We start from the raw sequence: 46,707 nt of genomic DNA, 5'->3' as shown, positions 1-46,707 counted from the left end.
CCGACCCACTCGTACGGCTGTGGGAACGCTCGGCTGAACGCCCGCCTGAACGCCCGGCTGCAGGGGAACGCTCAGCGCGGCTGCGGCCCCCGCCGCTGCGGCAGCGTCACCACGGAGGCGTCCCCCGGGCCGGCCGGCGGCAGCCCCGCGACCTGCGCCAGCAGATCGCACCAGGACGCCAGATGCGCCGCCGTGTCCGGCACCCCGCCCAGCCCCTCGCGGGGCGTCCAGGAGGCCCGGATCTCGATCTGCGAGTTCGCCGGCCGCTCCGCGAGACCGCCGAAGTAGTGCGAGCTCGCCCGGGTGACCGTCCCGCTCGGCTCGCCGTACGCGAGGCCCCGCGCCTGCAGCGCACCGGTCAGCCAGGACCAGCACACCTCGGGCAGGAGCGGGTCGGCCGCCATCTCCGGTTCCAGCTCGGCCCGCACCAGCGTCACCAGGCGGAAGGTCCCACGCCAGGCGTCGTGCCCGTCCGGGTCGTGCAGCAGCACCAGCCGTCCGTCGGCCAGGTCCTGCTCACCGTCCACGACGGTCGCCTCCAGGGCGTACGCGTACGGGGCGAGCCGCTTGGGCGCCGGGGTCGGGTCGACCTCGATCTGCGGACGCAGCCGCGCCGCCCTCAGCGCGTCGACGGCGGCCCGGAACGGCAGCGGTGCCGACCTGCTCTCATCGCGGTCCCCCTCGTTCGCCTCGTCCATCCCGCCAGCGCCGTCCGACAGTCGTCCCTGAGCCGCAGCCATGCGGGGAAGATTAAGGGGAACGACGGCCTCGCGCAGGGCAAGACACCCGCGCGGGGCCCGCGGGCGGCTGCGCGCTGGGCGAACACGCCCCCCGCGCGCAAGGGCCGAACGGGTGTCTCGCGGGCACGGCGAGGGGCTGCGGGGGTCGGCTCCACCGGCTCCGGCGCCGTGCGAGACTTGCCGACGTGAGCGCGAACGAGAGCCCCGCGGGCCGGCAGCCGACAGCGACGTACGACAGCCCCTTCCTGAAGGCGTGCAGGCGGGAACCCGTGCCGCACACCCCCGTGTGGTTCATGCGCCAGGCCGGACGCTCGCTCCCGGAGTACCGCAAGGTCCGCCAGGGCGTTCCGATGCTCGAGTCCTGCATGCGGCCCGACCTGGTCACCGAGATCACCCTCCAGCCGGTCCGCCGGCACGGCGTCGACGCGGCGATCTACTTCAGCGACATCGTCGTCCCGCTCAAGGCCATCGGCATCGACCTCGACATCAGGCCCGGCGTCGGCCCGGTCGTCGAGCGCCCGATCCGCACCCGCGCCGACCTCGCGCAGCTCCGTGACCTGACCCCCGAGGACGTCTCCTACGTCACCGAGGCCATCGGCCTGCTCACCGCCGAGCTCGGCGCCACCCCGCTGATCGGTTTCGCGGGCGCGCCCTTCACCCTCGCGAGCTACCTCGTCGAGGGCGGCCCCTCGCGCACGTACGAGAACGCCAAGGCGATGATGTACGGCGACCCGGAGCTCTGGGCCGACCTCCTCGACCGTCTCGCCGAGATCACGGCGGCCTTCCTGAAGGTGCAGATCGAGGCGGGCGCGAGCGCCGTCCAGCTCTTCGACTCCTGGGCGGGCGCCCTCGCCCCCGCCGACTACCGCCGCTCGGTGCTGCCCGCCTCCGCGAAGGTCTTCCGCGCCGTCGAGTCCTACGGCGTCCCGCGCATCCACTTCGGTGTCGGCACCGGTGAGCTGCTGAAGCTCATGGGCGAGGCCGGCGCGGACGTCGTCGGCGTCGACTGGCGCGTCCCGCTCGACGAGGCGGCCCGCCGGGTCGGCCCCGGCAAGGCGCTCCAGGGCAACCTCGACCCGACCGTCCTGTTCGCCGGCACCGACGCCGTCGAGACGAAGACCCGCGAGGTCCTCGACACGGCCGCCGGACTGGAGGGCCATGTCTTCAACCTCGGCCACGGCGTGATGCCGTCCACCGACCCGGACGCGCTCACCCGCCTCGTGGAGTACGTCCACACGCAGACGGCCAAGTAGGGCAGGGCGGTCACCAGGTGTGCCGGGGGCGTGCGCGGCGGCCGAACAGCAGGCCGCGCGGCTCCGGCGGCGGTGGGGTGCCCGGCTTGAGCGGCCAGGCCAGCAGCATGCCCGTGAGGAAGCCGACGACATGCGCCGCGTACGCCACCGTGCCCGCGTCGGAGACGCCCTCGCCGGAGGAGTACACGGCCTGCAGCGCGAACCAGAAGCCCAGCACCAGCCAGGCCGGCAGGCGCAGCGGCAGGAAGACCAGGAACGGGACCAGGACCCACACCCTGGCCCTCGGATACAGCACCAGATACGCGCCGAGCACCCCCGCGATCGCCCCGGAGGCGCCGATCAGCGGGTCGGTGGAGTCGGCGTTCAGCAGCGCGAAGCCGTACGACGCCGCATAGCCGCAGGCGACGTAGAACAGCGCGAAGCGGACGTGGCCCATGCGGTCCTCGATGTTGTTCCCGAAGATCAGCAGGAACAGCATGTTGCCCAGCAGGTGCAGCCAGCCGCCGTGCAGGAACATCGCCGTGAACACGCTCAGCACCGGCGACTTGACGTAGTCCGGCGGGCCCAGCAGACAGCCGCCGCCGCGGACCGCTCCCGTGGGCACGAGCTGCGGGAGCTGATCGTGGATCAACTCGCGCGGTACGGCCGCGTAGTGCTCCAGGAACGCGTGCAGATGGCAGGTCTGCGCCAGCGTGCTGTCGCCGGCCACGGAGCCCGACAGGCCCGGCATGAACCAGAAGACGAGCACGTTCGCCGCGATCAGCGCGTACGTCACCACGGGCGTACGGCGCACCGGGTTCACGTCATGGACGGGGATGACCACAAGGAAGTACTGCCCCCGATCCGTTCGTCGAATCGGTGAACGCGGTCCGCCGTGGCCCCGTATGAACCGGCAACCGCCCGCGGCCCGGGGAAGGCGGACCGCGGGGACGACGTGAGGAACAGGCGATGAACGAGAGAGTTGCTCCCGCGATGCACGCCACGCCCGACGGCGAGGCGGAGATCGCCCTGGTCATCCGGCTGCCCTGGGAGGACGTGGCACGGCTCGGCCAGGAGGCCGGGCGGCTTGCCTCGCAGATGCAGCGGGCGGTGACCTTGGACGAGGCCGTCAGTCACCGGTTGCGTTCTCGGCCTGCGGCCGCCGCGCATGCGAAGCCGGCGGAGCAGCCTGCCGCTGCGGCGGCGGTTTCTGCGTTGCCGCGGCTTGGTACTGCCTAGGCCGTTGTCGTGTGCGGGTGCGTGGGGGGCTGGTCGCGCAGTTCCCTGCGCCCCTAGGCCAGCTGCCCTCGCGGTGGTTCAGGAGTTCCGTACCTTTGTTGCTGCCTTGCGGGCTGCCACCAGTACCGGGTCCCAGACCGGGCTGAAGGGTGGGGCGTAGCCCAGGTCCAGGGCTGTCATCTGTTCCACCGTCATTCCGGCTGTCAGGGCCACCGCCGCGATGTCGACCCGTTTTGCCGCGCCCTCTCTGCCGACGATCTGGACGCCGAGGAGGCGGCCGGTGCGGCGTTCGGCGAGCATTTTGACCGTCATGGGGGAGGCGCCGGGGTAGTAGCCGGCGCGGCTGGTGGACTCGATGGTGACGGTCTCGTACTGGAGGCCCGCCCTGCGCGCGTCCTTCTCGCGCAGGCCCGTGCGGGCGATCTCCAGGTCGCAGACCTTGCTGACCGCGGTGCCGACGACGCCGGGGAACGTGGCGTGGCCACCGCCCACGTTGGTGCCGATGACCTGGCCGTGCTTGTTGGCGTGGGTGCCGAGGGCGATGTGCCGCTCCTGGCCGGAGACCAGGTCGAGGACCTCCACGCAGTCGCCGCCCGCCCAGATGTCCGTGTGGCCGCGGACCCTCATCGCGAGGTCGGTGAGGAGCCCACCGTGCGCGCCGAGGGGCAGGCCGGCGGCCGCGGCAAGGGTGGTCTCGGGGCGGACGCCGATGCCCAGGACGACCACGTCCGCCGGGTGTTCGCCGTCCTTCGTGACCACCGCCCGCACCCGGCCGTCCTCGCCGGTGGGCAGTTCGGTGACCTCGGCGTCGTCGACCATGGTGATGCCGAGGCCCTCCATGGCCCGGTGGACCAGGCGGCCCATGTCCGGGTCCAGGGTGGACATCGGTTCGCTGCCGCGGTTGACGACGGTCACCTCGTAGCCGCGGTTGATGAGCGCCTCCGCCATCTCCACGCCGATGTAGCCCGCGCCCACGACCACGGCCCGCTTCCCACGCGCGCGTTCGAGCGTGTCGAGCAGGGCCTGCCCGTCGTCCAGGGTCTGCACGCCGTGCACGCCCGGAGCGTCCATGCCCGGCAGGTCCGGCCGGACCGGGCGCGCGCCGGTCGCGATCACGAGTTTGTCGTACGACGTCCAGTACGCCGATCCAGTCCCGGAACCGACGTCACGCGCGCGTACCCGCCGCCCGGCCATGTCGATCTGCGTGACCTCGGTGCGCAGCCGCAGGTCGATCCCGCGCGCGCGGTGCTCCTCGGGGGTGCGGGCGATCAGGTCGTCCCGGTCGGTGACGTCGCCGCCCACCCAGTACGGGATGCCGCACGCGGAGTAGGACGTGAAGTGGCCGCGCTCGAAAGCGACGATCTCCAGGTCCTCGGGGCCCTTGAGGCGGCGGGCCTGGGACGCCGCGGACATGCCCGCGGCGTCCCCGCCGATCACGACCAGTCGTTCCCGTCCAGGCATGCTCATACGAACACGCTACGGGGGAAGCGGACTTCAGTCCCCCTCGGGCCCACCGGCGGGGCCGGTTCCGGTCGTCGTGCCCGCTTCGGCCGCCGTTTCCGCCGTTTCCGTCGTTTCCGCGGTTTCCGTGGTCCGGCGGCGCGGCAGCCGCAGCCACGCCAGGACGAGCAGCACGGCCACCGCGAGGAACGGCAGCACCGCGCCGAAGACGACGGCGATCCAGCGCAGCATGGACACGAACGCGTTCCAGCCACCCTCCAGCGCGTCCAGGAACCCGGGGTCGTCGTCCTCGGCGGCCTTCACGACCGGCTTCTCCGACAGGCTCAGCGTGATGGTCGCCAGACTGGTGCGGTCCTTCAGGGACGCCTGCTGGGCGAGCAGCGCCTCCAGGTCGGCCTGCCGGCTGCTCAGTTCACCCTCCAGGGTGACCACGTCGCTCAGTTTCGTGGCCCGGTCCATGAGTTCGCGGATCCGGGCGACACTGGCCCGCTGCGACGTGATGCGGCTGTCGACGTCGACGACCTGGTCGGTGACGTCCTGGGCCTTCGCCGTGCGCTCCAGCAGCTCGCCCGCGCCCTGGAGCTCGGCGAGGACCTCGTCGTACCGCTCGACGGGCACGCGCAGCACGACCCGGGTGCGCTCGGTGCCGTCCTCGTCCCGGCTCGTGGTCTCGTCGCCGACGAAACCGCCCGCGTTCTCGGTGGTCGTACGGGCCTCGTCGAGGGCCTTCGGGACGTCCTTGACCCGCACGGTCAGGGAGGCGGTGCGGATGATCTTGTTCGCGGTGATCTTCGGCGCGGAGGAGGCCGAGGCCTTGGAGCCGCTCGACCCGGCGCCTTCCTTGGCGTCCGCCTGGGCGCCGGCCTCGCCGGCGGCGGCCTTGTCGGCGAGGCTCGCGCTGTCGCCTCCCGAGTCGTTCGCGCCGCTGCATCCGGTGAGCGCCAGCGCGGCGGCGAGCAGGATGCCGGCCACGGCGTGGACCGGCCGTACGGAACGTCGTGCGTGCATGTGGACGTACCCCCCGAGGGTTGGGACGACTGACGTTCCTTCGACGCCGGGGCGGGCCGGGACGTTGGACGGAATCGGTTCCGAAGCGGTCACGGTCGGGACTCGGTGGGGCCACATGGCCCTGGCGGCGGTGTCGGTGGGGTCTGAGAGAGTGGAGGGCATGAGCACAACGGGTACGGGTGCGGGGCAGCACGTCGTCGTCATCGGAGCCGGGATCGCCGGTCTGGCCGCCGCACACCGGCTGCTGGACCGCGGGGCGCGGGTGACCGTGCTGGAGGCCTCCGAGCGGGTCGGCGGCAAGCTGCTGCCCGGCGAGATCGCGGGCGTCCGCGTGGACCTCGGCGCCGAGTCGCTGCTGGCCCGCCGCCCCGAGGCGGTCGCCCTCGCGCGCGAGGCGGGACTGACGGATCTGCTGCAGCCGCCGGCCACCGCGACGGCCTCGATCTGGACCCGCGGCGCCCTGCGCCCCATGCCCAGGGGCCATGTCATGGGCGTCCCCGGCACCGCGGCGGCCCTGTCCGGTGTGCTGTCCGACGAGGGCCTCGCCCGCATCGAGCGTGACGCCGACCTGCCCCGCACGGAGGTCGGCGAGGACGTGGCGGTCGGGGAGTACGTGGCGGCACGCCTGGGCCGCGAGGTCGTCGACCGCCTGATCGAACCTCTCCTCGGCGGGGTGTACGCCGGTGACGCCTACCGCATCTCGATGCGCTCGGCCGTACCGCAGCTCTACCAGGCGGCGCTCACCCACACCTCGCTCACCGAGGCCGTCCGCGAGATCCAGGCCAAGGCGGCTGCCCACCAGCAGACCGGCCCGGTCTTCACGGGCATCGAGGGCGGAGTGGGCCGGCTGCCGCTCGCCGTCGCGGAGTCGGTCCGCGCGCGGGGCGGCGAGATCCACACGCGCGTGCCCGTCACCGGACTGCGCCGGGAGCCCGCGGGCGGATGGCAGGTCACCACCGGCGAGCGCGCGCTGCACGCGGACGCCGTGGTCGTCGCCGTGCCCGCGCCCACCGCCGCCGCGCTGCTCGCCGCCGAGTCCCCGGCGGCCGCCGCCGAACTGCGCACCGTCGAGTACGCCTCGATGGCCCTGGTCACCCTGGCCTACCGCCGCTCCGAGGCCGCCCTGCCCGAGGGCAGCGGCTTCCTCGTCCCGCCCGTCGACGGCCACACCGTCAAGGCGTCGACGTTCGCCTCGCAGAAGTGGGGCTGGATCGCCGACGAGGACCCGGACGTGATCGTGCTGCGCACCTCCGTCGGGCGGTACGGCGAGACGGAGATCCTCGACCGCGACGACGCGGGCCTGGTGGACGTCTCCCGCCACGACCTGCGCGAGGCCACGGGCCTGGCCGCCACCCCCCTGGAGACCCGGGTCACCCGCTGGACGGACGGTCTCCCCCAGTACCCGGTGGGCCACCACGCGCGTGTGGCCCGCATCCGCGAGCACGTGGCCAAGCTCCCCGGCCTCGCGGTGTGCGGCGCGCAGTACGACGGCGTCGGCGTCCCCGCCTGCATCGCGAGCGCCCACGCGGCCGTCGACCAGATCCACGGAGACCTGAGCGCCGGACGGGAGCTCACCGCCAACCCGGTGCAAAGTCTGCACGGCGGAGCAGGAGAATGAGAACCATGAGTGACGACGCCCCCACCACCGAGTCCGGCAGGATCCCGAACAAGGGCAAGCTGGCCAAGGACCTCAACGAGGTCATCCGCTACACCCTGTGGTCGGTCTTCAGACTGAAGGACGTGCTGCCCGAGGACCGCACGGGATACGCCGACGAGGTCCAGGAGCTGTTCGACCAGCTCGCCGCGAAGGACGTGACGATCCGCGGCACGTACGACGTGTCCGGACTGCGCGCCGACGCCGACCTGATGATCTGGTGGCACGCCGAGACCAGCGACCAGCTCCAGGAGGCGTACAACCTCTTCCGCCGCACCCGGCTGGGCCGCGCCCTCGAGCCGGTCTGGTCGAACATGGCGCTGCACCGCCCCGCCGAGTTCAACCGCTCCCACATCCCGGCGTTCCTCGCCGACGAGACGCCCCGCGACTACGTGAGCGTCTACCCCTTCGTCCGCAGCTACGACTGGTACCTGCTGCCAGACGAGGACCGCCGCCGGATGCTCGCCGACCACGGCAAGATGGCCCGCGGCTACCCGGACGTCCGCGCCAACACGGTCGCGTCCTTCTCCCTCGGCGACTACGAGTGGATCCTCGCCTTCGAGGCCGACGAGCTGTACCGCATCGTCGACCTCATGCGCCACCTGCGCGCCTCGGAGGCCCGTATGCACGTCCGCGAGGAGGTCCCGTTCTACACGGGCCGCCGCAAGTCGGTCGCGGATCTCATTGCCGGGCTCGCGTAAGCGCCCCTGAAAGGGGCGCGGGGAACTGCGCGACCAGCCACAACGGTCCCGCAGTTCCCCACAACGTCACTTCTTCGGCGCGCCGGCCTTCGGCTCGGCGTGCCCCGCGCACGCGGCACGCCGAGCCGGTAGACGGTCCTCCAGCAGATACGCGTCGAGATGCCCGTTGACGCACGGGTTGGCCCCGCCCGCGATGCCGTGTGCACCGGAGTCCCGCTCGGTCACCAGCACCGACCCCGCCAGGCGACGGTGCATCTCCAGAGCCCCTTCATAAGGCGCGGCAGCGTCCCGCTCGGCGGCGAGGATCAGCGTGGGCGGCAGCTCACCGGGCCCGGTCCGCACGTCCAGAGGCTTCTGCCGGGCCGCGGGCCAGTACGCGCACGGCAGGTTCGCCCACACGTTGTCCCACGTCTCGAACGGCGCCACGCGCGCGAGCCGGGTGTTGTCCCGGTCCCACACCTTGAAGTCCGTCGGCCAGGGCGCGTCGTTGCACTCCACGGCCGTGTACACGGCGGCGGAGTTCTCCGACTCGGCCGCGGCCTCGGTCACCGGACCGGCCTGCGCGATCAGCTTCTTCGGGTCGCCCTTCAGATAGTCCGACAGCGCCCGCGCCCGGTGCGGCCAGTAGTCGTCGTAGTACCCGGCCTGAAGGAACGCGCTCTGCAGCTGTGCCGGCCCGACCTTCCCGCCGGCGGGTTCCGCGGCCAGCCGGGCGCGGGCCCGCTCGTAGCTGTCCAGCACCTTCTCGGGCGTGCTGCCCAGCCCGTACACCTTGTCGTGCTTGGCGACCCACGCCCGGAAGTCCGCCCAGCGGCTCTCGAACGCCATCGACTGGTCGAGGTTGTTGCGGTACCAGATCCGCTCCGGATCCGGGTTCACCGCCCCGTCGAACACCATCCGCCGTACGTGCGAGGGGAACAGGGTGGCGTACAGGGCCCCGAAGTAGGTGCCGTACGACGCCCCCATGAAGTTCAGCCGCTTCTCGCCCAGCGCGGCCCGCAGCACGTCCAGGTCGCGGGCGTTGTTGAGGGAGTTGTAGTGTCCCAGGGTGCTGCCGGCCCGCTTGGCGCAGCCGCGCGCGTAGGCCTTCGCCTCGGCGATCCGCTCCCGCTTGTACGACTCGGACGGGTGGGTGGGCGCCTGGGTGGGACCCTTGAAGAACTTCTCGGGGTCCTGGCAGGACAGCGGAGCGGAGCGGCCGACACCGCGCGGGTCGTAGCCGACGAGGTCGTACGCCGCTCCGATGCGCTTCCACTCCGGAAGCAGTCCGACGAGGGGGAAGTACAGCCCGGAGCCGCCCGGGCCGCCGGGGTTGAAGACCAGCGTGCCCTTGCGGGGCACCCGGTGCTTGCTGTTGTGCGGGTCCCGGTGGGTGGCTCTGACCCGGCTGACGGTCAGTTCGATCTGCTTGCCGTTCGGCCGCGCGTAGTCGAGCGGGACGCCGACGGTGCCGCACTCGATGCTGCCGGGCAGGTCCTTGGCGCCGGTGCACTTCCCGAAGGCGACGCCCTTCGAGGCCGCCCGGGCGGCGGCGAGCGCGACACCGGCGGGAGCACCGCCGGCACCGGGGGAGCCCGGGATGCCCGGGGTGGTCGGTAGGCCGCCGGCGGGGGCGGCGGAGAGGGTGGTCAGGAGCAGGGCTCCCATGGCCGAGTAGAGCGCGCCAGCTCTCATTCGCGTGTCCCTTCGGTGCGCGGGCGGCGACAAAAGGGATGTTTCGTACGGCTGTGGGGGAAGGCAAGCACCGCCCCCGGGTGTCGGCGCCAATGCTCCAAGTGCGCCCCCGGGGAGGCGAATGCGCGGGGTGGTGTTACTGCTCGCGGTGGGCGAACGCCGCTCGTAGGTCGGGCTCGTCGACCGCGCGGATCCCGAGGACTGCCACGGACGTCAGATACGAACGGTCGTCACCGGTGCCGCCCGTGCCGCCGGCCCGCCGGGCCAGGGTGCCCAGCAGCCGCTGCCCGGCCGGGGAGGCCCAGCGCGAGTAGGGGTGCACCTCGACCCGCGCTATCGCCAGACAGCTCAGCGTGAGCGCCAGCGGCAGCGCGAACCACAGGGCCACCAGCCCGCGCGGCATGCCCGATCCGTCCGAGGGCGCCGGCGTCAGCAGCGCGACCGCGCCCACCGCCAGCACGAACCCGGCCGCGAGCCGCACCTGCCGTACCCCGGCCTCGACCGTCGTACGGGCCCCGTCGGGCACCGCGAGGCCGGCGCTGACCAGCCGCTCGGCGAGGCCGCGCACCGCGTCCGCGGACGCCGCCCCGGCCCGCGCCGGCGCGATCCGGGACTGCCCCTCGGGCCCGATGGCCCCGATCACCGACCGCTCCATCTCGTCGCGCCCGCGCGGGTCCACGACGGTCGCCCAGCCGGTGTGGGCGAGCAGCAGCCGCCGCTGGCGGGCCATCGACACCATCGTCAGATCGGCGACCCGGCCGGGCCCGCCGGACAGGAACGCCGCCTCGTAGAGCGTCAGGTCGTGGCCCCGACCCGCGATCGCGTCCTCGGTGTCCACGGCCGCCGCACGGACGGCGGCCAGGCACAGCCGGGTGCACGCCGCGCCCGCGACCGCCCAGGCCAGCAGCAGGAGAAGGACCCAGAACATGCCACGTTTCTATGCCGTGTACACGGGAAAACGCCATGCCCTGTTCATCATCCGGACGGAGCGTTGTGGGTATGTGACGTTCCGCTTGGCCGCTTGGCCGCTTGGCTGCTTGGCTCAGGACGGCGACGGCGTCAGCGGCACCACGGACCCGGGGACCGCCGCCGGCGTGGGCGTCCCGGTCGCCGTCAGATCCCGGGCCAGCGCGTCGAAGTCGACGTACCCGGTGGCCTCAAGGATCTCGATGTGGTCCAGGACGGTGGTGTTGGCGTCGTCGGCGAGCGCGCGCACCAGCGAGTTCTGGGTACCGGCCCGCACCTGCGCGACGACGGTGAACACCCGGCCGTGCGCGAGCCGCAGGATGTTGGCGAACTTTCGGTCGAAGTCCGTGCCCTGCGCCGCGTCCAGCTCCGCCAGCCAGGCCTTCTGCTGGTCGCCCGCCTCGTTCGGCAGGCCGAGCCCCAGCTTCGCGGCCACGTCCCGCACCCGCTCGTCCAGGAACAGGTGCCCCTCGACGAGGTGCTGCCCGGCGGTCCGTACGGCCTCGGTCGTGCCCTTCTGCCGCGCCAGCTGCCCGGCGGGCAGCTCCCACAGCCCGGCCAGCCGGACCTTCGTGACGAACTCCATGTCCAGCTCGGACAACGGCCCGTACTGCGTGGCCACCGTCTGCGCGTTCAGTACGTCCGCGCCGGTCGCCGACTGGCCGGGATACGAGGCGACGGGGATGAACAGCGCCACACAGGTCGCGGCCAGGCCGACGACGATGACTCCGGTGCCACTGATGATGCCTCTGCCCTTGACGGGGGGTCGCGGTCGCATGGGGGCCTCCTGCTCACGGCACCGCACGCCAGTGCGCTTCGGGTGCGAAAAGGCATATTACTGCCCAGGCAACTTGGCGCTCTCCACGGGGGTGAACGAGGCGTGAACGCCCGCGCTAACGCCGGATCAGCGCCCGGCCCACCCGCGCCAGCCGCGACCCCGACCGCGGCGCCGGCCCCGACCGGTCCAGCCACCAGGTGCGCAGCTCCCGCCGTGCGCGCCCCTGGGCCGGCCGCCCGTCGAGCAGCACCTGCTCGACGAAGTCCAGGGCGTCCTGACGGTAGCCGCCGCGCATCGGGTGGCTCTGGGCGTACGCGAGGAACGCCTGCCGGTACCCGTCGCCGAGGATGACCGGCAGCTCCGGCGCCACCTTGGCCACCACCCCGGCCCGCTTCCCCGCGAGCGCCCGCGCCTGCACACCGATCCGCACCCGGTCGAACCCCTCCGGCACCGGCGTTCCTGCGACGAGCGCGGACAACAGCGCGGCCTGGGCGAGCCCGAGCCGCTCACGGGTGGCGTCACCGACGATGGACACGGGCTTGGCGGCACCGTCGTCGATCGCCGTCTCCGGTGCGGGTGCGGGTGCGGGTGCGGGTGCGGGTGCGGGTGCCACGGCCACCGCCGCTCCCGCTCCCACCCCTGCCCCCGCGCCCCCGCCGATCCGCGCAGCCCGCGCGTCGTGCCCGAGCCGCACCAGCTCCCGCTTGACCGCGAGCCGCTCCCCGTCCCGCACCGCGTCCCGGATCGCGTCCAACTCCAGCTCCAGCGCGGCGGGTTCGGGGAAGTTCTCGTCACGCTCCAGCAGCACCCCGGGCGGTGAGACCCGGGAGGCGAGGTCGGTCAGGATGTCGAGGACCGGGCGCGGAACGGGGTGGGCGTGGCTGTCGTGCCAGACGCCGTCCCGTGCGAACCCGCCCGCGACATGGACGTAGGCGATGGCCTCCACGGGCAGTTCGTCGAGCGCCTTGCCGGGATCCTCACCGCGGTTGACCTGGTTGGTGTACAGGTTCGCCACGTCGATGAGCAACCGTACGCCCGTCCGGTCGGCCAGCTCGTACAGGAACTGTCCCTCCGTCATCTCCTCGCCCGGCCAGGCGATCAGCGCGGCGATGTTCTCGACGGCGAGCGGCACGGGCAACGCGTCCTGCGCGATGCGCACGTTCTCGCAGAGCACGTCGAGGGAGTCCCGGGTGCGCGGCACCGGCAGCAGATGTCCGGCCTCCAGCTGTGGGGTCGCGGTCAGTGGACCGCCCGCGCGGACGAACGCGATGTGCTCGGTGACCAGCGGCGATCCCAGGATCCGGGCCCGCTCGCCGAGCGCCGTGAGCCGCCCCTCGTCCGGCCGCTCGGCGCCGCCGAGCCCCAGCCCGACCCCGTGCGGGACGACGGTGACCCCGCGCTCGCGCAGCCGCACCAGGGACGCGGGGAGGTGCCCGGGGCAGGTGTTCTCCGCCACGACCTCGACCCAGTCGATGCCCGGCATACGCTCCACGGCGTCCGCGATCTCCGGCCGCCAGCCGATGCCCGTTCCCAGTCGTGCCATGGTCACCGCCTCCTTGGTCCCCCCTCGGTGGTGACGGTGGTATGACCCCGCCGCCGGCCGCCGAACCACGTTCCGCCCACCTTCAGAGCTACATTTGAGGTTCGCGCGGGTTCGGCGGGCGGAGGGACCGGTTCAGCGCAGGGCCGGATGATCCGCCACGACCGTGCAGCTTCCCGGCGCGATCTCGGTGAACCCGGCATCCCGCACCAGCGGCAGTCCGCTCGCCGTCAGCTCCCGCCACCGCCCGGGGGCGGCGGTCCGTACGGCGAGTGCGAAACCGGACGCGCGCCAGGCGTTCCGCTCCTCCTCCGACAGCTCCCACCAGGCGAGCTGGGCACCGTGCCCGGCCTGCGCCATCGCCTTGCCGGCGGACATACCGAGCTCCGGGTTCAGCCAGATGACCGGGACCCCGGGATCGGCGTCGGCCAAAGGCTCCGGGTCGTCGAGATCGGTCCCGGAGACCTGAAGCCGGGCCAGATCCTTCGGCCACCCGTCCAGCGGCACCGGCGGGAACACCCGCACCTCTGCTGTCTTCCCGCCGACGGTGACCCCGTCCAGCGCCTCGGCCCGCCGCCACTCGGCCCCCCGGGCCCGCCGTACGACCTTCCGGATCCGCGCGTCCTGCCAGTCCCGCACGGCCCGAGCCCAGTCACCGTCGCCCAGCGACCTCTCGTCGCTGAGGATGACGAGCACGGCCCGAGCAGCGGTCTCGAGCGCGTCGGTACGAGCCGGCGGCGCGCTCTTCTCTATCCGCACGACGAGCGGAAGGACGTACTGCGGAGCCTGGTCACGGGGGTTGGGCTCGGTCTGAAAGGGGCTCTCACTCACAGGCGCAGGCTACTGGACCCGCCAGGGGGAGCGACCAGCACATCCCACCCGCACCCGCCATACGACAGCATGGACCCCCATGGAACGCGCTTTACCCCTCACCTCCCGCAGATCACCCTGAACAGGCGGTCCGCTGTGACTCCTGCCGCCCCCATGCATACGGGGTCCTCACTCATACCTGCGACGTACGAGTCTCACGACGCCGCCCGGGCGGCACCGATCAGCTCCGACACCTTTACGAACCGGTACCCCCGCCGCCGCAGCTCGGGCACGATCGCCCGGACCGCCCGCTCCGTCACCGGCGCGGCGCTGCGGGTGCAGTGCATGACGACCACGGATCCCGGCCGCACCCCGTCCAGCACCTCCTGGACCACCGCGTCGGCGTCCGTCGCGAACGCGTCCCCGCTCACCACGTCCCACTGCACCGCGGTCACCCCGAGTCCGCCGACCGCCCGCAGCGCACTCTTGTCGTAGCAGCCGCCGGGGAACCGGAAGTACGGCATCGCGTCCGGTACACCCGCCTTGCGGAACGCGGTGTACGCCCGTTCCACGTCCGCCCGCATCCGGTCCCCGGAGACGGTCGGCAGGCCGTAGCAGTCGTCGGTGAACGCGTAGTGGCTGTAGGAGTGGTTGGCGACCTCGAAGAGCGGGTCCCGCCCGATGGAGCGGGCCTCGGCCGGGTACTCCTCGGCCCACCGCCCGGTCATGAACACGGTCGCCGGTACCTTCAGCCCGCGCAGCGCCGAGATCAGCCCCGGGTTGTCGAAGCGCTCCCCGCCCGCCGCCCGCGGCCCCTGATCGGCGGTCATGTCGGCGTCGAAGGTGAGGGCGACTGTCTTGCCGGCCGTGCGCGGACCGTTCTCGAACACCGGCGTGAGCCCGGCGGACCCGGGCGCCAGGGTCGGCGCCCGGGAGGGCCCGGCGGAAGCGGAGGCAGGTGCGGAGGCAGGTGCGGACGTGGACGCTGAAGGGGAGGCCGGGGCGGGTGTGCCGGCGGGTGTCGCCGGGTGGGCGGTCTGGGGCGCCGGGGTGGTGCCGCAGGCGGTGAGCGCGGCGCCGAGAGCACAGACCGCGGCCAGACGACGTACAGGAATGATCACCGTACGAACATACGAGAGATCAGGTCTTAGTTATGACAATAGGACTGGGTCTCTCCGTCGGCGTCACCCGCCCGGCCCTTCCCGCCGCTACCCCCGTTCGCTCCGCCAGGGCCCCGTCACGGCGAAGGTCGTCCCCGGGGTGTAGCAGTTGACGTACATCGTCCGGCCGTCGGGGGAGAAGGTGACGCCCGCGAACTCGCCCCACTCGGGCTCCTGGGGCGTGCCGATGGTCTGTCGGTTGCGGGCCATCGGGTACACCTCGCCGCCGAGCGTCACGCCGAGGACGTACTGGGCGCCGCTGCCGTCCTCGCAGACCATCAGGCCGCCGCCGGGGGCGAGGCAGATGTTGTCGGGGGACTCGCCGGGGAGTTGCACGTCCGTGTCGGGGCCGAAGACGATCACCAGGGTGAGCCGGCGGCGCGCCGGGTCGTAGCGCCAGATCTGGCCGAAGTGGTCCGCCGCCGAGCCGTCCGCGCCCCGGGCGAAGGAGGAGACGAAGTACACGCACCGGCCGCCCCAGTAGCAGCCCTCCAGCTTCTGCGCGCGGGTGATGCCCTGCGGGCCGAAGTCCTGTAGCCGGACGGGCGTTTCGGCGGCCAGCGGGTCCGGTACGTCGACCCACTCGACGCCCTCGAAGACGGCGCCCGTCTCCTGGATCGAGGACAGGTCCGGCACCCCGGGCACCCGCATCGCCTGGAGGCGGCCACCCGCCTGGAGCGAGCCCACCCCGCCCAGCGGCCTCTCGGGCAGGAAGCGGTAGAACAGGCCGAACGGCTTGAGGAACGCGTCCTCCGTCTCGTAGACCACCCCGAGGTGCGGGTCGACGGCGACCGCCTCGTGCTGGAAGCGGCCCATCGCGGTCAGCGGGACGGCCCCGGTGCGGCGCGGGTCGGACGGGTGGACCTCGAAAACGAAGCCGTGGTCCTTGGTGTAGCCGTTCGTGCCGGCCTTGTCCTCGGTCTCCTCGCAGCTCAGCCAGGTGCGCCACGGGGTGGGCCCGCCCGCGCAGTTGACGGCCGTGCCGGCGAGCGCGACCCGCTCCGAGAGCACCCCGCCCCGGGAGTCCAGCGTCAGGGCCGTACAGCCGCCCTTGCCGGCCGGGTCGTAGGTCAGGCCCTCTACGGTGGGGACCGGGTGGGCTGCGGTGGGTCGGTTCTCGTGGTTGCGGACCAGGTGGACGCGGCCGCCCTGGCCGCCGTGGCCGGGGAGGGCGGTCATGCCGTCGTGGTTCGAGGGGACGGGGCCCTCGCCGGAGCGCAGCGGGTCGCCCTCGCGGGACAGCACCTCGTAACGGAAGCCCTGGGGGAGGTCGAGGAGACCGTCCGGGTCGGGGACGAGGGGGCCGTAGCCGGTGTGGCCGAGGCTTCGCGCGGTCGCGGTTCCCGCGAAGAGGTCGGAGAGGGCGCCGGTGAACGCGATGCCCGCTCCCAGGGCACCGGCGCGGGCGAGGATCTGACGTCGTGTCGCGGACGTGCGGGACATGAAGGAACCTTCCTGCTGGCGGACAGGAACTGTGATCCCGCTGTGTCTACCACCCGGGGTGCGCCCCCGGAACCACGCCTGAGGCACGTGTCACCCGTCCACCGCAGGGGGCGGTGGCGAGGGGTCGAGCGGTGGATCCGGGAGCGGGTCGAGGAGCGGATCGTGGAGGGGAGTGAGGGGTGGAGTCGGGTGGGTTTCTACGGGCTGACCCGGATCCGGGGCCGGACCCGCATGGGGCTGCTCCGGGGGCGGACCCTGATGCGGCTCCGGGGCCGGACCCTGTGGGTACTGGGCCCGCTCCAGGAAGCGCAGCAGCTCCACCGGGATGGGCAGCACCAGCGTGGAGTTCTTCTCGGCCGCCACGGCCATCACCGTCTGGAGCAGCCGCAGCTGGAGCGCGGACGGTGTGTCGGCCATCTGCTGGGCCGCCTCGGCGAGCTTCTTCGAGGCCTGGAGCTCGGCGTCCGCGTTGATGATCCTGGCCCTGCGCTCCCGGTCGGCCTCGGCCTGACGGGCCATGGAGCGCTTCATCGACTCCGGCAGGGACACGTCCTTGATCTCGACCCGGTCGATCTGCACGCCCCACCCGATGGCCGGGCTGTCGATCATCAGCTCCAGGCCCTCGTTGAGCTTCTCCCTGTTCGACAGCAGATCGTCCAGCTCGCTCTTGCCGATGATCGAGCGCAGCGAGGTCTGCGCCATCTGGGAGACGGCGAAGCGGTAGTCCTCGACGTTGATGACGGCCGCCGCCGCGTCCACGACCCGGAAGTAGACCACCGCGTCGACCCGCACGGTCACGTTGTCCCGGGTGATGCCCTCCTGCGCCGGAATGGGCATGGTCACGATCTGCATGTTGACCTTGCGCAGCCGGTCCACGCCCGGGATCACCGTCGTGAACCCCGGCGCGCGCACGTCCCCGCGCAGCCGGCCCAGCCGGAGCACGACCCCGCGCTCGTACTGCTTGACGACCCGCGCGGCCGCACCGAGATACACCAGGCCCACGGCACCGGCGGCCAGGACCGAGCCCAGCACTTGCTCGAGCATGACGACCTCCTCGACAGAGGGCCGTTCTGTCTGCATATGCAACGATATGCCCGCCTGGCCGGTTCCGTGCCGACGTTCTCTCTGGACGGTCTCCGCGACTGGACGGTCTCCGCGACTAGACGGCCTCGGCGACTCGCTTCGCGTCCCGGGCCAGCGCCGTGAGCCGGGAGATCGCCCGGAAGTACTTCTTGCGGTAGCCGCCGTTCAGCATCTCCTCGCTGAACAGCCGGTCGAAGGGGAGTCCCGAGGCCAGCACCGGGACCTCGCGGTCGTAGAGCCGGTCGGCCAGGACGACCAGCCTGAGGGCCGTCGACTGGTCGGGGATGGGCTGGACGTCCGTGAGACACACCGCCTTCAGGCCGTCGGTGAGCGCTCCGTAACGGCTGGGGTGGACCCTGGCGAGGTGGTCCAGCAGCTGCGGGAAGTCGTCGAGCGAGGCGCCCGGCGTGGCGTACGCCGCCTTCGTCACCTGTTCGTCGGAGTACGGCGCCGGCGCCTCGGGCAGCCCGCGGTGGCGGTAGTCCTCGCCGTCGATGCGCAGCGTGCGGAAGTGCGCGGACAGGCCCTGGATCTCCCTCAGGAAGTCCACGGCCGCGAACCGGCCCTCGCCGAGCTTGCCGGGCAGCGTGTTGGAGGTGGCCGCCAGGGCCACGCCCGCCTCGACCAGCTTGCCGAGCAGGGTCGAGACGAGCACGGTGTCGCCCGGGTCGTCCAGCTCGAACTCGTCGATGCACAGCAGCCGGTGGCCGGAGAGCGTACGGACCGTCTGCTGGAAGCCGAGGGCGCCGACCAGGTTGGTCAGCTCCACGAAGGTGCCGAACGCCTTCAGCGCGGGCTCGGCCGGGGTGGCGTGCCACAGGGAGGCGAGGAGATGGGTCTTGCCGACGCCGTAGCCGCCGTCGAGGTAGACCCCGCGCGGGCCGGCCGGCACCTTGGGCGCCTTCGCCCTGCCGAAGCCGAGGAACCCCCGCCGGGCGCCGCCGCCCACGGCGTGCGCCCCACCGAGCCCGCCCGCGAAGCCCTCCAGGACCTTCACGGCCGCGGTCTGGCTGGGCTGGTCCGGGTCCGGGAGGTACGTGCTGAAGCGCACCGAGTCGAAGCGCGGCGGCGGCACCATCTCGGCGACCAGCCGGTCCGCGGGGACGTACGGCTCACGGGCGCACAGGGACAGCGGGGCCGCGTCGGCTATCTCGTCGACAGGGGCGGCAGGGGTGGAGGACGACACGGTTCCCCATGCTAATCCGCGTGCCAGACTGCGAGGCATGCGACGGCTGTTCCCTGTGACCGACCAGACACCCGCCACGCTCCCCGGCGACCGGGAGTGGAGCCTCGACGAGCTCGCCGAGGCCTACGCCTACCCCGAGCCCGCGCCCGAGCCCGTGCCCGGGGAGCCGCGGCCCTGGCTGCGGGCCAACATGGTCTCCACGCTCGACGGCGCCGCCCAGCACGACGGACGCTCCCAGCCCATCTCCACCGCGGCCGACATGCGGATCTTCGGCACGCTGCGAGGGCTCGCGGACGTGGTGGTCGTAGGAGCGGAGACGGTACGGCAGGAGGGGTACCGGCCGGCCCGCGCGCGGACGGAGTTCGCGGCGCGGCGGGAGGCGGCGGGGCAGGGGCCCGCGCCCGCGATCGCGGTGGTCACCGCCAGCCTGGACCTGGACCTCGCGCTGCCGCTGTTCACCTCGCCGCTCGTGCCGACCGTGCTGCTGACCGGTGCCGCGGCGGCGCCGGACCGGGTGGCCGCCGCGGAGAAGGCGGGCGCGCGGGTGGTGATCGCCGGGGACGGGACGGGCGTGGACCCCGCACGGGCCGTACGGGCCCTCGCCGAGCTGGGGCACACCCGGCTGCTCACCGAGGGCGGGCCCCGGATGCTGGGGCAGTTCGTCGCCGCCGGGGTGCTGGACGAGCTCTGTCTGACCGTCTCCCCGATGCTCACGGCGGGGGACGCGCAGCGGATCGCGGGCGGGCCCTCGATCCCGGTGCCGCAGCGGTTCGCACTGGTGTCCCTTCTGGAGGAGGGGGGTTTCCTGTTCGGCCGCTACACGCGGTCCTGAAATCGTTCAGTGGTACCGGTGGTCCCGAAAACGGCGGAATGAACCGTTCCGCTTGGCTTCCGGTGGGCACACTAAAACTCGCAGTCCCGTGAGATCACGGGGCAGGATGGTTTCCGCAGAAGGGGCGGCGCCCGGTGTTCACAAGCGTTCTGATGATCGAGAAGGCTCTTACCTCCGCCGACGTGGAGTTCGTCACCACCCTGCACGGGGAGGAAGCGGTCTCGTTCCACGTCCTGCTCCAGCCGCGCGGCGACCAGGCGGACCGCCTGCTGCGGGCCATCGACGACGTCGCCCTCGGGGAGCTGGACGAGGCGGCGCGGGAGCGGGAGACGCCGGAGGGGGACGAGGCGAAGGGGTTCGGGGAGAGGGCGCTGGAGGTGTCCTTGCAGGCGCTTGGTGCCGCTGGCAGTGAGGCGTCGGGGAGGTTGGTCGAGGATCATCCGTTGGATGCGCTGAGGGCTTTGGTGGAGGACGTGGGGGCGGACGAGGTGATCGTGCTGACCGATCCTCATTACGTGGAGGAGTTCTTCCATCGGGACTGGGCGTCCAGGGCGCGGCACAAGGTGGGGGTGCCGGTGCTGAAGTTGTTCTCGCACAGCAAGGTGTGAGGGGGGCGGTGTGTTGTCGGGTGCGGCGCCGTTGGGGCTGGTCGCGCCCACGCGGCGGAGCCGCACATTGATACAGCCCCGCGCCCCTAGGGGGGTGCAGTCCCGCTGACCCAATAGGCTGGGGCGGATTCACCGTCGTACGCACCCCTGGAGATCACGCATGGCAGCCGCCCTCCCCACCGCCATGGACCGACCGCACTTCATCGGCATCGGCGGCGCCGGTATGTCGGGGATCGCGAAGATTCTCGCCCAGCGCGGGGCGAAGGTGGCGGGAAGTGACGCCAAGGAGTCCGGGACCGCGGCGGCGCTGCGGGCGCTCGGGGCCACCGTGCACATCGGGCACGCGGCGGAGCATCTCGCCGACGACGCGAGCTGTGTCGTCGTGTCCTCGGCGATCCGGAAGGACAACCCGGAGCTGGCCCGCGCGGCCGAGCTGGGGATTCCGGTGGTGCACCGGTCCGACGCGCTCGCCGCGCTGATGGACGCGCTGCGGCCGATCGCGGTCGCCGGTACGCACGGCAAGACCACCACCACGTCCATGCTGGCGGTCTCGCTCTCCGAGCTGGGCCTGAAGCCGTCGTACGCCATCGGCGGCGACCTGGACGCCCCCGGCTCCAACGCGCTGCACGGCGAGGGTGAGATCTTCGTCGCGGAGGCGGATGAATCGGACCGCAGCTTCCACAAGTACGCCCCCGAGGTCGCGATCGTCCTCAACGTGGAGCTGGACCACCACGCCAACTACGCCTCGATGGACGAGATCTACGAGTCCTTCGAGACCTTCGCCGGGAAGATCGTGCCCGGCGGCACGCTGGTGATCTCCGCCGACCAGGCGGGCGCCCGGGAGCTGACCCGGCGGGTCGAGGGCGTGCGGGTCGTGACGTACGGAGAGGCCGAGGACGCCGACGTACGGGTGCTGTCGGTCGTACCGCAGGGGCTGAAGAGCCTGGTGACGGTGGTGCTGGACGGGGAGGAGCTCACCTTCACGGTCTCCGTGCCCGGGCGGCACTACGCGCTGAACGCCGTCGCCGCGCTGACCGCGGGGGCCGCCCTCGGTGTCCCCGCCGCCGAGCTCGCGCCCGCGATCGCCGCCTACACCGGCGTCAAGCGGCGCCTGCAGCTCAAGGGCGAGGCGGCCGGTGTCCAGGTGATCGACTCCTACGCCCACCACCCCACCGAGATGACCGCCGACCTGGAGGCGATGCGCGCGGCGGCCGGTGACGCCCGCATCCTCGTCGTCTTCCAGCCGCACCTGTTCTCCCGCACGCAGGAGCTCGGCACGGAGATGGGCCAGTCCCTCGCCCTGGCCGACGCCTCCGTCGTCCTCGACATCTACCCGGCCCGCGAGGACCCCGTCCCGGGTGTGACCAGCGCGCTGATCATCGACGCGGCCCGGGCGGCGGGCGCGGACGTGACGGCCGTGCACGACAAGGGCGAGGTGCCCGAGGTCGTCGCGGGAATGGCGAAGCCCGGTGATCTCGTTCTCACGATGGGCGCGGGCGATGTGACCGACCTGGGCCCGCGCATTCTGGACCGTCTTTCGAACTGAGGGGCTGAGAATCGTGTCGTACGACGTCGAGAAGCCGGACGAGCAGTGGCGGGCGGAGCTGACGCCGGCCGAGTACGCCGTGCTGCGCCAGGCCGCGACGGAGCCCGCCTTCACCGGTGAGTACACCGACACGAAGACCGAGGGCGTCTACTCCTGTCGGGCCTGCGGCGCCGAACTGTTCACCTCCGGGACCAAGTTCGACTCGCACTGCGGCTGGCCGTCGTTCTTCGACCCGAAGGACACCGACGCGGTCGAGCTGATCGAGGACCGCTCGCACGGGATGGTCCGCACCGAGGTGCGCTGCGCCCGCTGCGGCTCCCACCTCGGGCACGTGTTCGAGGGTGAGGGGTATCCGACGCCCACCGACCAGCGGTACTGCATCAACAGCATCTCGCTGCGGCTGGCGCCGGAGGACTGAGGTTTCTCCGGCGGTGACGCTCAGGGGAAGGGCGGCGGCTCGGACTCGGGGAACGTGATGCCGGAGATGCTGCCGCCCTGGATCACCGGGGCGTTGTAGTTCCCTCCGGTGATCACGTTTGCTGTGGTGGCCTTGCGGGCCTGTGTCTCCGCCGCCCGCAGCAGCCATTCCTCCAGATCCCGGCCGAAGTCGGGATCCAGCGCTGCCCTCACCGCGAGCGCGGTGCTCAGGGCGTGGGCCCGGGTGCCGTCGGCCGGATCCCGTGCAAGCGCGGTGAGTTCGTGTTCGCCCGTGGTCAACTCCGGTGCTGCGGGGGCTGGTTCCGGGTCCGTGCCAGGACCGGTCTCACCGCGCCGGAACGGGCGCCGGACCAGCGCTGCGAGCCCCTGCCACGCCTCCCGGCCGGCCTCTCAGAGGAGCTTGCGCTGGACCATCGCCGACAGGAGCAGGGTGCCCGGGAGCAGGGGGAGCCAGACCGTCAGGGTGCGATAGCCGATGACCGTGGCCGTGGCGAGGCTGAGCGGGGTGCCGTAGCCGGCCAGGGTGATGACCAGGGCCGCGTCGATCGGGCCGATACCGCCCGGCGCCGGGACCGCACCGGCCGCCGTGCTCGCGGCCAGGAACGCGAACAGCAACTGGGGCCAGGTGAGGGGGAGGTCCAGCGCCTTTCCCACCGAGGCCACCACGCTCGCCTGGATCAGGGGCGCGGCGGTCGCGCCCAGCCACAGGGGCAGGAAGCGGGACGGGCGCGTGTGCAGGTGGCGCACGTCCGTGAGCGCCGTACGGACGTACTCCAGGGCAGGGCGGCGCAGGGGGCGTACGAGCGAGAGCGCCGCCGCGCCCGCCGGGATCAGCAGGATGCCCGCCACGGCCGGCAGCAGGGTGCGGCCGTCGGGGAGAAGGCGAGCCGGTGGGATCGACGCGGGGGCGAGAAGCAGGAAGACCAGGACGACCGGGGGCTTCGCCACTGCTCTGACCAGGGAGTACAGGGCGATCGAGGCCGTGGCGCGGGGCAGCGGGATGCCCTGGCGCCGGAGGAAGCGGACGGTGACCGCGTGGGCGCCGATGCTGGCGGGCAGGACGTGGTTGGCGGCGCCCGCAGCGATCTGGGACGCCACCAGCAGGCCGGGCGGCAGCCGGTCCGGCACCGCACCCTGGCGGACGCACGCCGCGGCGACCGCGCCCAGATAGGTGAACAGCAGACCCGTCAGCAGCCACCACGGGTCCGCCGTGGTCAGTCTGGTGAAGCCGTCACGGACCGCCGACAGGTCCAGCGCCGCCCACAGGACGAGGAACAGCAGCGGCAGCAGGCTGAGGGCACGGCGGCCGTTGGCAGGGGTCAGGAGACGGCGGCTCGAGACCGCTGTCGGTGTCGGTGTCGGTGTCGGGGGAGGGGACGGGGCGACAGGGGTGTCGAGCGGCAGCAGGGTCACGGCGCACGTCGTCCTTCCGCGGCGCCTCGGCGGGCGCCGTACAGGCCCTGGGTGGGGAGGGGAACGGGGGAGAAGTTTCCCCTCCGGTGTGACGGCACGGTGTCCGGGAGCCGACGAGGTGCGGGCGGAGGGGCGACCGGGGTGCGGTGCGGCTGTGAGAGTTCTGCCCTGGCCGGCCACGGCTCATCCCGCGTGGTGGCGGTTCGCCGGGCCGCGGTCGGCCGCTCGAAGTGCCCCGGTCGGCGCGCCGGGCTGTGGCTCTCCACCGACCTTTCTTGTCGGGCACGGGAAGCCGAATCGCCGCCAGGGTGTTCCCTGCGTCTGTGGAGATACGGCGGTGAGGGGACCTCATGCCGTCGGGGAAGACCGCTCAGCCAAGTCCCAGCGGCAGGGTCAGCAGGAAGGCCGTCGTGTCCGGGTCCTCGGCCAGTTCCAGCGTGCCGCCGTGCGCCCGTGCCAGGGAGCGGGCCACCGACAGGCCGAGGCCGCTGCCGCCGCGGTCGCGGCTGCGGGCCTTGTCGACGCGGTAGAAGCGGTCGAAGACGCGGTCGCGGTCGCCGGGCGGGATGCCGGGGCCCCGGTCGGCGACCCGGACGCGGGCCGTGCCGGGCGAGGCCGAGACCTCGACGCTCACCGGGGTGCCGGGCGGGGTGTGCACGGCCGCGTTGGTGAGGAGGTTGTCCAGGACCTGGCGGATGCGGTGCGGGTCCATGCGCAGGGGGAGGGCGGCGGGGCCCGGGGCGAGCGTCAGGGGGTGGCCGGGGTGGCTCGCGCGGAACGCGTCCGCCGCCTGCTCCACCAGCTCCACCAGGTCGGCGTTCTCCATCCTGAGCGGGGTCTCCACCTCCGCCGCGTCCAGCCGGGCCAGCAGCAGGAGGTCGTCGAGGAGGACACCCATACGGGCGGCCTCGGCGCGCAGCCGGGCCAGATGCCTGTCGCGCTCCTCGGGGGCGTTGGCGGCCGCGTACTGGAAGAGATCGGCGTAGCCGCGTACCGACATCAGCGGGGTGCGCAGTTCGTGCGAGGCGTCCGCGACGAACCGGCGCAGCCGCTGCTCGGCCTGCGCGCGCACGGCGAGGGAGTCGTCGATGTGCTCCAGCATCGTGTTGAACGCGGTGCGCAGCTCCTCCACCTCCGGGCCGCCGCCGGGGCGGTCCGCGCGCAGGGGCAGCCGGGAGGCCGACTCGGTCAGATCGTGCGAGGCGATGCCGTGCGCGGTGTGCGCCATGTCGCTCAGCGGCTGCAGACCGCGCCGCAGCATGGCCCGCCCGAACACCACCAGGGCCGCCAGCGCCAGCACGAACGTGACGACCTGGATCGTGATCAGGTGCTGCACGGTGTTGTCGATGTCGTCCATGGGCGCGCCGCTGACCAGGACCACCCCCGGCTCCACCTCGCAGGCGCGCAGCCGGTACATGCCCTCGCCCCTGAGATGACCGGTGCGCACCATCTCGTGGTCGGCGACGGTCTGCGCCTGGGCCAGCGCCGTGAGGTCGTCGATGTCCTCGGGCACGTCGTCGGGGTCCTCGGGCTCGCGCAGCACGGGCGTGCCGTCCCGTACGTCGTACACGGCGTAGTACCAGCGGTAGTACTTCTTGCCGGCCAGGGTGCCGTAGTCGAGGAGGCTCTTGGACTGGGCGACCTGGGCGAGCGAGAGCTGCTCGTTGAGCTGGGCCGACAGATAGTCCCGCATGTAGGTCGTCAGGGCCGTGCCGACGACCGCGAACACCACGAGGGCGAGCGCGCCGAGGCCCAGCGCCAGCCGGGTGCCGAGCCGCATCCCGCGGTACGTCCGCCGCAGCCGGCGGAGCACGCGGATCACTCGGCCGCCTGCCGGATGGAGTACCCGAAGCCCCGCACCGTCTGGATCAGCGGATCGTCGCCGGTCGCGTCCAGCTTGCGGCGCAGCCGGCTCACCACCAGCTCCACCACGTTGGACCGGCCGCCGAAGCCGTACTCCCACACATGGTCGAGGATCTGCGCCTTGGTGAGCACGGTCGGCGACTTGCGCATGAGATAGCGCAGTACCTCGTACTCGGTGGGGGTGAGCGTCAGCAGCTTCCCGGCCCGGCGGACCTCGCGGGTGTCCTCGTCCATCGTGAGGTCCGCGACGCGCAGCACCGAGCGCTGGAAGCCGGGGCCCGCGCTGCGCCGCAGCACGGTCCGCAGCCGGGCCATCAGCTCCTCCACCGCGAACGGCTTCACGAGGTAGTCGTCCCCGCCCCGGGTCAGCCCCGCGACCCGGTCCGCGACCCCGTCCCGGGCCGTGAGGAACACCACCGGCACCATGGTCCCCGACTGCCGCAGCCGGTCGAGGACGCCGAAGCCGTCGATGTCGGGCAGCATCAGATCGAGCACCACGATGTCCGGATGGAACTCGGCGGCGCGGCGCAGCGCCTCCTCGCCGGAGTTCGCGGTGACCGCGGTCCAGCCCTCGTAGCGGGCGACCGTCGCCACGAGATCGGCGATCGGCGGGTCGTCGTCCACGACGAGGAGTCGTACTTTTTCCACCCGCTCATAGTGCGCCACGCGCCTCCCGGTGCCAGACCCGCGTCCCTCACCCACGTGGGATCGATAAACTCTTGAAAGTTGTACGACAGTAAACCGACAGCAAAGCACGGGGAAGCTCAGTGTTCTGAGGACCCGATCAAGGAGTTTCCGTCCGTGACGACCGTCCAGTCGCCTCCCGTTCCCCCCACGGCGATACGTCCCAAAGTAGTGGCCCGCACCGGCCTGTACGCCGTGCTGGCCGCGAACGCGGCCGTCGTGACCCTCTTCGCCGTCCAGGCCGGCTTCGCCTCCAACGCGCTCGTCGTGATCGGCCGGTTCGCCGGTCTGTACGGCGCGCTGCTGATGGCGTTCCAGCTGCTCCTGGTGGCCCGGCTGCCCTGGCTCGACCGCCGTATCGGCATGGACCGGCTGACCAACTGGCACCGCTGGACCGGCTTCGGCCTGCTGTGGACGCTGGTCGGGCACATGGTGTTCATCACCCTCGGCTACGCTGATTCTTCGGCGGACTCCTCCCTGGACCCGGTCAGCCAGCTCGTCGACCTCGCCGAGACCGTCGAGGGCGTGCTCCGCGCCACGGTCGCCATGGCGCTGATCCTGGTCGTCGGCGGCGTCTCCGCCCGCTGGGCCCGCCGCCGCCTCGCCTACGAGACCTGGCACTTCGTCCACCTGTACACGTACGTCGCCGTGGTGCTGGCCTTCACCCACCAGGTGGCGGTCGGTACGACGTTCACCGCGTCCTCCGCCGCCACCGCGTACTGGTACGGCGTGTGGACCGTCGCCCTCGGCTCCGTCGTCCTGGGCCGGGCGGTCCTGCCGCTGTGGCGCAACTGGCGGCACCAGCTGCGCGTCGAGAAGGTCGTCCCCGAGTCGGACAACGTCGTGTCCGTCTACATCACCGGCCGCGACCTGGACAGGCTGCCCGCCCGCGCCGGCCAGTTCTTCCTGTGGCGGTTCCTGACGAAGGACCGCTGGTGGCAGGCGAACCCCTTCTCCCTCTCCGCCGCCCCCGACGGCACCCGGCTGCGGCTGACCGCCAAGGCCGCCGGTGACGGCTCCGCGGGCCTGCGCCACATCAAACCCGGCACCCGCGTCTTCGCCGAGGGCCCCTACGGCGCCTTCACCGCGATGCACCGCACCCGTGCCGAGTCCCTCCTCATCGCCGGCGGCGTCGGCGTCACCCCCATCCGGGCGCTGCTGGAGGAGATCGACGGCCACGCGGTCGTCGTCTACCGCGTCGGCGGCGAACGCGACGCCGTCCTCTACGACGAACTGCGCGAGCTCGCCGCCGCCAAGGGCGCGGAGCTGCACCTGGTCACCGGGCCGCCGGTGCCGGACCGGCTGGCGCCGCGCGAACTGGCGGCCCTCGTCCCGGACATCACCGAGCGGGACGTCTTCCTGTGCGGGCCGCCACCGATGATGAACGCGGTGCTCGGCACCCTGCGCGAGCTCGACGTGCCCAAGCAGCAGATCCACTTCGAGCGTTTCAGCCTGGCGGGATGAGAGAGACGACGTGAAGCGAGCAATCCCCGTTCTTGTCCTGTCCGTGGCCGGCCTGATCCCCGTCTGGCGCTACGAACCGTCCACCGGCACCTCCACGGCCTCGTCCGCCGCCGAGGCGACCCCCTCCACCTCCTCCTCGGGCACCACCTTCACCGGGACGACCGTGACCACCGAGAAGGGCGACGTCCAGGTCCAGGTGACCTACGACGGCGACACGATCACGGCCGTCAAGATGCTCAAGCAGCCGAACCATCCGCAGACCACCGCGGCCGTGCCGAAGCTGATCTCGGAGACCTTGGAGGCGCAGAGCGCGGACATCGACACCGTGTCCGGCGCGACCCTCACGAGCGACGCCTACAAGGAGTCCCTGCAGGCCGCCATCGACCAGGAGGCGTCCGCCGCCTCGGCGTCCCCGTCGGCGTCGGCGACCTCCGCCTCGCAGGTGGTCGCGGGTCCCACCGTGACCACCGAGAAGGGTGACGTCCAGGTCCAGGTGACCTTCGAGGGTGACACGATCACGGCTGTGAAGATGCTGAAGCAGCCGAACCATCCGCAGACCACCGCGGCCGTGCCGAAGCTGATCTCGGAGACGCTGGAGGCGCAGAGCGCGGACATCGACACCGTCTCCGGTGCCACCATCACGAGCGACGGCTACAAGGAGTCCCTCCAGGCCGCGATCGACGCGAAGGGCGCCTGACCATGCACAGGGTCGAGCACGTCATGGGCTTCCCGGTCTCGCTGCGCGTCGACGACGAACGGGTCCCGGAGGGGATCGCCGACGCCGTCTTCGCCTGGCTGCGGGAGGTCGACGAGCGGTTCAGCCCCTTCAAGGAGGACAGCGAGGTGTCCCGGCTGGACCGGGGCGAGCTGTCCCCCGACGAGGTGAGCGCCGATCTCGCCGAGGTGCTCGGCCTGTGCGAGGAGTACCGGGTCGCCACCGGCGGCGCCTTCGACGTACGGCTGCCCGGCCGGGGCCTCGACCCCTGCGCGGTGGTCAAGGGCTGGTCGGTGCAGCGGGCGGCGGAGCTGCTGACCGGTGCCGGGCTCACCCGGTTCTGCCTCAACGCCGGTGGTGACGTGGTCGTCTCGGGCGGGCCCTGGCGGGTCGGCGTACGGCATCCTCAACTCGCCGACAAGGTCTGCGCGGTGCTGGAGCTGACGGACGCGGCGGTCGCCACCTCCGCCCGCTACGAGCGCGGCGACCACATCCTCGACGGCCGCACCGGTCTGCCCGCCACCGGCCTCGACAGCCTCACCGTCGTCGCCCCGACCCTCACCCTCGCGGACGCCGTCGCCACGGCCGCGTTCGCGCTGGGCGCGCAGGGCGTTCAGTGGGCGGCCGGTCGGGCGGGCTGCGAGGTGTTCGCGGTGGTCCCCGGGGGCGGCGTGCTGCGCACCCCGGGCTTCCCGACCGCGGGGGAGCGGGCCGTCGCGTAGGGCTTCTGCCGTCGGAAGCTCTCGACTTCCTCAAGTCGTGCTTGGAGTGCGGTCCGTGCGGGGCATCCCCCTGCCACACAGATCCGTGGCAACGGGAAACGGGGGCAGGAGAGATGGAATTCCTGGTGATCGTGGGGTTCGGGCTCGTCGTGATGTTCGTGGTCGGGGCCCTGCGCGGGACCGGCTCGTCGCGGCGTCGGGGTCGGCGCCGGGGCGGCTGGGGTGACGGCGGCGGGGGCGGCTGCGGTGGCGGTTCGTCCTGCGGGGGTGGCTCCTCCTGCGGAGGCGGGGGCGGCTGTGGGGGTGGCGGCGGAGGCGACTGATCCCCCGCGCCCCGGCACATGCCGACGGGCGGGCCACCGGAAGGAGTCCGGTGGCCCGCCCGTTTTCGGGGGAGGGGGTCAGCTGACGTCGGAGGCGTCCAGGCGGTACAGACCGCTGTAGTCGGAGACCGCCGTGCCGTTCTTCTTCACCCAGGTCGAGATCTCGGAGTTCGAGGAGCCCTGGCCGCTGTCGCTGATGACGATGTAGTGCAGCTTGCCGGACTTCACCAGGGACTTGAGCTTGGCGAGGGTCATCGCGTTGTCGCTGCCGGACCAGCCGCCCATCGAGATGACCGGCTCACCGGACTCCAGGATGATCGAGGAGGCCGTCTGGTCGGTGGCGACCGCGACCAGCCAGGTGGCGCCGTCCTGGTTCTTCTTGAGGTAGCTGATCATCGCCGAGCTGACCTGCGTGCCGCCGCCCATGCCGCCCCCGCCGCCGGTGCCGGTGCCGTCCGTACCGGACTCGGTACCGGATTCCGTGCCGGACTCGCTGGACGAGGAGCCGCTTCCGGAGGGGGCACTGCCGGACGGGGGCTGGCCCATCGACTGACCGCTGGAGCCGCTGGAACCGCTTGTCGAGCTGCTCGAACCGCCCGGACCGCCGTTGCCGCTCGGCCGCTGGCCGCCGCCCATGCCGCCACCGGTGCTGGGACCGGCCGTCGGGTTGGTGCCGTTGGTGCTGGAGGTCGCCGCCGAGACCGAGTAGGCCGCCGGACCGGCGAGCAGGGCCACGACCGCCGCGAGAGCCGCGACGCCCATCAGCCGGTGCCGCTTGGTGAAGCGGCCGGCCAGCAGACCGAGGACGGACAGCGTGCCCAGGGCGGCCACCACGATCTCCGCGACCGTGTACAGGGTGCCGGAGCCGGAGACCCGCTGGAGCAGGACGACCGCCCAGACCGTGCTCGCCGCGACGGCGGCCGGAAGCACCCAGGCCCACTTGACTGCCGCACCCTCACGGAAGGCCTTGTAGAGCATGACCCCGCCCGCACCGGCCAGGGCCGCGATACCGGGGGCCATGGCGGTGACGTAGTACGGGTGGAAGGTGCCCTCGGCGAGGGCGAAGGTCAGGTAGTGGAGGACGAACCAGCCGCCCCACAGGAGCAGCGCCGCACGCCTGGCGTCGGTGCGGGGCGCCCGGCCGCGCAGGGCCAGACCGGCCACGAGGGCGATCGCCGCGAAGGGGATCAGCCAGGAGATCTGGCCGCCCATGATCTCGTTGAACATCCGGTACAGGCCGGCCTCGCCGCCGAAGCCGGCGCCGTTGCCCTGCGAGCCCACCGAGGAGCTCGCGCCGAAGATCCGGCCGAAGCCGTTGTAGCCGATGACCAGGTCCCAGACCGTGTTGTCGGTGGAGCCGCCGATGTAGGGGCGGGAGGAGGCCGGGATCAGGTCGACGACGACCATCCACCAGGCGCTGGAGACGACGAGGGCGACCGTGCCGACGGCGAGGTTGCGGATCCGCCGGCCGAGGGTGGTGTTCGCGGCCCACAGGTAGACGAGGAAGAACGCGGGCAGGACGACGTACGCCTGCATCATCTTGGTGTTGAACGCGAAGCCGATCGCGACGCCCGACCACACCAGCGGCATCAGCCGGCCGGTGCGGACGGCCTTCAGCAGGGCCGCCGCGCCCAGCAGCATCAGCAGGACGAGGATCGGGTCGGGGTTGGTGTCCCGGGTGATGGCGACCGTGATGGGGGTGAGGGCGAGGGCCAGGGCGGCGATCGTGGCCGCGACCGGGCCGAAGTCCCGCTTGACCAAGCGGTGCAGCAGGGCCACCGAGCCGACGCCGACCGCCACCATCGGCAGCATCAACTGCCAGGTGCCGTACCCGAACACGCGGGCCGACAGGCCCATCACCCACAGGGCGAACGGCGGTTTGTCGACGGTGATGAAACTGCCGGCGTCCAGGGCGCCGAAGAAGAACGCCTTCCAGCTCTTGGTGCCGGAGTAGACGGCCGCGTTGTAGAAGGTGTTGCCGGTGATGGAGGACAGGTTCCAGGCGTACAGGGCCGTCGCGAGGACGAGGATCGCCCACAGGGCGGGGCGGGCCCAGCGCGGGTCGTCGGGGGCGCCGGTGAACAGACGGCGGGCGCGGGCGGCGAGGCCGGAGCCGGCGCCGTCGGCGGGTGGGGCGGCCCGGTGGCGGCGGCCGTCCTCCCGGACGGGGGCGGGCGGCGGGGCGAGGGTCGTCATGACGCGTACTCCAGGTGGGCGTTCGCCCCGGCGGGCCGGGCGGTGGGGACGGAGGGTGCGGAAGGTGCGGAGGGGGTGGAGGTGGCGGAGGTGGTGCGCGCGGCGGGCACCTGCGGGACGCTCGTGCGGCGTGGGACGGCGGGGATCCGGGTGCGGCCGGTGAGGGTGGAGCGGAGCATGCGGCCCATGCCCTTGAGGTCGTCGACGGCCGTGCGGACGATGTCGACCCGGCTGTCGGGGTCGTCGGTCCAGTCGACCGGGACCTCGTGGATGCGCAGCCCGTTGCGTTGGGCCAGGACCAGCAGTTCGGTGTCGAAGAACCAGGCGGTGTCCTCGATGTGCGGGGCCAGCGCCCGGAAGACGTCGGAGCGTACGGCCTTGAAGCCGCACTGCGCGTCCGAGAAGCGGGCGCCGAGACCGGCCTTGAGCAGGGTGTTGTAGGAGCGGGAGACGAACTCCCGCCTGGCGCCCCGGACCACGGCCGACTGCCGGTGCAGCCGGCTGCCGATCGCGAGGTCGCTGTGGCCGGACAGGAGCGGGGCGACCAGGGGCAGGAAGGCCTCGAGGCCCGTGGACAGATCCACGTCCATGTAGGCGACGACGTCGGCCGTGGACCGGGACCACACGTGCTTCAGGGCGCGGCCCCGGCCCTTCTCCTCCAGCCGCCGGGCGTGGACGTGGGGCAGACGCAGGGTCAGGTCGGTCGCCACGCTCCAGGTGGCGTCCGTGCTGGCGTTGTCCGCGATCGTGATGCGGAACGGGAACGGGAAGGACTCTTCGAGGTGTGCGTGGAGACGGCCGATGCTGTCGGCGAGGACGTGTGCCTCGTTGTACACCGGCACCACGATCTCGACCGACCGGCGCCGGACGCCTCCCGCGTTCGTTGCGTTCATGACCTTGACGATGGACGCCGTCTCTGGGGGATCCCTGAGCCGCTTCTGAGGGGAGGGTGAGAATCAGGGGACTCACAGGTTGCGCACAGAGGAGGAGCCCCGGATGCGCGAGATGGCTGTCCGGCGGCCTGTTTGAAGCGCGCCATACACCGGCCGAACTTCTGAAACACAACCGGTCTAGACTCTCCCCGCAACGGTCCGAACTCGTGTGGTCGAGAGCGGGCGGGAACGGCCAGACCCGAAGGGTGTTCGGCGTTTTGATACGGATAGATTCAGTCACCAAGCGGTACCCGGACGGCACGGTGGCGGTCGACGGGCTCTCCCTGGAGATACCGGACCGCGCGATCACCGTCCTCGTCGGCCCCTCCGGATGCGGCAAGACGACGACCCTGCGGATGATCAACCGCATGGTCGAGCCCAGCGAGGGAACCATCTGGATCGACGGCCAGGACAGCCGGCAGCAGCCCGTCAACACCCTGCGCCGATCCATGGGTTACGTCATCCAGAACGCCGGCCTCTTCCAGCACCGTACGATCGTCGACAACATCGCCACCGTGCCCCGGCTGCTCGGCTGGAGCAAGGACCGGGCGCGGGCGCGGGCCCGGGAGCTGATGGAGCGCGTCGGGCTCGACGCGTCCCTCGCCAGGCGGTACCCCTACCAGCTCTCCGGCGGCCAGCAGCAGCGCGTCGGTGTGGCACGGGCGCTTGCCGCCGATCCGCCGGTGCTGCTGATGGACGAGCCGTTCTCCGCCGTCGACCCCGTCGTCCGCAAGGGACTCCAGGACGAACTCCTGCGGATCCAGGACGAGTTGGGCAAGACCATCGTCTTCGTCACCCATGACATCGACGAGGCCGTCAAGCTCGGCACCATGGTCGCCGTCCTGCGCACCGGAGGCCGGCTCGCCCAGTACGCGCCGCCCGCCGAACTGCTGTCGAACCCGGCCGACGCCTTCGTCGAGGACTTCCTCGGCGCCGACCGCGGCATCCGCCGACTGTCCTTCTTCTCCGCGGCGGGACTCGATCTCCTCACCGCGCCGATCGTCGCCGTCGACGCCACCGCCGAGCAGCTCGCTCGCGCCGCCAAGGGCGCCCCGTACCTCCTCGTCACCGGCATCGACGGCAAGCCGCTCGGCTGGAGCGAGCCGGGCGCGCTGACCGCGGGGAGTATCGACACCGGTCAACTCCTGTCGTACGGACGGCCGTTCGTCGCCGGGGAGGACTCGCTGCGCTCCGCCCTCGACTGCGCCGTGCTCTCGCCCACCGGCTGGGCGGTCGCCGTGGACGACGAGGGCCGCGCCACCGGTGTCGTCTCCCAGACCGCCATCGCCGAGGCGATCCGCGGCGCGCACGAGGCCGGAACGGGAGCGGGCGACACCACCGCCACCACCGGCGCGGGCGCGGGCGACACGACCGGCGCGGGTGAGTCGAAGGCCCTGCGATGAACCGCTTCTTCGACATCCCCAGCGACCTCCAGCACGACTGGATCGGCCTCGTCGGGCTCCATCTGCGCGAGGCCCTGCTGCCCGTCCTCGGCGGCCTGCTGCTGGCCCTTCCGCTCGCCCAACTCTGCGTGCGGCTACGGTGGTTGTACCCGCCCGTGCTGTGGGTGACGACCGTGCTCTACGCCATCCCGTCGCTCGCCTTCTTCGTCGTCCTCATCGACTACACCGGCCAGACCGAACTCACGGTGATGATCCCGCTCACCGTCTACACCCTGGTCGTACTGGTCCCGGCGATCGTCGACGGCGTCCGCTCGGTGCCGCAGGAGACGCTCGCCGCCGCGACCGCGATGGGCTTCGGCCCCGTACGCCGGTACATCCAGGTCCAGTTGCCGATCGCGACGCCCGCGATCATCGCCGGGCTGCGGGTGGCGACGGTGTCGAGCATCTCACTTGTCAGCGTCGGCATGCTGATCGGCAACCAGGGCGCGCTCGGCAACCTGCTGCACGACGCCCAGATCTACAACCGCCCCGAACTCGCCTGGAACTCCGTGCTCACCACGGCGGCCCTCGCCGTCCTGGTGGACGCCCTGCTGGTCGGCGTACGGGTCCTGCTCACGCCCTGGATGCCGAGCGGCTCGGGCGCCACCCGCACCCGGAAGGAGGCCGCGGCCCGGTGAACGTCCTGAACTTCATCAGCTCCTTCTTCACCGACAGCGCCCACTGGTCGGGCTACGACGGCATCCCCACCCGGCTGCTGGAGCACCTGCAGTACTCCCTGGAGGCGCTCGGCCTCGCCGCCCTGATCGGACTGCCGATCGGCCTGGTCACCGGGCACTACGGCAAGGGCGGCAACACCCTCACCCTGATCGCCACCGCCGCGCGGGCCCTGCCCACCTTCGGTCTGCTGGTGCTCATCGTCATCATCGCCGGCTTCGGCATGCTGCCCGTGATGATCCCGCTGGTCGTCCTCGCCGTCCCGCCGATCCTCGTCACCACCTACGAGGCGGTGCGCTCCGTCGACCGCTCCCCGGTGGACGCGGCCCGCGGCATCGGCATGGCGGAGTCACGGATCCTGCTCCAGGTGGAGCTCCCGGTCGCGCTCCCGCTGATCCTCAGCGGGCTGCGTTCGGCGGCCATCCAGATCGTCTCCACGGCCACCATCGCCGCGTACGTCGGCCTCGGCGGCCTGGGCCGCTACATCGTGGACGGCCTCTACCAGCACGACTACGAGAAGGTGGTGGGCGGCGCAACTCTGGTGGCCGGCCTGGCGTTGGCCACCCTGGGTCTTTTCTGGGCGGTATCCCGGGTCGCGGTGTCACCAGGAGTGCAGCAGCGTACCTAAGGGGCGCGGGGAACTGCGCGACCAGCCACAACGGGCCCGCAGTTCCCCACAACCGCAGGTACGTACGTACGTACGTACCTACCCGCCGCTCCGGGCGAGCGCCTGCTCCAGCACCACCAGCAACGCGTCCCGCACGGACCCCCGCTCCCGCGCGTCGAACACGAGCACCGGGACCCCCTCGGAGACGTCGAGGGCCCAGCGGACCTCGTCGAGCGAGTGCTCGACCTTGCCGTCGAAGGCGTTCACGGCCACCGCGAACGGGATCTGCTTGTGCTCGAAGTAGTCCACGGCGGCATAGCAGTCGTCGAGCCGGCGGGTGTCGACGATGACCAGACCGCCGACCGCGCCCTCCACGATGTCGTCCCACATGAAGCCGAAGCGCTCCTGCCCGGGCGTGCCGAACAGATACAGCTTCAGCGTCGGGTCGATGGTGATGCAGCCGAAGTCCATCGCCACGGTGGTCGTGGTCTTGCGCGGGGTGTGGCTGAGGTCGTCCACCCCCGCCGCGACCTCGGTGATGGCCGCCTCGGTGGTCAGCGGCTCGATCTCGGAGATGGAGCCGACGGCGGTGGTCTTGCCCACGCCGAAGCCGCCCGCGATCACCAGCTTCACCGGGAGCGGCGGCCGTACGGCGGCCTGGCCGGCGGCCGTACGGGCGAGCGGTTCAGTCGGAGTCACGGAGTACCCCCCGGGAGTCGGGGATGGCCCGCAGGCCATCGATAACCCTGCGCAGGACGGATGCGTCGTGGGTGACGCCGGAGTCGGGCACGTGCACCGACAGCTGCCCCGCCGACCGCAGGTCCTCGGCGAGGACACGCACCACGTTCAGGTGCAGCCGCAGCCGTGCCGCGATCTCCGCGATGGACTGCGGCACGCGGCAGGCGGCGACGATGTCGTGCTGTTCGAAGGAGAGCCGGTCGAGCGCGTCGATGCCGTCGGTGGTCGCCACCAGCTGGGTCTCCACGGGCATCGGGCGGCCGGACGAGGCCTCGCCCGCGCCCGCGACCCGGCCCGCGGTGACCAGGAAGGGCCGTACGGCGGGCGCGGGGCCGACCGGGCCGCGCGGGACTGAGGGGTCCTCGCCGGCGCCGTGCGGGCTCTGGCCGTCCGCCATCGGTGTTCGCTTCCCTCTGCCGGTGGCCCGCGGTCAGCGGGTCCTGGTGGCGCCGACGCTGTTCTTCAGCTCCAGGACGAGCTGCGGGCTCAGCGCGGCACCGGCGCGGTTGGCGAACACGGTCATCTCGTAGGCGATGTTGCCCAGCTTGGCCTCCTTGTCGGTGACCACGCCGAGGACGGCGCCGCTGCCGATCGCGGAGACCAGGACGTGACCGCCCTCCAGATCGATGATGACCTTGTTCAGGCCGCCCAGGCCGTAGTTGCCGGAGGCGCCCGCCGCCAGGCTGGTGATGCCGGAGACGATCGCCGCGAGACGCTCGGAGTCGGCGTGCTCGCGCAGCTCCGACACCGCGATCAGCAGCCCGTCCGAGGACACCGCGATGGCGTCCACGACACCCGCGGTCTCGGTGGCGAAACGGTTGAGCAGCCAGGTGAAGTCGGCTGCGGCAGCCCGCAGATCGGTCGGAGTGGTGTCTCCGGTGGGAGTTCCACCTGTCGACGTGCTCACTGCTCGGCTCCTTCCGGAAGGTGGTTCTGGTGGTGCGCGGGGTTCCGGTGGTCGTCCGGGACCAGTCGGTCGTGCGGGCTGTGCGTGTCGTCGGGGAGCGTGAACGAGCCCGTGTCGCGGTGGGCGCGTTCCACGGCCTCCTCGAACTCCTCCAGCGCGTTGCGCACGGCGTCCGCGTCGGCGGGCCGCGCCGCCTGCCGCGCCATCGCGGCGGAGGCGTCCACGGTGGTCCGCAGAGTGGCCCCCCGCACCCGCCGCCGCAGCGGCCGGGCCCCGTCGACGGCGGCCGGACGCTCGACGCCGGGCCCGGTGACGGCGGTGCCGTCGGGGGTACGGGCGTGGGTCACGGGGGGCGCCGTTTCGGCGCCCGGCGTGGGGGTGACGGCGGGCGCCGCGATTGCCGTAGGCCCGTCGGACGCTGACGTCGGCGTCGGGGTGGCCGTACGTCTGTCGGCCGACGCGGTGGACGGGGTCGTGTCGCGCCCGTCGGACGCCAGGATGCCGGTCGGTGAGGTGCCCGGCGCGGCGGTGTCGCGGGACGCGCCTGCGGTGTCCCCGGCCGCAAGGCCGTGTCCGGTGGACGTCGGGCTCCCGGTCGGCGAGGTGCCCGATGCGGCGGTGTCGCGAGACGTGCCCGGGGCGCCTTCGGCGGCAGGGCTGCGTCCGTCGGATGTCGGGATGCCGGTCGGTGCCGTGGCCGGCGCTGCGGTGTCGCGGGACGTGCCCTCGGCCGCAAGGCCGCGCCCGTCGGGCGTCGGGACGCCGGTCGGCGAGGTGGCCGACGCGGTGGTGTCGCGTGACGGGCCCTCGGCGCCCTCGGCCGCCGAGCCGCGTCCGGCCGACCTGCTGGTGCGGCGCGGGAGCGCGGGGGTTCGTGTGCCGGGCTCCTCGGGGGTACGGCTGTGAGTCGCCGAATCCGGGGAGGTCCCGTCGGTCGCCGAATCCGGGGAGGTCTCGTCGGTCGCCGTCGCCGGGGCGGGGTCGCGCTCGGCCCAGGAGGGCTGTTCGCGGCGCGGGACCCGGCGGGGGAGGGAGGCCGAGTCGTCGCCCGTGGGCGAGGTCGCGGCGGCGGTGGTGGGGCCGGTGGCGGGGGCCGACGGGGCCGGGAGGGGCTGAGCGGTAGCGGTAGTGGCAGCGGCAGTGGCGGTGGTGGCCGGCACGCCGATCCCGCTGAGCGTCAGCAGCAGCGTGGACGGGATGCGGACCTCGGCCGTCACACCGCCGCCCGGCGTACGGGACAGGGTGACGTCGACGTCCCAGCGGCGGGCCAGCGCACCGACCACGAACAGACCCAGCACCTTCGTCGGCACGAGGTCGAGCCGCTCACGGCGCACCAGCCGCGCGTTCTCCTCGGCGAGCCGCTCGGCGCTCATGCCGAGGCCGTGGTCGGACACGGCGATCGACGCGCCGTCCTGGTCGGAGCCGACCCGCACCTCGACCGGGCTGCCCTCCGGCGAGAACGACACGGCGTTCTCCAGGAGTTCGGCGATCATCAGCGTCAGGTCGCCGACGATGTCGGGCTCCACGACGGCCTCGCCGCGGGCGTACAACTGCACCCGCTGGTAGCCCTCGATCTGGCCGAGCGCCGCGCGCACCACGTTGGTCAGCTCGGTCGGACCGGAGTCGAGGACGGTCTCGCGGATACCGGCCAGCAGCATCAGGCTGTCGGCGTTGCGGCGCAGCCGGACCGCGATGTGGTCGATGGAGTAGAGCCGCTCCAGCAGCGCCGGGTCGGTCTCCCCGCGCTCCACCCAGTCGATCAGGGCGAGCTGGCGGGTGGTCAGGTTGGAGACACGGCGGCCGACGTTGCCGAACATCTCGGCGACGTTGCGCCGGCTGAGCACCTGGCGCTCCAGCAGCGCCGCCGCTGTCGTCTGCACGTTGTTGAAGGCCTCGGCCAGCTCACCGATCTCGTCGTCCGCCGTGACCGGCAGTTCGCGCAGCCGCGGGGAGCCGGTCTCCTCGGCGTCGTCGTCGGCGACCCGCGCGAGCTCGCGCCCGGCGACGTCGGCGACCTCCTGCGCGGCACCGGTCAGCGCCAGCACCGGGCGCACCACGGAGCGCCGTACGAGGATGGAGAACGCGATCCACAGGGCGAAGCAGACCAGCGCCAGGTTGAGCAGCAGACCGGCCCGCCACTGGGCGCTGACGGACGCGTCGTCGGCGCGGTCGGCGATCTGGTCGATCAGCGAGGTGGTGATCTTCAGCCGGGTCTCGGACTGCGCGCTGTACGCGGGGTAGGAGTCGATCGCCGCCCGGAACGCCCTGCGGATCTGCGCCTTGGAGCCGACCTGCAACGCGCTCGGGTCGACGGCGAGTTCGGCGAAGTGCTGGCTGATGGAGGCCTGCGAGGAGTTGTGCTCGATGCCGCCGAGCTCGTCGGCCTGCGCGTCCGAGGCGAACCGGCCGAAGCGAACGGCCTGGTAGGTGTACAGCTCGTAGGAGCCGACCGCGCCGGTGTACTCGATGAGCGCGTTGCTGTCGCCGGTACGGGCGGAGAACACGCCGGTCTCGTAGGCGCCGTGGGCGGCGTCGGCGCGCAGCAGCGAGTCGAGCAGGTTGCCGGTGAAGGTGCTGGCCAGGTTGGAGTCGCGGTCCAGGCCCAGCCCGTCGATGACGGCGTCCGAGGCGCCGGAGTACGCCGGGTCGATGTTGTCGGCGGGCAGATAGCCCTGCTCGATGGTGGTCCGCAGGCCCGCCAGACCCTCGATCTCGCGCAGTGCCTGCGCCTCGCTGTCCGGCAGCCGGTCGCCGAAGGCGTCGACCACCTTGCGGACCTGGGCGTCCACGGCGAGCTGGGCCTGCCGGTAGGCGTCGGTGGAGGGCGTGCCGCCGTCGAACGACGCCTGGTGGCGCACCGAGAGCAGGATCGCCTGCTGGTGCTCGTCCTGGAGTTCGGCGACGAGCCGGGCCACCTGGGTGCTGTCGCGCACCAGCTGGGCGGCGTCCTCGGCGCGGTTGGACTCCCGCACCAGTTCGGTGAAGAGGTAGGCCAGCATCAGGGCGATGACCCCGAGCGGGATGCCGACGAGCAGGTTCAGTTTGCGCTGGAAGGGCCACCGGTCGGCGAAGCCCCGCAGACCCCGGCGTACGGACGACGGTGCCGAAGTCGTTGACCGGGCGGGCGCGTCCACCTCTTTCGTGGACACCAGGCCTCCTTCGAAGGGGTCTTGCGGGCGTGCCGGGCCGTGTTGGCGCGCTGTGGCCGGTGCCGACTCCGGCGACGATATCGCTTCTCTGATCGATCGAGACGTCGCCCTACGTCAAGAATCCATTACGAAGAGCCCCTTAAACCTCCTGCAAACCTCCAGGAAGAGCCTTCAAACGCTACGCAACTGATCACGAATCGAAGCGAATCGGTAACGGGGCCGCGCTTGACTGATGAAGAAGCGGGTGGATTGGATCAGGCCAGGCTGCAGAGCCTGTGACACAGGCTCTCACCGCCCGTCAGTTCCTCATCGCCCCCCAGAGCTCGGAACGGAACCGTGACTTCCAACGCCCACAGCAGCAGGTCCAGGTCCCTCAGGAACACCGGCGCGGCGGCCGTCGCGCTCACCGCGGCGACGGCCCTGCTCGCAGGATGTGGCTCCTCCGACGACAAGTCCGACCCGCTCGCCGGAGACAAGGCGGAGGGCGGGACCGTCGTCGTCGGCTCGAACAACTTCGCCGAGAGCATCCTCATCGCCGACATCTACGGCGAGGCCCTGAAGGCCAAGGGCATCAAGGTGTCCTACAAGCCCAACATCGGCAGCCGCGAGACCACGTACGGCCTGCTCAAGAACGGTTCCATCACCGTTCTGCCGGAGTACAACGGCTCGCTGCTGGCCTACCTCGACGCGAAGGCCGAGCAGAAGTCCCTCGCGACCGTGAACGCCGCCGTCAAGGCCAAGCTCGACTCCAAGCTGACGCTGCTGGAGTCCTCCCCGGCCGAGGACAAGGACTCCGTCACGCTCAACAAGGCGACCGCCGACAAGTACAAGCTCACCTCCGAGTCCACCCTCGCCGACCTCAAGGACATCGCGCCCGACCTGGACCTCGGCGGCTCGCCCGAGTTCCAGACCCGGCAGCAGGGCATGGTGGGCCTGGAGTCGGTGTACGGCCTGAAGTTCAAGTCCTTCAAGGCGCTCGACGCCGGCGGTCCGCTGACCCAGGCCGCGCTGAAGAAGAACACCGTGCAGGCCGCGGACATCTTCACCACCGACCCGACCATCACCAAGGAAGGGTTCGTCGTCCTCCAGGACCCGGAGAACCTCTTCGGCTTCGCGAACGTGACGCCCCTCGTCTACAAGAGCGGGCTCTCGGACGAGGGCGTCGACGCGCTCAACGCCGTCTCCGCCAAGCTCGACACCAAGACCCTGCTGGACCTGGACTCCCAGGTGCAGCTGGAGAGCAAGGACCCGCTCGACGTCGCCAAGGCCTGGCTGAAGTCCGCGGGCCTCGACTGACGTTCCTTCCTTGGCAACGCCTTACGACCCCCCGCCGGTCCTCCTGACCGGCACCGGCCTCACCGTCGGCGAGCTGATCGCGCTCGCCGACGGTGAGGCCGTGCCCGCCGTCGCCCCCGAGGCCCGGGAACGGGCCGTGCGCTCCTGGCGGGCCGCGCAGCGTCTCGCCGCCGAGGGACGGCTGTACGGCCGTGGCACCGGCGTCGGCGCGCACCGCTCGGTGACCGTCGACGAGGGCGACGAGACGGCCCACGGCCTGCGGCTGCTGCGCAGTCACGCGGGCGGCGCCGGCGCGCTGCTGCCCGCCCGTCAGGTCCGGGCGATGCTCGCCGTCCGCGCCAACCAGCTCCTGGCCGGCGGCTCCGGTATCCAGCCCGCGTTCGTCGACGCCCTCACCGAGGCACTGCGCCTCGGCGTGCACCCCGCGGTCAACGAATACGGCGGCATCGGCACCGGCGACCTCACCGCCCTGGCCCAGACGGGCCTCACCCTGATCGGCGAACGCCCCTGGGTGAACGCCGACCCGCCCCGCCCCCCGGACGCCGGCACCGCGCACACCGCCCCGCCCGGCCCCCCGGACGGCGACCTCTTCGACTCGGCCGGCACGGCCTGGCGCGTCCCCGACCGCCCCGTCCCCGACGCCGGAATGGTCGGCTGGCCCAACACCTCCTGGCGAGACCCGGGCCCGGGCCCTGACCTGGACCCGGCCCCGGACACCGTGCGCACCGCGCCCGCCGAACCCGGCACCCTCCCCGCCCCCGTCACCCTGCAGCCCGGTGACGCGCTCGCCCTGCTCAGCAGCAACGCGCTCGCGCTCGGCCAGGCCGCGCTCGCTCAGCACGGGCTCGATGTGCTGCTGCGGGCCACGCACGCCGTGGCCGCGCTCTCGCTGGCGGCGGTGGGCGGGTCGGCGGAGGGGTACGCGGCCGCCGTGCACGCGCTGCGGCCGTACGAGGGGGCCGCAAGGGCCGCGAGGGAGGTGCGACGGCTGCTGGGGATCGGAGCGGACGGGGCGCCCGGTCGGCGGATCCAGGATCCGTTCGGGTTCCGGGCCTTCCCGCAGGTGCACGGCTGTGCCCTGGACGCCTCGGAACGGCTGCGCACGATCGTCGAGGTGGAGGTCAACTGCCCCTCCGAGAACCCCCTCGTCGCCGCCGACGGCACCACCGCCCACCATCACGGCGGCTTCTTCGCCGCGCCCCTGGGCCTCGCCCTGGACGCGGCCGACCTCGCCCTGCTGCAGACCGCGCAGCTCTCGGTGGCCCGGCTGGCCGCCCTCGGCGACCCGGACCTCACCGGTCTGCCCGGCTTCCTCGCCACCGGACCCGCGAGCAGCTCGGGCATGATGATCCTGGAGTACACCGCCAACTCCGCGCTCGCGGAGCTGCGTTCGTGCGCCGCGCCCGCCTCGGCCGGGCACGCCGTCCTCTCGCACGGTCTGGAGGAGGCCGCCAGCTTCGCGGGCCAGGCCGCCCGCCAGACCCTCCGGGCGGCGGAGGCGTACGGCACCGTCCTCGCCTGCGAACTCGTCACCGCCGTACGGGCGTTGCGCCTTCGACCGGTGCCGCCGCCTGTGCCCGCCTTCACGGTGGCGACGGCCGTCCTGCCCCTCGGCACGGACGACCGCCCCCTGACCCCGGACATCGCCGCCGCGGCCGAACTGCTGCCGCGGCTGGCGGAGTTGTGACTCAGTAACCCACGTAGAACGTCGCGTCCTGCTGGGCGGTCGACGTCGAGATCGGGTCGATGCGCAGGACGTAGTTCGAGTGCCGGATGTAGCGGGTGGGGTTGTTGTACGAGCGGAACGACGACCAGGTCGAGTCCGCGAGGCCCGCCGTACGGTAGAAGGTCGCGTCCCCGGCGAAGGTCGACGTGCCGTCGTTGACGTCCAGCTGCAGCTGGTAGTTGTAGTGCCGCAGGTAGCGGGTCGGGTAGTTGACCGACCGGAAGGAGACGCCCGAGCTGTCCGCGAGGCCCGGGACGATCGTCCACAGCGAGTCCTTGTACGGCTCGACCGGGTACTCGTCGATGCGGCCGACGTAGTTGGAGTGGCGGACGTAACGCGACGGGTAGTTGTAGGACTTGAGACGGTTCCAGGCGGGCGCTCCCCAGTAGGACAGCAGGTTGTCGTACTGGGTCGTGGTGATCGTCGAGACGCCGCAGTGCTTGGAGTTGACCGGCTGGGTGTACGTCTTCTGGTCCAGCGCGGTCCAGGTGCCCGCCGAGAGGTCGCTGGACTGCCAGGCGTAGAACACTCCGTTGGGGGTGTAAGTGTCGCCCCAGAGCCACCAGGTGCCGGACGACAGGGACTTCACCAGGGTCGGCGCCTCGGTGCCGCCGTGCGCGACGCCGGTGGAGAACTCCGTGAAGCTGCCCGGGTCGAGGGTGGTGGAGCGGGCGCCGACCAGGGTCTGGTTCTTCTTGAAGTAGAGGTAGTTGACCCCGTTCACGCCCACGGCCATGTCGCCGTCGATCACGTCGTAGCCCGGGTCGAAGAACACCTGCGGGGCCGAGGCCGTCACGAAGTCGCTGGTGTAGTTCACCATGATGACGTTGTGGCCGCTGCTGTTGACCGCGGAGTAGATGAGCGCGTACTGGCCCCGGCTCGCGTCCCAGAACGCCTCCGGCGCCCAGCTGTGGGTGTTCATGTCGTGCAGCTTCAGCCGGTGGTAGCCGGTGAAGGTGCGCAGGTCCGTGGAGTTCCACACGTGCACGTACTGGCTGACGTAGGTCCAGTCGGTGCCCTTGAGGTCGGTGGCGAGCACCACGAAGGTGCCGTCCTGCTTCTTCAGGATGAACGGGTCGCGCAGCCCCAGCGCGCCCTCGGTCGGCGTGACCACCGGGTTGTTCTGGTTCAGCGGCGTCCAGCGCAGCGCGTCCGTGCTGACGGCCAGATGGAGGCCGTAGTCGGTGCCGTCACCGAGGTTGGTCGATTCGGTGAAGTAGCACATCACGTACGCCGAGTCGGCCGCGTGGGCCGCCGGGGTGCCGAGCGTGAGGGCGAGGGGCACGGAGGCCGCCGCGCCGAGGAAGAGGCGGCGGGAGGGGTTGGGGGTCATGTGCTCTCCACGGGGATGCGGGTGCCTTGTCGAAATCTCGAACAAGGTTCGATGAGCCGATCAGAAGGTAGGGGTGTGAGCGGAGCGGGTCAATCACTGTGACAGGAAAAACTCCTGTGAACTCCTCGCCCCGGCACGGCTATCCTCGGCGGCGGTGAACAGAAGACGGCGCAAGAAGCTGAGCAACAGCCTTGTCGGGGCGGTCCTGTCCGGCGAGGGCGAGCGCGTCGACCGGCTGCTGCGGGCCGGCGCCGACCCCGCCGCCCCCGATGCCGACGGGACCACTCCCCTCTACACGGCCTGTGTCCAGGGCTCGGCCGCCGTCGCCCGCAGGCTCCTGGAGGCCGGCGCACCGCCCGACGCCGAGAGCGCGGGGCTTGGTGCCGAGGGAACTCCTCTGTGCGCGGCGGCCTGTTGGGGCCACACCGAGACGGTCCGGGTCCTGCTCGCCCATGGCGCCGACCCCGCCCTCCGCGAGGACCGCGGCACCGGCTGGACCCCCCTGCAATGGGCGGAGCGGGGCCCCTACCCGGAGACGGCCGACCTGCTGCGGGCCGCGATCGCCCGCCGGGAGGCTCTCAGCGGGCAGGAGGGCCCGACCCCAGGGTGACCTCGGCGATCACCCGGTCGATCAGGGCGATCAGCACCTCCCGGCACGACTCCCGCTCCCGCGCGTCGCACAGCAGCACCGGGACGCCCTCCGGCAGCGCCAGCGACTCCCTGATCTCGTCCGCCGGGTACGGGTGCTGTCCGTGGAAGCCGTTGACCGCCACCACGAAGGGGATCCGCCGGCGCTCGAAGAAGTCGATCGCCGCGAAACTCGACTCCGGCCGGCGCACATCGACCAGCACCACCGCCCCCAGGGCGCCGACGGCCAGGTCGTTCCACATGAACCAGAACCGCTGCTGCCCTGGGGTGCCGAACAGATACAGCACCAGGTCGTCGCCGATGCTGATCCGGCCGAAGTCGAGGGCCACGGTGGTGGAGCGCTTCTCCTCGATGCCCTTCAGATCGTCGATCTCCAGACCGGCGACGGTCAGCGGCTCCTCCGTGCGCAGCGGGGCGATCTCGCTGACCGCCCCGACCATGGTGGTCTTGCCGACGCCGAAGCCGCCGGCGATGAGGATCTTCACCGTGTCGGGCGCCGTGACCGCGCCTGCGGTGGGCTCAGAGCCGGCCAAGGCCGTCCCTCACTTTCTCCAGCAGGTCCAGGTCCGCGGCGCCGGAGACGGAACGGGGCGGCCGGGCCGTGATCAGGCCCGCCTCCAGCAGATCGCAGAGCATGATGACGACCACGCTCACCGGCAGGTCGAGATGGGCCGCGAGCTCCGCCACGGCCACCGGACGGGCGCTCAGCCGCAGGATCCGGGTGTGTTCCGGCTGCGGCCGCGCGGCCCGATCGGGCGGCGGATCCACCGCCGTCACCGTTGTGATGAGCGTGAAATCGGCTCGGCTGGGCCGGGTACGCCCACCGGTGAGGGTGAACGGCCTGACAAGTCGGCCCGCTTCGTCGCCTTGGCTCACCTCACCCGCCGTTGCCGCGGACGGCGGGGCCGATGCCGGTCCGCGGCGCCGCGCTCAGGTGCTCGCCGATCTTCTTCACCAGCATGTTCATCTGGTACGCGACCACACCGACGTCCGCGTGCGAGCCGGCCAGCACGACCAGATGGGCGCCGGGGCCCGCCGCGGTGAGGATCAGATAGCTGTTGGCCATCTCGATGAGCGCCTGGCGCACCGGACCGCCGCGGAAGTCCATGCTGACGCCCTTGCTCAGGCTCATCAGGCCCGAGGCGGTCGCCGCGAGCCGCTCGGCGTCCTCCCGCAGGAACCCGGTGGACTTGCTGACCACCAGCCCGTCCTCGGAGAGCACGACGGCCTGGTTCACATCGGCCACCCGGTCCACGAGGCCGGTGAGCAACTGGTCGAGCTGGGTGTTCGTGGCGGGGATGGAGTGTGTCATCGCGGTGTCCTTCATGAGCGGTCGGCGGGCGGGGTGGGGGTCTGGGGGGCGCCTGCGGCGGTGACCGCCGGCTCAGCCGGACCGGGCGGCGGTACGTCGGCGTCGTCGCGTGCCTGCAGCGTCCCGCGCTGGAAACCGGCGAGGGAAGAGGCCGCGCGCTCCGCGGTGAAGTCGTCGGTGAAACCGTCCTCCTCGCAGGGCGGCGCCTCCTCGCGCAACTCGGCGGCAAGACTGGTCTGCGGAACCCGACGCGGCAACGGACGCAGCCCGCCCGGCCGGGGGGAAGCGGAGACACGCGCCTGGGCGTCGGGCTCGGCGTCCGCCTCGGTGCCCGGCTTGGTGCCCACCGGGGGCGGTGAGGCGTCCGCCGGGGATGGTGTGGCGTCCGCCGGGGGCGGTGAGGTGTCTGCCAGGGATGGTGTGGCATCTGCTGGGGATGGTGTGGCGTCCGCCGGGGGCGGTG

Annotated in this window: 44 protein-coding genes and 1 pseudogene; 17 read left to right on the top strand and 28 right to left on the bottom strand. The window is 72.2% G+C overall.

The window, feature by feature from the left end:
* Positions 1-71: 71 nt before the first annotated feature.
* On the bottom strand, positions 72-740 hold the full coding sequence (locus ACLZN2_RS21160; protein ID WP_416980323.1) for a DUF3000 domain-containing protein: 669 nt from the start codon (positions 738-740) through the stop codon (positions 72-74).
* Positions 741-925: 185 nt separating this feature from the next.
* Here ACLZN2_RS21160 and hemE point away from each other — a divergent pair, with 185 nt between their 5' ends.
* Positions 926-1,993 carry a uroporphyrinogen decarboxylase gene (gene hemE, locus ACLZN2_RS21155; protein ID WP_416980321.1) on the top strand — a complete coding sequence of 356 codons (1,068 nt, stop codon included), beginning with the start codon at positions 926-928 and terminating at the stop codon, positions 1,991-1,993.
* Positions 1,994-2,003: 10 nt separating this feature from the next.
* On the opposite strand, the gene ACLZN2_RS21150 is transcribed toward hemE, so the two are convergent.
* Positions 2,004-2,816, bottom strand: coding sequence for a rhomboid family intramembrane serine protease (locus tag ACLZN2_RS21150; RefSeq protein ID WP_416980319.1), 813 nt, complete (start codon positions 2,814-2,816; stop codon positions 2,004-2,006).
* A gap of 125 nt (positions 2,817-2,941) precedes the next feature.
* On the opposite strand from ACLZN2_RS21150, the gene ACLZN2_RS21145 reads away from it, so the two are divergent.
* On the top strand, positions 2,942-3,211 hold the full coding sequence (locus ACLZN2_RS21145; protein WP_416980317.1) for a hypothetical protein: 270 nt from the start codon (positions 2,942-2,944) through the stop codon (positions 3,209-3,211).
* Positions 3,212-3,289: 78 nt separating this feature from the next.
* Here the strand turns inward: ACLZN2_RS21145 and ACLZN2_RS21140 are convergent, their stop codons facing one another.
* Both ACLZN2_RS21140 and ACLZN2_RS21135 read right to left on the bottom strand, forming a co-directional pair.
* A complete protein-coding gene (locus tag ACLZN2_RS21140) occupies positions 3,290-4,678 on the bottom strand; it encodes an FAD-dependent oxidoreductase (RefSeq protein ID WP_416980315.1) in 1,389 nt (462 codons plus the stop codon).
* A gap of 27 nt (positions 4,679-4,705) precedes the next feature.
* Positions 4,706-5,680 carry a DUF4349 domain-containing protein gene (locus ACLZN2_RS21135; protein ID WP_416980313.1) on the bottom strand — a complete coding sequence of 325 codons (975 nt, stop codon included), beginning with the start codon at positions 5,678-5,680 and terminating at the stop codon, positions 4,706-4,708.
* A gap of 160 nt (positions 5,681-5,840) precedes the next feature.
* On the opposite strand from ACLZN2_RS21135, the gene hemG reads away from it, so the two are divergent.
* Positions 5,841-7,298 (top strand): protoporphyrinogen oxidase, encoded by a 1,458-nt coding sequence (gene hemG / locus ACLZN2_RS21130; RefSeq protein ID WP_416980311.1) that lies wholly within the window; start codon positions 5,841-5,843, stop codon positions 7,296-7,298.
* Between the two features lie 5 nt (positions 7,299-7,303).
* A complete protein-coding gene (gene hemQ, locus ACLZN2_RS21125) occupies positions 7,304-8,035 on the top strand; it encodes a hydrogen peroxide-dependent heme synthase (protein WP_416980309.1) in 732 nt (243 codons plus the stop codon).
* Between the two features lie 66 nt (positions 8,036-8,101).
* Here hemQ and ACLZN2_RS21120 read toward each other — a convergent pair whose 3' ends face one another.
* From ACLZN2_RS21120 to zapE, 9 genes are all read right to left on the bottom strand, one after another.
* Positions 8,102-9,709 (bottom strand): alpha/beta hydrolase, encoded by a 1,608-nt coding sequence (locus ACLZN2_RS21120; protein ID WP_416980307.1) that lies wholly within the window; start codon positions 9,707-9,709, stop codon positions 8,102-8,104.
* Positions 9,710-9,845: 136 nt separating this feature from the next.
* Positions 9,846-10,637: a TIGR04222 domain-containing membrane protein gene (locus tag ACLZN2_RS21115; protein WP_416980305.1), complete on the bottom strand. Its 792-nt coding sequence runs from the start codon at positions 10,635-10,637 to the stop codon at positions 9,846-9,848.
* A 114-nt stretch (positions 10,638-10,751) separates the two neighbouring features.
* The gene (locus tag ACLZN2_RS21110) at positions 10,752-11,453 is read right to left on the bottom strand and encodes a DUF4142 domain-containing protein (protein WP_416980303.1); all 702 of its coding nucleotides are present in this window, start codon (positions 11,451-11,453) and stop codon (positions 10,752-10,754) included.
* 115 nt (positions 11,454-11,568) lie between these two features.
* On the bottom strand, positions 11,569-12,996 hold the full coding sequence (locus tag ACLZN2_RS21105; protein ID WP_416980301.1) for a DUF692 domain-containing protein: 1,428 nt from the start codon (positions 12,994-12,996) through the stop codon (positions 11,569-11,571).
* A 132-nt stretch (positions 12,997-13,128) separates the two neighbouring features.
* Entirely contained in the window at positions 13,129-13,824 is a 696-nt protein-coding gene (locus ACLZN2_RS21100) for an aminoacyl-tRNA hydrolase (protein WP_416980299.1), read from the bottom strand.
* Positions 13,825-14,018: 194 nt separating this feature from the next.
* Positions 14,019-14,924: a polysaccharide deacetylase family protein gene (locus ACLZN2_RS21095; RefSeq protein WP_416980297.1), complete on the bottom strand. Its 906-nt coding sequence runs from the start codon at positions 14,922-14,924 to the stop codon at positions 14,019-14,021.
* Positions 14,925-15,011: 87 nt separating this feature from the next.
* On the bottom strand, positions 15,012-16,406 hold the full coding sequence (locus tag ACLZN2_RS21090; protein ID WP_416980295.1) for an alkaline phosphatase PhoX: 1,395 nt from the start codon (positions 16,404-16,406) through the stop codon (positions 15,012-15,014).
* A gap of 90 nt (positions 16,407-16,496) precedes the next feature.
* Complete coding sequence (locus tag ACLZN2_RS21085) at positions 16,497-17,450, bottom strand: slipin family protein (RefSeq protein ID WP_416980293.1); 954 nt, start codon at positions 17,448-17,450, stop codon at positions 16,497-16,499.
* A gap of 115 nt (positions 17,451-17,565) precedes the next feature.
* Entirely contained in the window at positions 17,566-18,714 is a 1,149-nt protein-coding gene (gene zapE, locus ACLZN2_RS21080) for a cell division protein ZapE (RefSeq protein ID WP_416980291.1), read from the bottom strand.
* On the opposite strand from zapE, the gene ACLZN2_RS21075 reads away from it, so the two are divergent.
* The 4 genes from ACLZN2_RS21075 (at position 18,713) to msrB (ending at position 22,079) form a co-directional block, all read left to right on the top strand.
* Positions 18,713-19,507: a pyrimidine reductase family protein gene (locus tag ACLZN2_RS21075; RefSeq protein ID WP_416980289.1), complete on the top strand. Its 795-nt coding sequence runs from the start codon at positions 18,713-18,715 to the stop codon at positions 19,505-19,507. The genes zapE and ACLZN2_RS21075 overlap by 2 nt on opposite strands.
* 134 nt (positions 19,508-19,641) lie before the next feature.
* Positions 19,642-20,115 (top strand): indole-3-glycerol phosphate synthase, encoded by a 474-nt coding sequence (locus ACLZN2_RS21070; protein WP_416980287.1) that lies wholly within the window; start codon positions 19,642-19,644, stop codon positions 20,113-20,115.
* Positions 20,116-20,275: 160 nt separating this feature from the next.
* On the top strand, positions 20,276-21,661 hold the full coding sequence (gene murC / locus ACLZN2_RS21065; RefSeq protein WP_416980285.1) for a UDP-N-acetylmuramate--L-alanine ligase: 1,386 nt from the start codon (positions 20,276-20,278) through the stop codon (positions 21,659-21,661).
* A gap of 13 nt (positions 21,662-21,674) precedes the next feature.
* Entirely contained in the window at positions 21,675-22,079 is a 405-nt protein-coding gene (msrB, locus tag ACLZN2_RS21060) for a peptide-methionine (R)-S-oxide reductase MsrB (protein ID WP_416980283.1), read from the top strand.
* 20 nt (positions 22,080-22,099) lie between these two features.
* Here the strand turns inward: msrB and ACLZN2_RS21055 are convergent, their stop codons facing one another.
* The 4 genes from ACLZN2_RS21055 to ACLZN2_RS21040 all read right to left on the bottom strand — a co-directional run bounded on the left by ACLZN2_RS21055 (position 22,100) and on the right by ACLZN2_RS21040 (position 26,041).
* A complete protein-coding gene (locus ACLZN2_RS21055) occupies positions 22,100-22,378 on the bottom strand; it encodes a hypothetical protein (protein WP_416980281.1) in 279 nt (92 codons plus the stop codon).
* Positions 22,379-22,489: 111 nt separating this feature from the next.
* Positions 22,490-23,512 carry a lysylphosphatidylglycerol synthase transmembrane domain-containing protein gene (locus ACLZN2_RS21050; RefSeq protein ID WP_416980279.1) on the bottom strand — a complete coding sequence of 341 codons (1,023 nt, stop codon included), beginning with the start codon at positions 23,510-23,512 and terminating at the stop codon, positions 22,490-22,492.
* A gap of 370 nt (positions 23,513-23,882) precedes the next feature.
* Positions 23,883-25,325 carry a sensor histidine kinase gene (locus ACLZN2_RS21045; RefSeq protein ID WP_416980580.1) on the bottom strand — a complete coding sequence of 481 codons (1,443 nt, stop codon included), beginning with the start codon at positions 25,323-25,325 and terminating at the stop codon, positions 23,883-23,885.
* A gap of 5 nt (positions 25,326-25,330) precedes the next feature.
* Entirely contained in the window at positions 25,331-26,041 is a 711-nt protein-coding gene (locus ACLZN2_RS21040) for a response regulator transcription factor (protein WP_416980277.1), read from the bottom strand.
* Positions 26,042-26,176: 135 nt separating this feature from the next.
* Here ACLZN2_RS21040 and ACLZN2_RS21035 point away from each other — a divergent pair, with 135 nt between their 5' ends.
* From ACLZN2_RS21035 to ACLZN2_RS21025, 3 genes are read left to right on the top strand one after another with little or no spacing between them, the layout of a single operon-like run.
* Positions 26,177-27,523: a ferric reductase-like transmembrane domain-containing protein gene (locus ACLZN2_RS21035; protein WP_416980275.1), complete on the top strand. Its 1,347-nt coding sequence runs from the start codon at positions 26,177-26,179 to the stop codon at positions 27,521-27,523.
* A gap of 10 nt (positions 27,524-27,533) precedes the next feature.
* Positions 27,534-28,220, top strand: coding sequence for an FMN-binding protein (locus tag ACLZN2_RS21030; protein WP_416980273.1), 687 nt, complete (start codon positions 27,534-27,536; stop codon positions 28,218-28,220).
* A 2-nt stretch (positions 28,221-28,222) separates the two neighbouring features.
* Positions 28,223-28,960, top strand: a complete 738-nt coding sequence (locus ACLZN2_RS21025; protein WP_416980271.1) for an FAD:protein FMN transferase — start codon at positions 28,223-28,225, stop codon at positions 28,958-28,960.
* Positions 28,961-29,361: 401 nt separating this feature from the next.
* Here the strand turns inward: ACLZN2_RS21025 and ACLZN2_RS21020 are convergent, their stop codons facing one another.
* Positions 29,362-31,479, bottom strand: a complete 2,118-nt coding sequence (locus ACLZN2_RS21020) for an ArnT family glycosyltransferase (RefSeq protein ID WP_416980269.1) — start codon at positions 31,477-31,479, stop codon at positions 29,362-29,364.
* On the bottom strand, positions 31,476-32,372 hold the full coding sequence (locus tag ACLZN2_RS21015; protein ID WP_416980267.1) for a dolichyl-phosphate beta-glucosyltransferase: 897 nt from the start codon (positions 32,370-32,372) through the stop codon (positions 31,476-31,478). The genes ACLZN2_RS21020 and ACLZN2_RS21015 overlap by 4 nt, the downstream gene beginning before the upstream one ends.
* 257 nt (positions 32,373-32,629) lie before the next feature.
* On the opposite strand from ACLZN2_RS21015, the gene ACLZN2_RS21010 reads away from it, so the two are divergent.
* The 3 genes from ACLZN2_RS21010 to ACLZN2_RS21000 are packed head-to-tail and all read left to right on the top strand — an operon-like array spanning position 32,630 to position 35,156.
* Complete coding sequence (locus ACLZN2_RS21010; protein WP_416980265.1) at positions 32,630-33,814, top strand: ABC transporter ATP-binding protein; 1,185 nt, start codon at positions 32,630-32,632, stop codon at positions 33,812-33,814.
* Positions 33,811-34,491 carry an ABC transporter permease gene (locus tag ACLZN2_RS21005; RefSeq protein ID WP_416980263.1) on the top strand — a complete coding sequence of 227 codons (681 nt, stop codon included), beginning with the start codon at positions 33,811-33,813 and terminating at the stop codon, positions 34,489-34,491. The genes ACLZN2_RS21010 and ACLZN2_RS21005 overlap by 4 nt, the downstream gene beginning before the upstream one ends.
* Positions 34,488-35,156 (top strand): ABC transporter permease, encoded by a 669-nt coding sequence (locus ACLZN2_RS21000; protein WP_416980261.1) that lies wholly within the window; start codon positions 34,488-34,490, stop codon positions 35,154-35,156. Before ACLZN2_RS21005 ends, ACLZN2_RS21000 begins: the two co-directional genes overlap by 4 nt.
* Before the next feature lie 78 nt (positions 35,157-35,234).
* Here ACLZN2_RS21000 and ACLZN2_RS20995 read toward each other — a convergent pair whose 3' ends face one another.
* Genes ACLZN2_RS20995 through ACLZN2_RS20980 form a run of 4 tightly spaced genes read right to left on the bottom strand, consistent with a single transcriptional unit; the run spans position 35,235 to position 39,929 of the window.
* On the bottom strand, positions 35,235-35,834 hold the full coding sequence (locus ACLZN2_RS20995) for a GTP-binding protein (RefSeq protein WP_416980259.1): 600 nt from the start codon (positions 35,832-35,834) through the stop codon (positions 35,235-35,237).
* A complete protein-coding gene (locus tag ACLZN2_RS20990; RefSeq protein ID WP_416980257.1) occupies positions 35,821-36,270 on the bottom strand; it encodes a DUF742 domain-containing protein in 450 nt (149 codons plus the stop codon). The genes ACLZN2_RS20995 and ACLZN2_RS20990 overlap by 14 nt, the downstream gene beginning before the upstream one ends.
* Before the next feature lie 33 nt (positions 36,271-36,303).
* Complete coding sequence (locus ACLZN2_RS20985; RefSeq protein ID WP_059202334.1) at positions 36,304-36,780, bottom strand: roadblock/LC7 domain-containing protein; 477 nt, start codon at positions 36,778-36,780, stop codon at positions 36,304-36,306.
* On the bottom strand, positions 36,777-39,929 hold the full coding sequence (locus ACLZN2_RS20980; RefSeq protein WP_416980255.1) for an ATP-binding protein: 3,153 nt from the start codon (positions 39,927-39,929) through the stop codon (positions 36,777-36,779). Before ACLZN2_RS20980 ends, ACLZN2_RS20985 begins: the two co-directional genes overlap by 4 nt.
* 336 nt (positions 39,930-40,265) lie before the next feature.
* On the opposite strand from ACLZN2_RS20980, the gene ACLZN2_RS20975 reads away from it, so the two are divergent.
* Together ACLZN2_RS20975 and ACLZN2_RS20970 are read left to right on the top strand one after the other, a co-directional pair.
* Positions 40,266-41,225: an ABC transporter substrate-binding protein gene (locus ACLZN2_RS20975; protein ID WP_416980253.1), complete on the top strand. Its 960-nt coding sequence runs from the start codon at positions 40,266-40,268 to the stop codon at positions 41,223-41,225.
* Between the two features lie 10 nt (positions 41,226-41,235).
* A complete protein-coding gene (locus ACLZN2_RS20970; RefSeq protein WP_416980251.1) occupies positions 41,236-42,912 on the top strand; it encodes an aromatic amino acid lyase in 1,677 nt (558 codons plus the stop codon).
* Position 42,913: 1 nt separating this feature from the next.
* On the opposite strand, the gene ACLZN2_RS20965 is transcribed toward ACLZN2_RS20970, so the two are convergent.
* The gene (locus ACLZN2_RS20965; RefSeq protein WP_416980249.1) at positions 42,914-44,284 is read right to left on the bottom strand and encodes a glycoside hydrolase family 43 protein; all 1,371 of its coding nucleotides are present in this window, start codon (positions 44,282-44,284) and stop codon (positions 42,914-42,916) included.
* Positions 44,285-44,438: 154 nt separating this feature from the next.
* Between ACLZN2_RS20965 and ACLZN2_RS20960 the strand changes: the two genes are divergently transcribed.
* The gene (locus ACLZN2_RS20960) at positions 44,439-44,894 is read left to right on the top strand and encodes an ankyrin repeat domain-containing protein (protein WP_416980247.1); all 456 of its coding nucleotides are present in this window, start codon (positions 44,439-44,441) and stop codon (positions 44,892-44,894) included.
* Here ACLZN2_RS20960 and ACLZN2_RS20955 read toward each other — a convergent pair.
* The 4 genes and pseudogenes from ACLZN2_RS20955 to ACLZN2_RS20940 all read right to left on the bottom strand — a co-directional run.
* On the bottom strand, positions 44,863-45,465 hold the full coding sequence (locus ACLZN2_RS20955) for a GTP-binding protein (RefSeq protein WP_416980245.1): 603 nt from the start codon (positions 45,463-45,465) through the stop codon (positions 44,863-44,865). The genes ACLZN2_RS20960 and ACLZN2_RS20955 overlap by 32 nt on opposite strands.
* Positions 45,452-45,808, bottom strand: coding sequence for a DUF742 domain-containing protein (locus ACLZN2_RS20950; protein WP_416980243.1), 357 nt, complete (start codon positions 45,806-45,808; stop codon positions 45,452-45,454). The genes ACLZN2_RS20955 and ACLZN2_RS20950 overlap by 14 nt, the downstream gene beginning before the upstream one ends.
* A gap of 1 nt (position 45,809) precedes the next feature.
* Positions 45,810-46,244 carry a roadblock/LC7 domain-containing protein gene (locus tag ACLZN2_RS20945; protein ID WP_416980241.1) on the bottom strand — a complete coding sequence of 145 codons (435 nt, stop codon included), beginning with the start codon at positions 46,242-46,244 and terminating at the stop codon, positions 45,810-45,812.
* Between the two features lie 11 nt (positions 46,245-46,255).
* A pseudogene (locus ACLZN2_RS20940) lies at positions 46,256-46,707 on the bottom strand (histidine kinase); the annotation flags it as partial.

It is taken from the genome of Streptomyces sp. T028, assembly GCF_048159505.1.
GTDB lineage: Bacteria > Actinomycetota > Actinomycetes > Streptomycetales > Streptomycetaceae > Streptomyces.
The sequence above is the reverse complement of the archived record's forward strand: the minus strand, read 5'-3'. Positions and strand labels throughout refer to the sequence as shown.

Coding starts and splice junctions, on each gene's coding strand:
- ACLZN2_RS21160 (WP_416980323.1), bottom strand. CDS start 740: ATGGCTGCGGCTCAGGGACGACTGTCGGACGGCGCTGGCGGGATGGAC.
- ACLZN2_RS21145 (WP_416980317.1), top strand. CDS start 2,942: ATGAACGAGAGAGTTGCTCCCGCGATGCACGCCACGCCCGACGGCGAG.
- ACLZN2_RS21140 (WP_416980315.1), bottom strand. CDS start 4,678: ATGAGCATGCCTGGACGGGAACGACTGGTCGTGATCGGCGGGGACGCC.
- ACLZN2_RS21135 (WP_416980313.1), bottom strand. CDS start 5,680: ATGCACGCACGACGTTCCGTACGGCCGGTCCACGCCGTGGCCGGCATC.
- hemG (WP_416980311.1), top strand. CDS start 5,841: ATGAGCACAACGGGTACGGGTGCGGGGCAGCACGTCGTCGTCATCGGA.
- hemQ (WP_416980309.1), top strand. CDS start 7,304: ATGAGTGACGACGCCCCCACCACCGAGTCCGGCAGGATCCCGAACAAG.
- ACLZN2_RS21120 (WP_416980307.1), bottom strand. CDS start 9,709: ATGAGAGCTGGCGCGCTCTACTCGGCCATGGGAGCCCTGCTCCTGACC.
- ACLZN2_RS21115 (WP_416980305.1), bottom strand. CDS start 10,637: ATGTTCTGGGTCCTTCTCCTGCTGCTGGCCTGGGCGGTCGCGGGCGCG.
- ACLZN2_RS21110 (WP_416980303.1), bottom strand. CDS start 11,453: ATGCGACCGCGACCCCCCGTCAAGGGCAGAGGCATCATCAGTGGCACC.
- ACLZN2_RS21105 (WP_416980301.1), bottom strand. CDS start 12,996: ATGGCACGACTGGGAACGGGCATCGGCTGGCGGCCGGAGATCGCGGAC.
- ACLZN2_RS21090 (WP_416980295.1), bottom strand. CDS start 16,406: ATGTCCCGCACGTCCGCGACACGACGTCAGATCCTCGCCCGCGCCGGT.
- ACLZN2_RS21085 (WP_416980293.1), bottom strand. CDS start 17,450: ATGCTCGAGCAAGTGCTGGGCTCGGTCCTGGCCGCCGGTGCCGTGGGC.
- ACLZN2_RS21075 (WP_416980289.1), top strand. CDS start 18,713: ATGCGACGGCTGTTCCCTGTGACCGACCAGACACCCGCCACGCTCCCC.
- zapE (WP_416980291.1), bottom strand. CDS start 18,714: ATGCCTCGCAGTCTGGCACGCGGATTAGCATGGGGAACCGTGTCGTCC.
- murC (WP_416980285.1), top strand. CDS start 20,276: ATGGCAGCCGCCCTCCCCACCGCCATGGACCGACCGCACTTCATCGGC.
- ACLZN2_RS21025 (WP_416980271.1), top strand. CDS start 28,223: ATGCACAGGGTCGAGCACGTCATGGGCTTCCCGGTCTCGCTGCGCGTC.
- ACLZN2_RS21020 (WP_416980269.1), bottom strand. CDS start 31,479: ATGACGACCCTCGCCCCGCCGCCCGCCCCCGTCCGGGAGGACGGCCGC.
- ACLZN2_RS21015 (WP_416980267.1), bottom strand. CDS start 32,372: ATGAACGCAACGAACGCGGGAGGCGTCCGGCGCCGGTCGGTCGAGATC.
- ACLZN2_RS21005 (WP_416980263.1), top strand. CDS start 33,811: ATGAACCGCTTCTTCGACATCCCCAGCGACCTCCAGCACGACTGGATC.
- ACLZN2_RS20990 (WP_416980257.1), bottom strand. CDS start 36,270: ATGGCGGACGGCCAGAGCCCGCACGGCGCCGGCGAGGACCCCTCAGTC.
- ACLZN2_RS20965 (WP_416980249.1), bottom strand. CDS start 44,284: ATGACCCCCAACCCCTCCCGCCGCCTCTTCCTCGGCGCGGCGGCCTCC.
- ACLZN2_RS20945 (WP_416980241.1), bottom strand. CDS start 46,244: ATGACACACTCCATCCCCGCCACGAACACCCAGCTCGACCAGTTGCTC.